The 48,011-nt window shown below is 67.7% G+C and carries 56 protein-coding genes, 1 tRNA gene and 1 pseudogene; 33 read left to right on the plus strand and 25 right to left on the minus strand.

Features of this window, described 5'->3' with window-relative positions:
- Positions 1-224 precede the first annotated feature (224 nt).
- Positions 225-1,043 (plus strand): sulfotransferase family protein, encoded by an 819-nt coding sequence (locus ACMUOO_RS03480; RefSeq protein WP_301917570.1) that lies wholly within the window; start codon positions 225-227, stop codon positions 1,041-1,043.
- A 34-nt stretch (positions 1,044-1,077) separates the two neighbouring features.
- Positions 1,078-1,815 (plus strand): phosphatase PAP2 family protein, encoded by a 738-nt coding sequence (locus ACMUOO_RS03485; RefSeq protein WP_301917571.1) that lies wholly within the window; start codon positions 1,078-1,080, stop codon positions 1,813-1,815.
- Between the two features lie 43 nt (positions 1,816-1,858).
- Here the strand turns inward: ACMUOO_RS03485 and ACMUOO_RS03490 are convergent, their stop codons facing one another.
- From ACMUOO_RS03490 to nth, 3 genes are all read right to left on the minus strand, one after another.
- Entirely contained in the window at positions 1,859-3,067 is a 1,209-nt protein-coding gene (locus ACMUOO_RS03490; protein ID WP_301917572.1) for a S8 family peptidase, read from the minus strand.
- 117 nt (positions 3,068-3,184) lie between these two features.
- Positions 3,185-4,177 (minus strand): adenosine kinase, encoded by a 993-nt coding sequence (locus tag ACMUOO_RS03495; RefSeq protein ID WP_301917573.1) that lies wholly within the window; start codon positions 4,175-4,177, stop codon positions 3,185-3,187.
- Entirely contained in the window at positions 4,174-4,818 is a 645-nt protein-coding gene (gene nth, locus ACMUOO_RS03500) for an endonuclease III (protein ID WP_301917574.1), read from the minus strand. The genes ACMUOO_RS03495 and nth overlap by 4 nt, the downstream gene beginning before the upstream one ends.
- 127 nt (positions 4,819-4,945) lie before the next feature.
- Here nth and ACMUOO_RS03505 point away from each other — a divergent pair, with 127 nt between their 5' ends.
- From ACMUOO_RS03505 to ACMUOO_RS03525, 5 genes are all read left to right on the plus strand, one after another.
- Complete coding sequence (locus ACMUOO_RS03505) at positions 4,946-5,962, plus strand: Hint domain-containing protein (protein ID WP_301917575.1); 1,017 nt, start codon at positions 4,946-4,948, stop codon at positions 5,960-5,962.
- A gap of 67 nt (positions 5,963-6,029) precedes the next feature.
- Complete coding sequence (locus ACMUOO_RS03510) at positions 6,030-6,881, plus strand: bifunctional helix-turn-helix domain-containing protein/methylated-DNA--[protein]-cysteine S-methyltransferase (RefSeq protein WP_301917576.1); 852 nt, start codon at positions 6,030-6,032, stop codon at positions 6,879-6,881.
- Between the two features lie 113 nt (positions 6,882-6,994).
- Positions 6,995-7,657: an OmpA family protein gene (locus ACMUOO_RS03515; protein ID WP_301917577.1), complete on the plus strand. Its 663-nt coding sequence runs from the start codon at positions 6,995-6,997 to the stop codon at positions 7,655-7,657.
- A 101-nt stretch (positions 7,658-7,758) separates the two neighbouring features.
- Positions 7,759-8,529 carry a FadR/GntR family transcriptional regulator gene (locus ACMUOO_RS03520; protein ID WP_301917578.1) on the plus strand — a complete coding sequence of 257 codons (771 nt, stop codon included), beginning with the start codon at positions 7,759-7,761 and terminating at the stop codon, positions 8,527-8,529.
- A gap of 130 nt (positions 8,530-8,659) precedes the next feature.
- On the plus strand, positions 8,660-8,923 hold the full coding sequence (locus ACMUOO_RS03525) for a hypothetical protein (protein ID WP_301917579.1): 264 nt from the start codon (positions 8,660-8,662) through the stop codon (positions 8,921-8,923).
- A 15-nt stretch (positions 8,924-8,938) separates the two neighbouring features.
- On the opposite strand, the gene ACMUOO_RS03530 is transcribed toward ACMUOO_RS03525, so the two are convergent.
- From ACMUOO_RS03530 to ACMUOO_RS03555, 6 genes are all read right to left on the minus strand, one after another.
- Complete coding sequence (locus tag ACMUOO_RS03530) at positions 8,939-9,385, minus strand: GNAT family N-acetyltransferase (RefSeq protein ID WP_301917580.1); 447 nt, start codon at positions 9,383-9,385, stop codon at positions 8,939-8,941.
- A gap of 69 nt (positions 9,386-9,454) precedes the next feature.
- Positions 9,455-10,015, minus strand: a complete 561-nt coding sequence (locus ACMUOO_RS03535) for a F0F1 ATP synthase subunit B (protein ID WP_301917581.1) — start codon at positions 10,013-10,015, stop codon at positions 9,455-9,457.
- Between the two features lie 4 nt (positions 10,016-10,019).
- Positions 10,020-10,607: a F0F1 ATP synthase subunit B' gene (locus ACMUOO_RS03540; protein ID WP_301917582.1), complete on the minus strand. Its 588-nt coding sequence runs from the start codon at positions 10,605-10,607 to the stop codon at positions 10,020-10,022.
- A gap of 82 nt (positions 10,608-10,689) precedes the next feature.
- Positions 10,690-10,929, minus strand: coding sequence for a F0F1 ATP synthase subunit C (locus ACMUOO_RS03545; protein WP_263720507.1), 240 nt, complete (start codon positions 10,927-10,929; stop codon positions 10,690-10,692).
- Positions 10,930-10,977: 48 nt separating this feature from the next.
- Positions 10,978-11,748: a F0F1 ATP synthase subunit A gene (locus ACMUOO_RS03550; protein WP_301917583.1), complete on the minus strand. Its 771-nt coding sequence runs from the start codon at positions 11,746-11,748 to the stop codon at positions 10,978-10,980.
- A 2-nt stretch (positions 11,749-11,750) separates the two neighbouring features.
- On the minus strand, positions 11,751-12,080 hold the full coding sequence (locus tag ACMUOO_RS03555) for an AtpZ/AtpI family protein (protein WP_413854870.1): 330 nt from the start codon (positions 12,078-12,080) through the stop codon (positions 11,751-11,753).
- 228 nt (positions 12,081-12,308) lie between these two features.
- Here ACMUOO_RS03555 and ACMUOO_RS03560 point away from each other — a divergent pair, with 228 nt between their 5' ends.
- The gene (locus ACMUOO_RS03560) at positions 12,309-12,656 is read left to right on the plus strand and encodes an ArsR/SmtB family transcription factor (protein ID WP_301920109.1); all 348 of its coding nucleotides are present in this window, start codon (positions 12,309-12,311) and stop codon (positions 12,654-12,656) included.
- A 50-nt stretch (positions 12,657-12,706) separates the two neighbouring features.
- On the opposite strand, the gene ACMUOO_RS03565 is transcribed toward ACMUOO_RS03560, so the two are convergent.
- Positions 12,707-13,582, minus strand: a complete 876-nt coding sequence (locus ACMUOO_RS03565; RefSeq protein WP_301920110.1) for a DMT family transporter — start codon at positions 13,580-13,582, stop codon at positions 12,707-12,709.
- A 35-nt stretch (positions 13,583-13,617) separates the two neighbouring features.
- The gene (locus ACMUOO_RS03570) at positions 13,618-14,499 is read right to left on the minus strand and encodes a LysR family transcriptional regulator (RefSeq protein ID WP_301920111.1); all 882 of its coding nucleotides are present in this window, start codon (positions 14,497-14,499) and stop codon (positions 13,618-13,620) included.
- A gap of 224 nt (positions 14,500-14,723) precedes the next feature.
- Here ACMUOO_RS03570 and ACMUOO_RS03575 point away from each other — a divergent pair, with 224 nt between their 5' ends.
- From ACMUOO_RS03575 to ACMUOO_RS03640, 14 genes are all read left to right on the plus strand, one after another.
- Entirely contained in the window at positions 14,724-14,999 is a 276-nt protein-coding gene (locus ACMUOO_RS03575) for a hypothetical protein (RefSeq protein WP_301920112.1), read from the plus strand.
- A gap of 295 nt (positions 15,000-15,294) precedes the next feature.
- The gene (gene ffh, locus ACMUOO_RS03580; protein WP_301920113.1) at positions 15,295-16,830 is read left to right on the plus strand and encodes a signal recognition particle protein; all 1,536 of its coding nucleotides are present in this window, start codon (positions 15,295-15,297) and stop codon (positions 16,828-16,830) included.
- Positions 16,827-17,336 carry a GNAT family N-acetyltransferase gene (locus tag ACMUOO_RS03585; RefSeq protein WP_301920114.1) on the plus strand — a complete coding sequence of 170 codons (510 nt, stop codon included), beginning with the start codon at positions 16,827-16,829 and terminating at the stop codon, positions 17,334-17,336. The genes ffh and ACMUOO_RS03585 overlap by 4 nt, the downstream gene beginning before the upstream one ends.
- Positions 17,333-17,860, plus strand: a complete 528-nt coding sequence (locus ACMUOO_RS03590; protein ID WP_301920115.1) for a GNAT family N-acetyltransferase — start codon at positions 17,333-17,335, stop codon at positions 17,858-17,860. Before ACMUOO_RS03585 ends, ACMUOO_RS03590 begins: the two co-directional genes overlap by 4 nt.
- The gene (locus tag ACMUOO_RS03595) at positions 17,857-18,432 is read left to right on the plus strand and encodes a GNAT family N-acetyltransferase (RefSeq protein WP_301920116.1); all 576 of its coding nucleotides are present in this window, start codon (positions 17,857-17,859) and stop codon (positions 18,430-18,432) included. Before ACMUOO_RS03590 ends, ACMUOO_RS03595 begins: the two co-directional genes overlap by 4 nt.
- A gap of 136 nt (positions 18,433-18,568) precedes the next feature.
- Positions 18,569-18,865 (plus strand): chorismate mutase, encoded by a 297-nt coding sequence (locus ACMUOO_RS03600; RefSeq protein WP_291335915.1) that lies wholly within the window; start codon positions 18,569-18,571, stop codon positions 18,863-18,865.
- Positions 18,866-18,918: 53 nt separating this feature from the next.
- Positions 18,919-19,281 carry a 30S ribosomal protein S16 gene (gene rpsP, locus ACMUOO_RS03605; RefSeq protein WP_301920117.1) on the plus strand — a complete coding sequence of 121 codons (363 nt, stop codon included), beginning with the start codon at positions 18,919-18,921 and terminating at the stop codon, positions 19,279-19,281.
- A 9-nt stretch (positions 19,282-19,290) separates the two neighbouring features.
- The gene (locus ACMUOO_RS03610) at positions 19,291-19,443 is read left to right on the plus strand and encodes a hypothetical protein (protein WP_301920118.1); all 153 of its coding nucleotides are present in this window, start codon (positions 19,291-19,293) and stop codon (positions 19,441-19,443) included.
- Entirely contained in the window at positions 19,433-19,942 is a 510-nt protein-coding gene (rimM, locus tag ACMUOO_RS03615; protein WP_301920119.1) for a ribosome maturation factor RimM, read from the plus strand. The genes ACMUOO_RS03610 and rimM overlap by 11 nt, the downstream gene beginning before the upstream one ends.
- Positions 19,939-20,748 carry a tRNA (guanosine(37)-N1)-methyltransferase TrmD gene (gene trmD, locus ACMUOO_RS03620; RefSeq protein WP_301920120.1) on the plus strand — a complete coding sequence of 270 codons (810 nt, stop codon included), beginning with the start codon at positions 19,939-19,941 and terminating at the stop codon, positions 20,746-20,748. The genes rimM and trmD overlap by 4 nt, the downstream gene beginning before the upstream one ends.
- An 11-nt stretch (positions 20,749-20,759) precedes the next feature.
- Positions 20,760-21,155, plus strand: a complete 396-nt coding sequence (locus ACMUOO_RS03625) for a hypothetical protein (RefSeq protein ID WP_301920121.1) — start codon at positions 20,760-20,762, stop codon at positions 21,153-21,155.
- Positions 21,156-21,434: 279 nt separating this feature from the next.
- A complete protein-coding gene (gene rplS / locus ACMUOO_RS03630; protein ID WP_413854871.1) occupies positions 21,435-21,809 on the plus strand; it encodes a 50S ribosomal protein L19 in 375 nt (124 codons plus the stop codon).
- An 11-nt stretch (positions 21,810-21,820) separates the two neighbouring features.
- Positions 21,821-22,042 carry a 50S ribosomal protein L31 gene (gene rpmE, locus ACMUOO_RS03635; RefSeq protein ID WP_301920160.1) on the plus strand — a complete coding sequence of 74 codons (222 nt, stop codon included), beginning with the start codon at positions 21,821-21,823 and terminating at the stop codon, positions 22,040-22,042.
- Positions 22,043-22,149: 107 nt separating this feature from the next.
- On the plus strand, positions 22,150-22,959 hold the full coding sequence (locus tag ACMUOO_RS03640; RefSeq protein WP_301920161.1) for a division plane positioning ATPase MipZ: 810 nt from the start codon (positions 22,150-22,152) through the stop codon (positions 22,957-22,959).
- Between the two features lie 6 nt (positions 22,960-22,965).
- Here the strand turns inward: ACMUOO_RS03640 and ACMUOO_RS03645 are convergent, their stop codons facing one another.
- The 8 genes from ACMUOO_RS03645 to ACMUOO_RS03680 form a co-directional block, all read right to left on the minus strand.
- The gene (locus ACMUOO_RS03645) at positions 22,966-23,124 is read right to left on the minus strand and encodes a hypothetical protein (protein WP_301920162.1); all 159 of its coding nucleotides are present in this window, start codon (positions 23,122-23,124) and stop codon (positions 22,966-22,968) included.
- 238 nt (positions 23,125-23,362) lie between these two features.
- Entirely contained in the window at positions 23,363-26,584 is a 3,222-nt protein-coding gene (locus tag ACMUOO_RS03650; protein WP_301920163.1) for an efflux RND transporter permease subunit, read from the minus strand.
- Positions 26,581-27,540 (minus strand): efflux RND transporter periplasmic adaptor subunit, encoded by a 960-nt coding sequence (locus ACMUOO_RS03655; RefSeq protein WP_301920164.1) that lies wholly within the window; start codon positions 27,538-27,540, stop codon positions 26,581-26,583. The genes ACMUOO_RS03650 and ACMUOO_RS03655 overlap by 4 nt, the downstream gene beginning before the upstream one ends.
- Before the next feature lie 13 nt (positions 27,541-27,553).
- A complete protein-coding gene (locus ACMUOO_RS03660) occupies positions 27,554-27,754 on the minus strand; it encodes a DUF2892 domain-containing protein (RefSeq protein ID WP_301920200.1) in 201 nt (66 codons plus the stop codon).
- Positions 27,755-27,964: 210 nt separating this feature from the next.
- Positions 27,965-29,566, minus strand: coding sequence for an FMN-binding glutamate synthase family protein (locus ACMUOO_RS03665; protein ID WP_301920165.1), 1,602 nt, complete (start codon positions 29,564-29,566; stop codon positions 27,965-27,967).
- A gap of 137 nt (positions 29,567-29,703) precedes the next feature.
- Positions 29,704-30,498 (minus strand): hypothetical protein, encoded by a 795-nt coding sequence (locus tag ACMUOO_RS03670; RefSeq protein ID WP_413854872.1) that lies wholly within the window; start codon positions 30,496-30,498, stop codon positions 29,704-29,706.
- A 73-nt stretch (positions 30,499-30,571) separates the two neighbouring features.
- Positions 30,572-30,648, minus strand: a tRNA-Arg gene (locus ACMUOO_RS03675).
- A gap of 68 nt (positions 30,649-30,716) precedes the next feature.
- The gene (locus ACMUOO_RS03680) at positions 30,717-32,084 is read right to left on the minus strand and encodes a sensor histidine kinase (RefSeq protein WP_301920201.1); all 1,368 of its coding nucleotides are present in this window, start codon (positions 32,082-32,084) and stop codon (positions 30,717-30,719) included.
- A gap of 323 nt (positions 32,085-32,407) precedes the next feature.
- On the opposite strand from ACMUOO_RS03680, the gene rpmH reads away from it, so the two are divergent.
- Genes rpmH through yidD form a run of 3 tightly spaced genes read left to right on the plus strand, consistent with a single transcriptional unit; the run spans position 32,408 to position 33,248 of the window.
- Positions 32,408-32,542, plus strand: a complete 135-nt coding sequence (gene rpmH / locus ACMUOO_RS03685; protein WP_291335928.1) for a 50S ribosomal protein L34 — start codon at positions 32,408-32,410, stop codon at positions 32,540-32,542.
- A 23-nt stretch (positions 32,543-32,565) separates the two neighbouring features.
- Positions 32,566-32,985, plus strand: coding sequence for a ribonuclease P protein component (gene rnpA, locus ACMUOO_RS03690; protein WP_413854873.1), 420 nt, complete (start codon positions 32,566-32,568; stop codon positions 32,983-32,985).
- A complete protein-coding gene (gene yidD / locus ACMUOO_RS03695) occupies positions 32,982-33,248 on the plus strand; it encodes a membrane protein insertion efficiency factor YidD (RefSeq protein ID WP_301920168.1) in 267 nt (88 codons plus the stop codon). The genes rnpA and yidD overlap by 4 nt, the downstream gene beginning before the upstream one ends.
- Here the strand turns inward: yidD and ACMUOO_RS03700 are convergent.
- Complete coding sequence (locus ACMUOO_RS03700; RefSeq protein ID WP_301920169.1) at positions 33,230-34,897, minus strand: pentapeptide repeat-containing protein; 1,668 nt, start codon at positions 34,895-34,897, stop codon at positions 33,230-33,232. The genes yidD and ACMUOO_RS03700 overlap by 19 nt on opposite strands.
- A 98-nt stretch (positions 34,898-34,995) precedes the next feature.
- Between ACMUOO_RS03700 and ttcA the strand changes: the two genes are divergently transcribed.
- The 5 genes from ttcA to yihA all read left to right on the plus strand — a co-directional run bounded on the left by ttcA (position 34,996) and on the right by yihA (position 41,043).
- Complete coding sequence (gene ttcA, locus ACMUOO_RS03705) at positions 34,996-35,865, plus strand: tRNA 2-thiocytidine(32) synthetase TtcA (protein WP_301920170.1); 870 nt, start codon at positions 34,996-34,998, stop codon at positions 35,863-35,865.
- 73 nt (positions 35,866-35,938) lie between these two features.
- Positions 35,939-37,471, plus strand: a complete 1,533-nt coding sequence (locus ACMUOO_RS03710; protein ID WP_301920171.1) for a putative bifunctional diguanylate cyclase/phosphodiesterase — start codon at positions 35,939-35,941, stop codon at positions 37,469-37,471.
- 244 nt (positions 37,472-37,715) lie between these two features.
- Positions 37,716-39,629: a membrane protein insertase YidC gene (yidC, locus tag ACMUOO_RS03715; protein ID WP_301920172.1), complete on the plus strand. Its 1,914-nt coding sequence runs from the start codon at positions 37,716-37,718 to the stop codon at positions 39,627-39,629.
- A complete protein-coding gene (locus ACMUOO_RS03720; RefSeq protein ID WP_301920173.1) occupies positions 39,626-40,393 on the plus strand; it encodes an MOSC domain-containing protein in 768 nt (255 codons plus the stop codon). Before yidC ends, ACMUOO_RS03720 begins: the two co-directional genes overlap by 4 nt.
- Positions 40,390-41,043, plus strand: a complete 654-nt coding sequence (gene yihA / locus ACMUOO_RS03725; protein WP_301920174.1) for a ribosome biogenesis GTP-binding protein YihA/YsxC — start codon at positions 40,390-40,392, stop codon at positions 41,041-41,043. The genes ACMUOO_RS03720 and yihA overlap by 4 nt, the downstream gene beginning before the upstream one ends.
- 194 nt (positions 41,044-41,237) lie before the next feature.
- Here yihA and ACMUOO_RS03730 read toward each other — a convergent pair whose 3' ends face one another.
- Complete coding sequence (locus ACMUOO_RS03730; protein ID WP_301920175.1) at positions 41,238-41,969, minus strand: SDR family oxidoreductase; 732 nt, start codon at positions 41,967-41,969, stop codon at positions 41,238-41,240.
- A gap of 120 nt (positions 41,970-42,089) precedes the next feature.
- Here ACMUOO_RS03730 and argB point away from each other — a divergent pair, with 120 nt between their 5' ends.
- Genes argB through ACMUOO_RS03745 form a run of 3 tightly spaced genes read left to right on the plus strand, consistent with a single transcriptional unit; the run spans position 42,090 to position 44,151 of the window.
- A complete protein-coding gene (gene argB, locus ACMUOO_RS03735; RefSeq protein WP_301920176.1) occupies positions 42,090-42,983 on the plus strand; it encodes an acetylglutamate kinase in 894 nt (297 codons plus the stop codon).
- On the plus strand, positions 42,983-43,636 hold the full coding sequence (locus ACMUOO_RS03740; RefSeq protein ID WP_413854874.1) for a ferredoxin: 654 nt from the start codon (positions 42,983-42,985) through the stop codon (positions 43,634-43,636). Before argB ends, ACMUOO_RS03740 begins: the two co-directional genes overlap by 1 nt.
- The gene (locus tag ACMUOO_RS03745) at positions 43,633-44,151 is read left to right on the plus strand and encodes a SixA phosphatase family protein (protein WP_301920178.1); all 519 of its coding nucleotides are present in this window, start codon (positions 43,633-43,635) and stop codon (positions 44,149-44,151) included. Before ACMUOO_RS03740 ends, ACMUOO_RS03745 begins: the two co-directional genes overlap by 4 nt.
- Positions 44,152-44,223: 72 nt before the next feature.
- On the opposite strand, the gene ACMUOO_RS03750 is transcribed toward ACMUOO_RS03745, so the two are convergent.
- The 4 genes and pseudogenes from ACMUOO_RS03750 to ACMUOO_RS03765 all read right to left on the minus strand — a co-directional run.
- On the minus strand, positions 44,224-45,018 hold the full coding sequence (locus ACMUOO_RS03750; RefSeq protein WP_301920179.1) for an amino acid ABC transporter ATP-binding protein: 795 nt from the start codon (positions 45,016-45,018) through the stop codon (positions 44,224-44,226).
- Positions 45,019-45,029: 11 nt separating this feature from the next.
- Positions 45,030-46,478: an amino acid ABC transporter permease gene (locus tag ACMUOO_RS03755; RefSeq protein ID WP_301920180.1), complete on the minus strand. Its 1,449-nt coding sequence runs from the start codon at positions 46,476-46,478 to the stop codon at positions 45,030-45,032.
- Position 46,479: 1 nt separating this feature from the next.
- Positions 46,480-47,757 (minus strand): amino acid ABC transporter permease, encoded by a 1,278-nt coding sequence (locus ACMUOO_RS03760; protein ID WP_301920181.1) that lies wholly within the window; start codon positions 47,755-47,757, stop codon positions 46,480-46,482.
- A 134-nt stretch (positions 47,758-47,891) separates the two neighbouring features.
- Positions 47,892-48,011, minus strand: a pseudogene (locus tag ACMUOO_RS03765) (amino acid ABC transporter substrate-binding protein); the annotation flags it as partial.

Genomic DNA, 48,011 nt, shown 5'->3' on the forward strand with positions numbered 1-48,011 from the left:
CGGCCGTCAGCCGTTCGGCCTGACGGATGATCCCCTCGGGGTCCTTGTGACAGAGAAGAATGAAGGCGATCCTTGCCATTTGGGAACCTGTTAACCGACCGGCAATGGATTGTTGAGGGATTTCGGTTTATGAGCCGTTGAAAAGACCGCTTTTCATTGCGTTTTGGGCCGCAATTCGCGGTCAGGATGCCCGATGCGCGACAGGATGAGGAGACACGGGCGAAATGGGTTTTCCCGGCACATGGATGACGGAAAGCGAAAGCATGGTCTATCGCGTGGTGCCGAAATGCGCCTGCTCGACCATCGGCCAGATCATGTTCTTCTCCGACCACGGCCGCTTCTACGACGGCGACATCCACGACGCGGCCGAGGGCTTGCACAAGTGGAGCCAGGAGGCCAGCCAGCCGCTGATCGAGGCCAACGTGAAGGCGCACCGGAGCTATGCCTTCACCTGCGTCCGCAATCCCTACACGCGCATCCTGTCGTCCTTCTTCGACAAGATCTGCGGCATCCAGAGGAACGGCAAGCGCTATCGCGGCAACCTCGTGCCGATGCTCGTCCAGAAATACGGGGTGGAGGTCGGCAGTCCCGAGGACGGGTTCGAGTTCGACCAGATCCGGTCCTTCCGCCGCTTCCTCCTCTTTGCCCGCGACACGATCCGCTGGCGCCGGCCGATGGAGCCCGACATCCACTGGTCCGCCATGTCCGGCCACATCGCCACCTACATCGTGAACGGCGGAAGCTATGACCACATCTTCTTCACCGAGCGTTTCGACGCCGGGATGCAGACGGTGCTCGACCATGTCGAGACGGCGCAAAAGGTGGACCTCGCTTCCATTCCGCGCTTCAACGAAAGCGAAGGCCACGGGCCGAAACGGGTCCATCCGGTCGAGGACTACTTCGACGACCTCGCGATGCACCTGATGTGGGAAATCTACCACAAGGACTTCCAGCTCTTCCGCTACGACTTCGACAATCCGGCCAACAAGGTGCCCACGGGCGAGGTCGACCTTGCCGAGGTCCACGCCAAGCTCGGGCGGTAGACCCGGCGGCGCCAGGCTGGCATGGTGCGGCACCATGACCCGCCTTGCGACCCTCAGCCAACGGATCGCGCGCCGCGCCGCCGCGGTCGAGCTTGGCCTTGCCGTTGCCCTCGCCCTCGCCGCCGCTGCGCTCTGGGCCTTCGCCGAACTGGCCGAAGAGGTCATGGAGGGCGAGACCCGGGCCTTCGACACCGCCATCCTGCTCGCGCTCCGGATCCCGGGCGATGCCGCCGACCCGCTCGGGCCACCCTGGCTGGAGGAAATGGCCCGCGACGTGACCGGGCTTGGCGGCCTTGGAGTCCTGACCTTCCTCACGCTCGCGGCGGCGGGGCTCCTCTGGCTGCAGCGCAAGCACGGGACGGCGCTCTACGTCCTCGCCGCCGTCGGCAGCGGGGTGACACTCAGCAACCTGGCCAAGGCGTTCTTCGACCGGCCGCGGCCCGATCTCGTGCCGCACGGCTCGCTCGTCTACACCGCCTCGTTCCCCTCGGGTCATTCGCTGATGGCGGCGGTCGTCTACCTCACCCTCGCGGCGCTCGTCGCGCGGAACTTCCGCGAACGGCGGCTCCGCGCCTATGTCGTGGCTCTCGCCGTCCTCGTCACGCTCGCCGTCGGCGCGAGCCGTGTCTACCTCGGCGTCCACTGGCCGACCGACGTCCTCGCCGGCTGGGCGGCGGGCGGGGCCTGGGCCCTGGCTTGTGCCGCCCTCGCCCGGACGCTCGCGCGCCGGGGCGCGATCGAGCCGGCGGATGACGGTCCGGCGCCCGGATGAGGCGGCGCGGCAGGCGCGGGCACACCGCCCCCGCCGCGTTCCGTCAGGAAACGGCGGCCGTCGGCGCCTGCACCAGGCCCTGCCCGCGGTCGGCGGTATCGACGCCGGGCGCGAAGGGCGTCCGCACCGCGCTGGCCAGAAGCCGCGCCTCCACCGCGCGGCTGGTCAGGGGCAGGCTCGCCGCACCGAGCGCCTGCCACCAGAGTGCCGTCACCCCGGCGACATGCGGGCAGGCCATCGACGTCCCGTTCAGCGACTTCAACCCGCCGCCCGGCCAGGCCGAGACGACGCCCACGCCCGGTGCAGAAACGACCGGATTGGTATTCGAGAAGGGCGCGACCGTCAGCCCGTTCGCGCCCTCGGCCAGCGCGCCGACCGACACGACGCCGAGTGCCGCCGCAGGGACCGAGGCGCTGACCTCGAAGTCGGGGGCGATCTGCCGCTCGCTTTCGTTGCCGCTGGCCGCGCAGACGACGGTGCCGCCATTGAAATCCACCTTGGCGCGCATGAGGTCCATGAGGCTGTCGAAGACCCTGAGGTTCATCCGGTAGGCTTCGAGCGCGATCGAGGTCGCGAGCGCGACTGGCAGGCCGTTCACCGTCACGAGCCGGTCGGCAAGACCGGGGAAGTCGAATCCGAGCGACATCGAGATCACCCGCGCGTTCTCCTCGGAGGCCCAGTTCATCGCGGCAAAGAGCATCTCGGAACCGCCAGAGCCGTCGGCGCCGAGCACCTTGCCGATCAGGGCCTCGGTCACGCCGGGCGCGACGCCGATCCGGGTGCCGCCGACGTCGCGGCCGAAGATCGTGCCGGCGCAGTGGGTGCCATGGCCGTGGCCGTCGCCATTGCCCGATCCGGTGAAGTCCTTCTGGATCAGGTTGACGCCCGCGAAGGCCGGGTGGGTCGCGTCGATCCCGGTGTCGAGCACGGCGACGCGCACGCCTGCGCCGTCGAAGGGGCTGGCGGTGGCGCCGACGCGCGCCACCCCCCAGGTCGGCGCCCCGGCGGAAGCGGCGGTGGGGGCACCCCGCGGCTCGATCAGCCGGATCGGCATCGCCCGCGCGACAGCGACGACCTCCGGGTCGCGCGCCGCCCCGCGCAGCTCGGCCGAGGACAGATCAGCGGTCTCGACGCGCGGTTCGGGTGGCAGGTCCAGACGGCCCGCCGCCGTGCCGAAGGGTCCGGGCCTGGGGTATATGGCTTCCGGGCGCATGCCCCGGCTGGCATCCCGGAGGATGACGAACTTTTCCATGGCTTTCTCCAATGACTTCGAAAAATACCGTCACGCAGCGTGCCGCGTCTCCGGCTCGCTACCTTGAAACTCTACCACAAGTTGCACGAGTCGGGCAAACGCACCCGGCGCGACGGATCAGATCAGTCCATTCGAGCGGAACAGAGCCTTGACGTCGGCCTCGGGGCGAGCGCCGAAATGGCTGATCACCTCGGCCGCGGCGATGCAGCCCATGCGCCCCGCCTTGGCCAGAGGCTGGCCGGTGGCCAGGCCATAGAGGAAACCGGCGGCGAACTGGTCCCCGGCCCCGGTGGCATCGACCGGCACGACGCGGTGCACCGGCACCTCCACCCTCTCCTGCCCGCGGATGAGGATCACGTCGGCGCCCGAGCGGGTGCAGACGACGGTGCCGCATTCGGCGTGGGCCTGGGCCAGCGCCGCTTCGAGGTCGGCCGTCTGGTAGAGCGAAGTCCATTCGTGCTGGTTGCCGATGACATAGTCCATCTCGTCGCGCACCAGCCGGCGGAAGTCGGCGCGGTGACGGTCCACGCAGAACGGATCGGACAACGCGATCCCGGCCTTGCCGCCGCCTTCGTGGCAGGCGGCGGCGGCCTTGCGGAAGGCGGCCTTGCCGTGGTCCTTGTCGAAGAGATATCCCTCGAGGAAGAGGTAGTCGCTCGTCCTCACGACACCGGCGTCGAGGTCGTCGGGCCCGAAATCCGCGCCGGCGCCGAGATAGGTGTTCATCGACCGCTCGCCATCGGGCGTCACGAAGATCATGGAACGCGAGGTCGGCAGCGGTTCGGCCGCGACCGGCGGATTGGGGAAGTCGGTGCCCTCCGCCTCCAGCGACTTCGCGTAGAAACGCCCCAGCGCGTCGTCCTTCACCCGACCGACGAAGGCGGTCTTCAGGCCGAGGTTGCCAAGCCCTGCCAGCGTGTTGCCGACCGAGCCCCCCGGAGCCTGCGTCCGCTCCTTCATCGCGGCATAGAGCGTCTCGCCCCGCTCGCGGTCCACAAGCTGCATGATCCCCTTCTCGATCCCCATCCAGTCGAGGAAATCGTCGTCGCACTGGGTCAGCACGTCCACGATGGCGTTGCCGATGCCGACAACCTGGTAGCGCTTGGTCACTGGGTCTTCTCCTCGTAAGGACAGAGATCGCGAATGAAACAGGCGCCGCACTTCGGCTTGCGGGCGACGCAGATGTAGCGGCCGTGCAGGATCAGCCAGTGGTGGGCGTGGCGCTGGAACTCCACGGGCACGTTGTCCTCGATGGCGCGTTCCACCGCCAGCACATCGCGGCCAGGCGCGATTCCGGTGCGGTTGGCGACCCGGAAGACATGGGTATCGACCGCCTGCGCGGGAAAGTGGAACCACATGTTCAGCACGACATTCGCCGTCTTGCGCCCGACCCCCGGCAGCGTCATGAGCGCCGCGCGGGACGAGGGCACCTCGCCGCCGTATCGCGCCACGAGGATCTGCGACAGCCGCATCACGTTCTTCGCCTTCTGGCGGAAAAGCCCGATGGTCTTGATGTGCGCGATCAGCCCCTCCTCGCCGAGGGCGAGCATCTTCTCGGGCGTGTCTGCGACGGCGAAAAGCGCGCGCGTGGCCTTGTTCACGCCGGCGTCCGTCGCCTGCGCCGACAGCGCCACGGCGACGAGAAGCGTGAAGGCGTTCAGATGCTCAAGTTCCCCCTTCGGTTCCGCCTCGGCGGCGTGGAAGCGGGTGAATATCTCGCGGAGCGTCTGGTAGTCGAGCGCATGGTCCATGGCGCGGGTATGCAATGCCCCGGGGCGCACGGCAAGTCGCGACAATTCGAACGATTTTGCGGGCGTCCGGTTAACCAGGTTTTCGGGCCACCCTCCCCATCCTGCCGGCAAGCAAAGGCAGGCTGCGATGATCCACGAATATTACGCCTACAAGCCATCGGCGCTCGCCTACGACGCGACGACGCATACCCTCACCCTGTCATCCGCCTACAACCACGAGACAGACCGGGTTCTGGTCACCATCAACGACAATGACGGCTATCTTGACGGCGACGTCAGCGCGGACGAGGTGGGCAGCGACGCCGACCAGACGGCCGTCGTCACCTCGATGAGCGGCAGCGTGATAGCCTCGGGCCGGGTCTATGACGAAAGCTTTTCCGCGTTGTCCGGGCCCGGCGGCATCGTGATCGAGGTCGACCAGATCGAGATCGGCGGCAAGGTCGTCGGCTTTTTCTCAACCAGCCCGTTGACGCCGGGCACGGCCTATCCGGTCACCGGCACCTACAATGTCAGCGCGCCGAACAACACCGCGCTGACCTATTCGCAGGTCGCCTCGGTTCCCTGCTTTGCCTCGGGCACGCTGATCGCGACGCAGCGGGGCGAGGTCGCGGTGGAGCGGCTCAGCCGGGGCGACCGGCTGCTGACGCTCGACAACGGATATCCGCCGGTGCTCTGGACGGGACGGTTCCTTGCGGGCGGCGCGGCGTTGCCGACGACGCGTGTCACGGTGCCGGCGGGGGCGCTCGGGGAAGGCCGGCCGCATCGCAGGCTGACCGTCACCGGCTGCCACCGGCTTCTGGTCGATGGCGCGGAGGTGGCGCTGCTCAGCGGGGAGCACGAGGCGTTCGCCGCGGCGGGGCAACTGGCCGGACCCTGGGGCCTTTCCGCATCCGAAGCGGCGGCGGGGGAGGCTTTCCACCATGTCCTTCTGCCCCGGCACGAGGTGATCCTTGCCAACGGGGCATGGTGCGAATCCCTCTTCGCCTCGGCAGAGGGGCTGGCTGGCCTCGGCGCCGATGCCGTCGCCGAGGTCCTCGCGCTTGCTGGTGAGGGCCACAAACAGACAGCACGGCTCTGCCTCAGGCGTCATGAGGTTGCACGTCTGGCCCTCTGCCGGCCGCGCAGGTCCGCGCTGGCCGCCTGAGCAAAGCGCAACATCCGGGTCGCACCCCGGGCCGTCGTGGCCTAGTCTCGTCTCTGAGGAGACTGCCATGCCCACCGACCAGAGTCCCGAAGACCGCTACCACTACGCCGTGATCGCCCGCGCGCTGAAGGCCATCGACGACGCCGGCGGCGCCCCCCTCGCGCTCGACGACCTGGCCGAGCGGCTGTCGATGAGCCCGGCGCATTTTCAGCGCGTCTTCACCCGGTGGGTCGGCGTCAGCCCCAAGCGCTACCAGCAGTACCTGACGCTCGACCACGCAAAACGCCTTCTCACGGAACGCCGCACGCTACTCGACGCCGCGGACGAGGCGGGGCTGTCCGGCACGGGGAGGCTCCACGACCTCTTCATTCGCTGGGAGGCGATGAGCCCCGGCGAGTTCGCCAAGGGAGCGGAGGGGCTGACGATCCGCTGGGGCTGGTTCGAAAGCCCCTTCGGCCCGGCTCTCGTGATGGGTACCGATCGCGGCATCTCGGGCCTCGCCTTCGCCGGTGAAACCGGGACCGAAGCCGCCATGGCCGACCTTCGCGGCCGCTGGCCGAAGGCGCGTTTCGTCGAGGACCCCATGGCGCTCCGTCCCTGGGTGCTCGCCGCATTCGGTTCGGCGAACGCGCCCGCACCCGTCTTTGCCATCGGCGCCCCGTTCCAGATCAAGGTCTGGGAGGCGCTCATCGCCATTCCCCCCGGTCATGTCGCGACCTACACCGACATCGCCCGGCGGGCGGGCTATCCGCAGGCGGTGCGCGCCGTCGGAACCGCCATCGGCCGCAATCCGGTGAGTTGGCTCATCCCCTGCCACCGCGCCATCCGCAAGACCGGCGGGCTCGGCGGCTATCACTGGGGACTGCCGGTGAAACGCGCGATGCTCGCCTGGGAATCGGCCCGCGTCGAGGCCGGTTGAGGCGGCTGCCAGGATGCGCGGATTGTCGCCGGAACCGCTTTTCTGATCGGGCGTTATTGCCTAACAGCGGCTAATCTCCGATCAGAAGCCAAACAACAAGCGGAGCAGCTTCCATGCGATTTTCCAGGACCCTTCTCGGCGGTGCCGTCGTGGCCGTGCTACTGGCCGCCTGCACCCCGGTCGACCAGTATTCGGCCGATCCGAACCAGCGCACCAAGGAAGGCGCGCTGACGGGTGCCGGGATCGGCGCGCTCGCCGGCATCCTCACCGGCGACGGTGGCAAGGACAAGCTCGACCGCGCCGTCGTCGGCGCCGCGATCGGCGGTCTCGCGGGTGGGGTCGTCGGCTCCAACCTCGACCGCCAGGCGCGCGAACTGCAGGCCGAGATCAGCGACAGCCGTATCCGCATCATCAACGAGGGCAACCAGCTTCGGGTGGTGATGCCCGAGGGCCTGCTCTTCGCCACCGACAGCGCGACAGTGCAGGGTTCGATCCAGAATGACCTCTACGCGGTCGCCGACAACCTCAACCGCTACCCGAACACACGGGTGGAGATCGTGGGCCACACCGACAACACCGGCTCGGCCGCTTACAACCAGGACCTGTCGCAGCGCCGGGCCATGGCCGTGGCGGCGATCCTGCGCGGTGCGGGCGTCGCGGGCGGGCGCATCGTCGCCTATGGCCGGGGCGAGGACCTGCCGGTGGCGTCGAACCTGACGCCCGAGGGCCGGGCGCAGAACCGCCGGGTGGAAATCCTGATCATCCCGCAAGGCTGACGGGGTTCGGCATGCGTGCGGAGGCCGGGCCGATGGCCCGGCTTTTTTATTGTCGCATATTCCCGGTGGTCATATGATCTGACCAATTTGCGGAGATTGCGATGCCCTTCCAGAAGGTCGAACCGGAGAAACTGTCGCAAAGCGTCGTGCGCCAGATCGAGGGGTTGATCCTGCGCGGCATCCTCCGTCCCGGCGAACGGCTGCCGTCCGAACGCGACCTCGCCGACCGGCTCGGAGTCTCGCGCCCGAGCCTGAGGGAGGCCGTCGCCGACCTGCAGGAGGCCGGGCTTCTGACCACCCGGGCGGGCGCGGGCATCTATGTGGCCGAGGTCCTCGGCTCGGCCTTCTCGCCCGCGCTGGTGCGCCTCTTCGAGCGTCATGACGAGGCGGTGAACGACTACCTCGCCTTCCGCCGCGATCTGGAAGCGCTGGCCGCCGAGCGGGCGGCGCGACGGGCCTCGGACACCGATCTGACGGTGATCGACGCCATCTTCGCCAAGATGGAAGCCGCGCACCAAAAGCGAGACCCGGCCGACGAGGCGCGGCTCGACGCAGAGTTCCACATGGCGATCATCGAGGCCAGCCACAACGTGATCATGCTGCACATGATGCGGTCGATCTTCGACCTCCTGCAGCAGGGCGTCTTCTACAACCGCCAGGTCGTGTTCCGTCAGAAGACCACCCGCGGCATGCTCCTCGCCCAGCATCGCGCGATCCGCGACGCGCTGCTTGCACGCGACCCCGCTGCCGCACGGGCCGCGGTCGAAAACCACCTCGACTACGTGGCCCGCGCGCTGGACGACGACCGCAGGGCGCAGCGCAACGAGGCTGTGGCCCGGCTCAGGATCGCGCAGGAGGACGCACGCGGCTAGAATCGGGGCGTCGATGCCGCGGCGTCAAGGACGTCAGGAGTGCCAATCGCAGCTTGACAGGCGCCGGTTCGCCGCCGAACGATTTCGGCGCGGGCGATCTTCGCGCGTGCAACAAAGGTGGGACAGTACGATGGAACAGATTCTTTCCCAATTGATCGGCGGGGCCGTCGGCGGCCTCGGCGGCGGCAAGGTCGTCAAGGACGCCGACATGGGCAACATCGGCAACCTGATTGCCGGTGCGCTCGGCGGCATCGGCGGCGGCCAGCTCATCGGCGGGCTTCTCGGCAGCGGAACCGACATTGCCGCGCTCGCGGGCAACCTCGTCGGCGGCGGCGTCGCCGGCCTCATCGTACAGGTCGTCGTCGGCCTGGTCGTGAAGAAGCTGCGGGGCTGAGCACCGCGCCCGGAGTCAGAGCCGGACGTCGTAGGTGACCCACTTCGTCCGGTCCGCCAACCGGTCGTAGACGGCGCGGGCGCGATAGTTGTCCTCGGCGGTGATCCAGCGGATCACCGTCCACCCGCGCGACCGGCCCTCGGCCGCCACCGCGCCGATGAGCGCATCGGCCACGCTCCGGCCGCGCGCCTCGGGGGGCACGAAGAGATCGTCGAGAAACCCGCCGACCGACGCCGAAAGCGGCCGGGCGAACGCGCGGAAATGGGCAAGCCCCGTAAGCCCGCCGTCCTCGTCCTCGGCCACGAAGGCCTCGGTCTCGTGCGCGGGATCGAGGATCCAGCCCCAGACGCGGGCGCGCATCTCGGGCGTCTGCGCGACACCGTAGAACACCGCATAGCCCTCATAGAGCCGTTCCCACGCTTCCCTGTCGTCCTTGACCGGCCGCCGGATCGTCACTGCCATCGTTGCGCCCCCCCGGGAATGCCAAACCCGGCGCTGCGGCCGGGTCTCGCGTCGCATCTTGCGGTCAGGTCAGTGCAGCCGCGTCTCGACCTCGCCGATCGACGCCTCGACCAGCTTGTTCTTCTCGGCCGCGGTCATCTTCGCCGCGATGAGGTCGCCCGCGGCCGCAACCGCCACGCTCACCGCGCGGTCGCGCACCTCCCGCACCGCCGACGCCTCGGCCGAGGCGATCTGATCCACCGCGGCGGCGAGCCGCCGCGCGATGGAGGCCTTTAGATCGGCCTTCGCCTGCTCCGCCGCGGCAAGCGCCTCGCGCTTCGCGGTCTCGACGATGCGGTCGGCCTGCTCCTGCACCTCCTTATGCTTGCGCTCGTAAGAGGCCAGGATGGACCGCGCCTCGTCATGCAGGGCGCGCGCCTGGTCGAGCTCCGCCTTGATTCCCGCGGCGCGCTTGTCCAGAAGCCCGCCGATCAGCGCCGGCACCTTGAAGTAAAGAAGGACGCCGATGAAGATCAGGAAGGCCACGAGCACGACGAAGTTCGTGTTGCGCAGCGAGAGGAACGGCCCGCCCGCCGCGAAGGCCGGGCTTGCCAGAAGGGCGGGAAGCGTCGAAAGCAGAATCCGGTTCATCGCATCACCCCTTCAGCCTGCTTGCCACGGCGTCGTCGACGGCGCCCGCGTCCGCCCTGCCGCCGAACGCGGCGACGATGGCCTCGGCGGTTTCCTTGGCGACGACAGCGACATTCTCCGCCGCTCCGGCGCGGATCTCCTCGATCCGCTTCGCACTTTCGGCCGCCTTCGCGGCGATTTCCGCATCGGCCTTCGCGGTGGCCTTGTCGAGATCCTTCTGGATCTCTGCCCGCGCCTCGGCGACGATCTTGCCCGCCTCGGTCCGCGCGTCGATCAGCGCCTGGTTATAGGCCTTCTCGGCCGCCTCGGCCTTCTGCTTCAGCTCCTCGGCCGCGGCGATGTCGCTGGTGATCTTGCCCTGCCGGTCGGCGAGGATGCCACCGATCCGCGGCAGCGCCACGCGCGACAGCACAAGATAGATCAGCACGAGTGCCACGGCGAGCCAGAAGATCTGGTTGCCGAAGGTCGAGAAATCGAGTTGCGGCATGCCAGCGGACTGCGCGGCGTGCCCTGCGGCCTCGGCGGCGTGGCCGGTTGCCTCGGTCACGGCTTCGGTGACGGCCCCGGCGGCCTCTGTTGTGGTGTTTGCCATCTCGGCCCCCTCGAAACCTTGATTACAACCCGGATGGGCGCGGCTCTGCCCCCATCCGGCCGTAAGGATGGTCAGGGAAGGCTCAGACGGCGAACATCAGCAGGAGCGCGACGAGGAACGAGAAGATCCCGAGCGCTTCCGCGAAGGCGATGCCGATGAAGAGCGTGGCGGTCTGGCCGGCCGCGGCCGAGGGGTTCCTGAGTGCGCCGGCGAGGAAGTTGCCCGCGACGTTGCCCACCCCCATGGCGGACCCGCCCATGCCGATGCAGGCAAGGCCCGCACCGATGAATTTGCCGAGGGCCGCTGCTGCTGCGAGTTCCATGTCGTTACTCCTTACGGTTGGATTTTCTGCGTGGGTGGAAGACCGGCGTCAGTGGTGCGGATGCAGCGCATCCTTGAGGTAGACGCAGGTCAGGATCGTGAAGACATAGGCCTGGATGAAGGCCACGAGGATTTCGAGCGCATACATCGCCACGATGGCGAGGATCGAAAGCGGCGTCACCGCGATGCCGATGCCCGAGATGAGGACGAGCGGCGCGAAGGCCGCGAAGACCTTGATCACCGCGTGGCCGGCCATCATGTTGCCGGCAAGTCGGATCGAGTGGCTGACGGGCCGCACGAAGTACGAGATCACCTCGATCAGCGCCAGCACCGGGCGCAGCGCCAGGGGCGCCGAGGAAACCCAGAAGAGGCCGAGGAAACCCGCGCCGTTCTTGACGAAGCCGACGATGGTCACGGTCAGGAACACCGCCACCGCCATGACCGCCGTCACGGCGATGTGGCTGGTCGTCGTGAAGGCACCCGGAACGAGGCCGAGGAAGTTCGCGAAGACGATGAAGAGGAAGAGCGTGAAGATGTAGGGGAAGAACTTCAGCCCGTCCTTGCCGGCGACATCCTCGACCATCTTGTGGACGAAGCCGTAGCCGAGCTCGGCCACCGACTGCAACCGCGTAGGGATGATCGCCCGGCCGCGGGTGCCAAGCACGAAGAGCGCGAAGATCGCCAGAAGCGTGAGCGCCATCCACAGCGTCGCGTTGGTGGGAGTGTACCAGTGGATCGGGCCCTCGCCGAAGAGCGGCTGGATCTTGAACTGGTCCATCGGATGGAACGTGAGGCCTTGGCTGTGCTCTTCCGTCGCCACGTCTATTCCCCTTCGTCACTGGCGGGCCTGCCCGCCTGCTTCTCGTCCTGGATTTCCCTGGCGGTGCGAAGCATCGTCTTCACCCCGGCCACGAAGCCCAGCAATGTGAACAGCACCAGGAAGAGGGGCAAGGTCCCCAGGAGGGTATCCAGCCCGTATCCGATGCCGAAGCCGATCCCGAGTCCCGCGACCAGCTCGATCACCATCCGCCAGCCTTGGCTCGCGGCCGAGAAATGCTCGTCCCCGCGCGGGGTGCGGGCCTGGTCCTTCCGTGCCGCCGCCAGCTTCTCCTCAAGCGCCTTCAGGCGATCGGGATCGGGCTCGCCGGACATGGAAAGGCCCCCTCGGTCAGTTGCGCGATGACTAAGGCCGGCCCGTGCCCGAGTCAATCGCCGAAATCGCCAAGGCTTGCGGGCACAAACAACTGGAAAGACTGCATATTTCTTGCAGCCACCGACGCCGCCATGACCCTACCCCGGCGCCGGAGCCGACCGTTAGCGCCCGCAGGCATATTCAACCTTCCGGTTGACGATCGCGGGCCGAGGCCGCAGGAAGGGACGATGATCCCGCGGCCCGCCTCCTCGCTCGACCTCGTCTTCGCCGCCCTCGCCGACCCGACGCGGCGGGCGATCCTGACCATGCTCCTCGAGGACGACATGGCCGTGACCGACGTCGCCGAACCTTTCGCCATGTCGCTCGCCGCCATCTCCAAGCACCTCGCAATCCTCGCCGAGGCCGGGCTCATCAGCCAGGAAAAGCGCGGCCGGGTGAAGTGGTGCAAGCTCGAACCCGACGCGATGCGCACGGCCACGGTCTGGATCCAGGGCTTCGGCCAGTTCGACCCGGTGGATTTCGACGCCTTCGAACGCTTCCTCGCCGCTGAACTCCCGGGGGAGGCGGAAGGCTGAGCCCCCCTCCTTCTTTGCGGCAAGTGCCACCGCCGCAGGCACCCGCCGGCTCAGCCCGTGCGCTCCTCCTTCATGAGGAGTGCCAGCGCTAGGACCGTCAGCGCCACTCCTGCCATGACCAGCGCCGGCGGCGATGGCTGGCCCAGCGCGACCTCCCACAGGATCACCCAGGCCGGCACCAGATAGGTATATGCCATGACCTTCGACGCCGGCAGGCGCAGCGTGGCGTATTGCAGGAGGACGAAGGTGACGGCCGAGGCGAAGACCGAGGTGTAGAGAAGCGTCACCCAGACGATCCCCGGCAGCGCGGTCCAGTCGGTCGCGCGGATCGCGCCCCAGCCCCAGAGGGTGGTGACGGCCGTCCCCGCGACGATCATGCCGAAGGTGAAGACCAGGGGATGTTCGCCGCGGTTCAGTTTCCGCACCATCGGGGTATAAAGCGCATGTGCCACGCAGCCGGCGAAATATACCGCCTCGCCCCGGCCCACGCGGAAGCCGAACATGGCCTGCCAGTCGGCCCGGAAGATGATCCAGAGCGCGCCGGCCGCGCCGATGGCCAGCGCAAGCGCGATCCGCGACGTCGTCACCTGCCGGAGGAGGAGGAAGCCGAACCCTGCCGAAAGGACCGGCGTCAGCGTGAAGACGGCCGCCGCCGAGACAGGGGCGGCGGTCTTCAGCCCCTCGAACATCAGGACGAAATATGCCGCGAAAAGACTGCCGAGCACGGCATAGCGCCAGGGCGCCCGCGCCGCCAGCCGCGGCAATCCCGTCGTCAGGAGCGCCGCCGCCCCGATGATCACGCCGGACAGCAGGAAGCGCAGCGCGGTGAAGGCCACGGGCGAGACCGCGTTCGCCATCATCGCGCCCAGCGGGAAGGAGCCGGCGACGAGCATCGAGAAAAGCGCCATCGCCAGATGGCCGCGCAAGGGCGCCCCGTGGAGTCCGCCGCCGCGCACCGGTCTCAGTCCATCCCGCAGCGCTTCGCGTCTTCCTTCACCGCCTTCAGAAAGAGCTGGATGCGCGGCGTGCGGTGCAGATCGACATGGGTGACGAGCCAGAGCGGGGTCTCCCATTCCGGGCGGTTCGGCATCGCCACGACCAGCCCCTCCTGCGCGCGCGCTTGCATGGCCGGCAGGAAGCCGATCGCCGCGCCGGCGCGGATCGCGTCGGCCGCCACGTTCGCCTCGTTGGTGCGGAAGGTGATCGCCTCCTCGGGCACACGCTCGGCCAGCCAGCGGTGGAAGGTTGCGCGGCTCTCCGGATCGGCCGGCCCGACGAAGCGGTGCCGGCCAAGGTCGTCCTCGCCCTCGGGCAAGCCATGGGCGGCGACATAGGCCGGACTCGCATAAAGCGCGACGCGGCGGGTGCAGAGCGGCTGGACGACATTGTCGGGGTCCTGCGGCCGGCCGCCGGCACGTATGGCGACATGCGCCTCGCCATATTCCAGCCGGAAGAGCCGCGGGTCGCTGAGGTAGCGGACCCGCAGCCCCGGATGCTCGGCCTGCAGCCGGACGAGCGCGGGCGTCACCAGTTCGGAAAGCCCCGGGATCGAGGTCACGACGAGTTCGCCGGAAATCTCGGTCGTGGTCCCGGTGATACGGGCGGCGAGATGGGCGAACTGGTCCTCGGTCGCCCGCGCCACCTTCAGAAGCTCCTGCCCCGCCTCGGTCGCCGTGTAGCCGCGCGGATGTCGCTGGAAAAGCTTTGCGCCGAGGCGGGCCTCGAGCGCGTCGATGTGGCGGATGACCGTGGCGTGGTGGACGCCCAGCACCTCCGCCGCGCCCGAGACGGTGCCGATGCGCGCCACCTGATAGGCCGTCCGCACCTCGTCCCAGCTCTCCATCTGGCAACTCCTTGAAATCACGAAATAGATCACGAAACGATCACGAAGAAGTACTGTGCGCTCGTGAACACACCAGGGTGTAGATTGGCCGTTTTCCCGGATTGTTCAACACCTATCTCTTCCTTGCCAGCGCCGATGACGCTCCCTCGTATCGCCGCGACACCGGCCACGCCGGTCTCCATCGAAACGCGGGCTGTGGCCCGCAGATACTGAAAGGACAGAACATGAAAACGAAACTCGCGCTTTCCGCCCTCGCCGTCGTGATCGCCGCCCCGGCCTTCGCCAGTTCCACCCAGCTCGAGCTTTCGGCCGGCGTTCCGGCGGGCGTCTACACCGTCGGCCAGGCTGGCGAGATCGCCTCGGCGGAAACCGCCGCCGACGCGCTGCGCCTGAAGAAGTTCTACGCCGCCCAGAACGCGGGCGAAGTTGCGCGCAGCGATTTCTCGGCCGATGCCGGCATGGGGACCATGCTGCGCCTCGGCGGGTCCGATCGCCGCTGAACGGCAGCAGTCACCTCATACGGCAAGGGCACGCGGTCATCCGCGTGCCCTTTCCTTTTCGCAACGGGGCGTATCCGCACCCCGGACCGTTCCGCAACCCGGGCCTTTTCCTTGACACCGCGCGGCAAGGCGCGTAAGGCGCGGCCAATCCGGCAGCCCGAAAGAGCTTCCGGTCCCCGGCCAGACCGGGGATCGCCATCCGTCAGCGCGTCGCGCCCACGGGTGCGTTTTGCGTTTGGCGCCCCCCGTGACTATCTCGGGGACGCAAGGATGAACCGGCCAAGGAGGGCCCGCGATGTTCGAGAACCTGTCAGAACGCCTCGGTAGCGTCTTCGACCGGCTGACGAAGCAGGGCGCGCTTTCGGCCGAGGACGTGAAGACGGCGCTCCGCGAGGTCCGCGTGGCGCTTCTGGAGGCCGACGTCTCCTTGCCCGTCGCGCGCGACTTCGTGAAGGCGGTCGAGGCGAAGGCCACCGGCGCGGCGGTGACAAAATCGGTCACCCCCGGCCAGCAGGTGGTCAAGATCGTCCACGACGCGCTCGTGGACGTGCTGCGGGGCGCCGAAGACCCGGGGGCTCTCAAGATCGACAACCCGCCGGCGCCGATCCTGATGGTGGGCCTTCAGGGCTCGGGCAAGACGACGACGACGGCGAAACTCGCCAGGAGGCTCAAGGACCGCGAGAAGAAGCGCGTGCTCATGGCCTCCCTCGACACCAACCGCCCGGCGGCGATGGAGCAACTCGCGATCCTCGGCCAGCAGATCGGCGTGGACACCCTGTCCATCGTGAAGGGCGAGACGGCCGTCCAGATCGCGAAGCGCGCCAAGCAGCAGGCGACATTGGGCGGCTACGACGTCTACATGCTCGACACCGCCGGGCGGCTGCACATCGACGAAGTGCTGATGGACGAGGTGCAGGCCGTGCGCGACGTCGCCAGGCCGCGCGAGACGCTTCTGGTGGTTGACGGCCTCACCGGTCAGGACGCCGTGAACGTCGCAACCGAGTTCGACGGCAAGGTCGGCATCACCGGCGTCGTCCTGACGCGGATGGACGGCGACGGTCGCGGCGGCGCGGCGCTTTCCATGCGCGCGGTCACCGGCAAGCCGATCCGCTTCGTCGGCCTCGGCGAGAAGATGGACGCGCTCGAGACCTTCGAGCCGGAGCGTGTCGCGGGCCGCATCCTCGGGATGGGCGACATCGTCGCCCTCGTCGAAAGGGCGCAACAGACGCTGGAGGCCGAGCAGGCCGAGCGGATGATGAAGCGCTTCCAGAAGGGCCTCTTCAACATGAACGACCTCAAGGGGCAGCTCGACCAGATGCTGAAGATGGGCGGCATGCAGGGAATCATGGGGATGATGCCCGGCATGGGGAAGCTCTCCAGACAGATGGACGAGGCCGGCTTCGACGACAGTGTTCTCCGCCGCCAGATCGCGCTCATCAACTCGATGACGAAGAAGGAACGCGCCAACCCCGACCTGCTGCAAGCCTCCCGCAAGAAGCGGATCGCGGCGGGCGCGGGGCTCGACGTGGCCGAACTGAACAAGCTTCTGAAGATGCACCGCCAGATGGCGGACATGATGAAGAAGATGGGCAAGGGCGGGATGCTGAAGCAGGCCATGAAGGGGATGTTCGGCAAGGGCGGAATGCCCGACCCCTCGAAGATGAGCCCCGAGGAACTCGATGCGATGGCCAAGGGCGTGCAGGAGGGCATGGCGGGCGGCAAGCTGCCGGGCGGCCTTGGCGGCATGGGCGGCGGTCTTCCCGGTGGCCTCGGCGGGATGAAGCTGCCGGCCGGGCTTTCCGGGCTTGGCGGCATGGGTCGGAAGAAGTGATCGCCCCCACGCTCCATACGGCGCGGCTGACGCTCCGCATGCCGAAGCTCGCGGACTTCGAGCATTGGGCGGCCTTCTTCGCCTCCGACCGATCGCGGTTCGAACGCGGGCCGATGGGCCGGGTGGAGGGGTATCGCGCCTGGGCAGCCGATGTGGCGCTCTGGCCGCTGCGCGGATACGGCGCCTTCGGCCTCGATGACCGGGCCACCGGTGCCTATGTCGGCGAGGTCGGCATCTACCAGCCCGAAGGTTTCCCCGAGGCGGAACTCGGCTGGTTCGTCATCCCCGAAGCCGAAGGCAAGGGCTACGCGGCCGAGGCCGCCCGCGCCGTCATCGACTGGGTGCGTGCGACCTTCGGCTGGGGCCGGCTCGTCTCCATCATCGACCCCGCGAACGCGCGTTCGCTCGCGCTCGGCCTGCGCATCGGCGGCGTGATCGACCCGACGCTTCCCGGCGTGGACCCGGGCGACGTGGTGATCCGCCATGACCTCGGGGGGCGCGGATGAGGTTCCGTTCCGGCGCGCCCACGCTCTACAGTGACCGCCTGACCCTCGGTCCGGTCCGCGATGACCATGCCGATGCCTTCATGGACTTCTGCACCACCGACGCCGCGCGCTTTATCGGCGGACCGACCGACCGCGAGGATGCCTGGGTCGGCGTCGCCATGCAGGCCGGGCAGTGGACGCTGCGAGGTTACGGCACGTTCTGGGTAAGCGAGACGGCGACCGGCACGCCGGTTGGACGGGTCGGCATCTTCCACCCCGGCTGGCGCAGCGAACCGGAGCTAAGCTGGGTGATCTACCCCGCTTTCCAGCACCGCGGCTACGCGACCGAAGCCGCGGAAGCCGTGCGCGACTGGGCCTACGACACGCTGGGTTTCGGCCCGCTGATGAGCCTGATCGACCCGGCCAACACGGCCTCCGAACGCGTGGCCGATCGGCTTGGCGCGCGCAACGAGGGGCCTCACCGGACGGATGTGCCAAAGGTCGTGAACCGCTGGCGCCACCCGGGACGGGAGGTCCGCGCATGATGCACGCGTGGGAACGGCCATCCACCGGTGCCGCGGCAGCTCAGGCCGGGGCGATGTCCGATCTCGTGCCCGTGCTTGGCACCGAACGGCTCGTCCTGCGCGCGCCCCTGATCGGGGATTTTCAGCCCTATGCCGGCATCTTCATGTCGGGCCGCGCGGCCGGCCTCGGCGGGCCCTTCGACCGCGAGGGGGCATGGAACGATTTCTGCGAGGCCGTCGCGGGCTGGATGCTGCGTGGCATGGGCCTCTGGACCATCATCGAGCGCGAGGGCGGGGTGGTGCTCGGCTTCGGCTACCTCTGGCAGGAATACGGCGACCCGGAGCCGGAGATCGGCTGGGTTCTGACCGAGGCGGCGGAAGGCAAGGGCTACGCGCGGGAAGCGGCGGAAGCGATCCGCGCCCATGCCTTCGACACGCTCGGCATGGCGACAGTGGTCAGTTACGTCGACCACGACAACGGCCGCTCCATCGCGCTCGCCGAACGGCTGGGCGCGGTGCGCGATCCCGGGGCGGAGGCCGCGATGGCGGACCCCGTCCGCGTCTACCGTCACCGCCCGGAGGGCCGCGCATGACCCTGCCGCTTCGCCGTTGCCAGAATACCCGGTGCAAGGTTGCTGCCCCGCGCGTGCTGTCGGGACGGAAGACCGACGCGAAACCGACGCAGGCAAGGCCGGAAGCCGACGCCCGGAACCGCAAGAGGAGAGCCGAATGACCGACGCCACCGCCCGCGCCGCGGCGCTTCTCAAGGAACACCGCGAGTCGATTGACCGGCTTGACGCGATCCTCGTCTACACGCTCGCCGAACGCTTCAAGCACACCCAGTCGGTGGGCCGGCTGAAGGCGACGCACGACCTGCCGCCCTCCGACCCGGTGCGCGAGGCAGAGCAGATCGCAAGGCTGGAAAGGCTGGCCGAGGAAGCCGACCTCGATCCGGAATTTGCCAGGAAATTCCTGAACTTCGTCATCAGCGAAGTGATCAGGCACCACGAGAGACTACAGAAGTAACCGAAGGATAGCAGGCACCCGCCTGTTCAAGAGCCAGCGATAGGAGAACTGACATGGCTATGAAGATCCGCCTCGCCCGCGGGGGCTCCAAGAAGCGCCCCTACTACTCGATCGTCGCCGCCGACTCGCGGATGCCCCGCGACGGCCGCTTCATCGAGAAGCTCGGCACCTACAACCCGCTTCTCCCGAAGGACAGCGAGGACCGCGTGAAGATGAACATGGAGCGCGTCCAGCACTGGCTGGCCCAGGGCGCCCAGCCGACCGACCGCATCGCGCGGATGCTGGAAGCCGCTGGCGTGCGGGAGAAGGCGACCCGCGCCAACATGAAGAAGGCCGAGCCGGGCGACAAGGCGAAGAAGCGCGCCGAGGAGAAGGCCGCGAAATCCGCCAAGGCCGAGGAAGCGGCGGCCGAGTAAGGCATCGCCATGCTGGTGGGCTTCCTCCTGCGCCGGACCGTGACCCTCGCGCTCTGCGCGGGGTCGTTCTGGCTCGGGCTGAAGGCGGAGCGGATGGTAGAGCCTGGTCCGGCGGTCGCACCCGCGGCCGCCCGATGCCCGGAGATTCCCGATGGCACCTGACCGGATCTGTGTCGGTGCCATCTCGGGTGCCTTCGGCGTCGGGGGCGAGGTGCGGCTCAAGAGCTTCTGCGCCCAGCCGGAGGCCATCGCCGCCTACGCGCCGCTTTACACCGAGGACGGCGCGCGCAGCTTCGGCGTGAGGATCACCCGCGCCATTCCGGGCGGGCTTGCCGCGCGGCTGTCCGGCATCACGACGAAGGAGGAGGCCGACGCGCTCCGCGGCACCTCGCTTTTTGCCGATCGCGAAAGGCTGCCGAGCCTTCCGGACGACGAATTCTACCACGCCGACCTGATCGGGCTTCCGGTCTTCGACACCGGCGGCGCCCAGCTTGGCACCGTACGGGCGATCTACAACCACGGCGCGGGCGACATCCTGGAGATCTTCGCGCCGGGACGCAGGACAGCACTCCTTCTCCCGTTCACGAAGGCGGTGGTCCCGACCGTGGACCTGACCGCCGGCCGCATCGTCGCCGACCCGCCGGAGGAGACGGGCGAATGACCGGCGCCAAACCCAAGTCCCACGGGCGGCTTTCCATTTCCGCCTCGCCCCGCCCGCGCGACCTGATGGCGCCGCAGCGGGTCAAGGGCGCCTGGGCGGCGCGGATCGTCACGCTTTTCCCCGAGGCCTTCCCCGGGACGCTCGGCCTTTCCCTGACCGGCAAGGCGCTGGCCGAGGGGCTCTGGGCGCTTCAGACCATCGACCTTCGCCCCTTCGGGATCGGCAGGCATCGCAACGTGGACGATACCCCGGCGGGCGGCGGTGCCGGCATGGTGCTGCGGGCCGACGTGGTCGCCAAGGCGCTCGACGAGGCCGCCATCGGCACGCCCCCCGACCGCGCCCTCTGGCCGGTCGTCTACCTTTCCCCGCGGGGAAAGCCCTTCGACCAGGCCACCGCCCGAGGCTGGGCCGGGGCGGAGGGGATCACCCTGCTCTGCGGCCGGTTCGAGGGCGTGGACCAGCGGGTGCTGGACCACTACGCGGTCGAGGAGGTCAGCCTCGGGGACTTCGTGATGACGGGGGGAGAGATCGCCGCGCAGGCGATGATCGACGCGGTGGTGCGGCTGCTGCCGGGGGTGCTGGGGAACGCCAGTTCCACCGAAGAGGAAAGCCATTCCCACGGATTGCTGGAACATCCGCAGTACACGCGGCCGGCCGTCTGGGAGGGGCGCGAGATTCCTGCCGTCCTCACCTCGGGCAACCACGCCGAGGTGGAGAGATGGCGACGGTCGGAAGCGGAACGTCTGACGCGGGAGAGGCGCCCGGATTTGTGGGCGGTGCACCTGCGCCAGCGGTACGAAAACTAGAGAGTGCGCTGATGATCGATACACAGGAGATGTTAAAGGTAACGTTCCGCCTGCTTGCCGATTTCACGCCGGAAGAAGGTAACAAAACCGAGATTTGCGGATTTAGCCGCGACGAAGTTCCTTTGTATTTGATGATGTCAGAACTCGCGCGATGTGTTGTCACCTTGCTCGAAGACGACAGAATCCCCGAGCTTCAAGAAGTGGCTGCGACGCTTGAACGCTGGATTGTTGACGGAGATGAGGACGTCCGTAAGGCTGCCATAGTCGGTTTGATTGAGGACGTTCAGAACGCGAACCTACATCGCACAACGTCACCAGAGCAATTTGCTCACTTTCTTTATCCCACCAGCCTTACATGGTGGGACAAGGTCAACAAGTTCTGGGCTGAGGGCCAGCTGCTCGACTAGGCGAACCGCTTTTCGGGAATTCCCTGCAAGTTCAGGGTGCTTGACGGCCCCGCACCTTCCCCCTATACCCCGCCCGTCCGGGGCTCTCGTGAGTCGTGCGGACGCATGTCTATTGGCCATGGCCCGGCTTTCTTCGGGCGGGCGCGGCGGATGGACCAGACGACAGGAAACGACGACCTGACCTCCTGCGGGCGCTATGGCGGACCCGGTGAAGACACGGAGCTCTCTGGCGCGAACACCATCGCGGGACCACCGCGAGCATTTGGAAAGGACCACGCGATGAACCTGATCGCAGAACTGGAGGCCGAGCAGATCGCCGCGCTCGGCAAGTCCATCCCGGACTTCAAGGCGGGCGACACCGTGCGTGTCGGCTACAAGGTGACGGAAGGCACGCGGAGCCGCGTGCAGAACTACGAAGGCGTCTGCATTTCCCGCAAGGGCGGCAACACGCTGGCGGCCTCGTTCACCGTCCGCAAGATTTCCTTCGGCGAGGGCGTCGAGCGCGTCTTCCCGCTCTACTCGACCAACATCGACTCGATCGAGGTCGTGCGCCGCGGCCGCGTGCGTCGGGCGAAGCTCTACTACCTGCGCGACCGTCGCGGCAAATCCGCACGGATCGCGGAAGTCACCAACTACAAAGAAAAAGCCGAGTGAGGAGCGGGGCCATGCGCAAGAACATCCATCCCGACTACCACATGATCGAGGTCAAGATGACCGACGGGACCACCTATCGCACCCGCTCCACCTGGGGCAAGGAAGGCGACTCGCTGGCGCTCGACATCGACCCGACGGTGCATCCCGCATGGACCGGCGGCTCGGCCAAGCTGATGGACACCGGCGGCCGCGTGTCGAAATTCAAGAACAAGTACGCCGGCCTCGGATTCTGAGCCTATCGCGCTTTGCAAGGCAAGGCGCACAACATATAGTAGGGGCGCGCTGGCAACAGCGCGCCTTTCGATTCCGGGCACACCGGGACAACGGACGGGGACGAGACGTGGCGCATATCATCGTCGTGGGCAACGAAAAGGGCGGGTCGGGCAAGTCCACGACCTGCATGCATGTCGCAACCGCGCTTGCCCGCATGGGCCACAAGGTCGGCGCGCTCGACCTCGACCTCCGTCAGAAGAGCTTTGCCCGCTACATCGAGAACCGCCGCGCCTTCGCGCGGAAGGAAGGGCTCGACCTGCCTACGCCGGACTACCGTGACCTGCCCGAGGTCGACCAGGCGAGCCTCACCGCAGGCGAGAACATCCATGACCGGCGGCTCTCCGCGGCCGTCGCGGGGCTGGAGAAGGACGCGGAGTTCATCATCATCGACTGTCCCGGATCGCACACCCGGCTTTCCCAGGTGGCGCATTCGCTTGCCGACACGCTGATCACGCCCCTGAACGACAGCTTCATCGACTTTGACCTTCTCGCCCGGGTCGACCCCGACACGAGCCGGGTGATCGGACCCTCGATCTATTCCGAAATGGTCTGGCACGCGCGCCAGCTTCGCGCCCGGGCGGGGCTGAAGCCGATCGACTGGATCGTCCTGAGAAACCGGCTCGGGGCGCAGCAGATGCACAACAAGCGCAAGGTGGGCGGGGCGCTCGAACAACTGGCGAAGCGGATCGGCTTCCGCGTGGCGCCGGGCTTTTCGGAGCGGGTGATCTTCCGCGAGCTTTTCCCGCGGGGCCTCACGCTCCTTGACTTGAAGGATGTCGGCGTCGAACGGCTCAACATCTCGAACGTGGCGGCCCGTCAGGAGGTGCGCGATCTGATGCGCGAACTGCGGCTGCCGGGTGTCGAGGTCGCGTTCTGAGCCGGCTCAGGCGATCCGCGGCGCGCGGATGAAGAGCGAGGGCTGCGGACGGCGGCTGCGGCGGGCGGGCATCGTGCCCAGCGAGAGCAGGCGCTTTTCGAAGGCATCCGGCTCCTGTGACTTGCCGCGGGAGAACCTGGCGATGATGGCGGCTGCGAATTTCATCAGACTGTCCTCTCTCTCGTACCGCCCCCGGTATTAAGAGTTAACCCAACATCCGTGACCGAAAGGCGGCGCGGTCGGGGATTTTTGACGGAGTTCTCGCGACGGTTGCGCGATTTGATCGGATACGCGGCAGGGGCAATCGTCCCCAAGCGTGGCGATTGTCAACGAATGCAACAACGATCCGCGGGCTGCAATGTCCCGGCCCCGCCCGATTGCGGCGGAACCGGGACAGGAACCGTCAGGTGCGCAACACGCGGTAGACAGCCGGAATCACCAGAACCGTCAGAAGCGTCGACGACGCGAGCCCGAACAGGAGCGAGATCGCAAGGCCCTGGAAAATCGGGTCGGTGAGGATCACCGCCGCACCGATCATCGCCGCGAGCGCGGTCAGCAGGATCGGCTTGAAGCGGATCGCGCCGGCTTCGATCAGGATCTCGGTCAGCGGCCGGTCGGGCGTCTTCGCGTGGCGGATGAAATCGACGAGCAGGATCGAGTTGCGCACGATGATGCCGGCAAGCGCTATGAAGCCGATCATCGACGTGGCCGAGAACGGCGCGCCGAAAAGCCAGTGGCCGAGGAGGATGCCGATGAAGGTCAGGGGGATCGGCGTCAGGATCACCAACGGAACCTTGAACGAGCCGAACTGCGCGACAACGAGGATGTAGATGCCGAGAAGCGCCACGCCGAAGGCCGCGCCCATGTCACGGAAGGTGACCCAGGTCACCTCCCACTCCCCGTCCCAGAGAAGCGAGGGCGCGGTTTCGTCGTCGGGCTGGCCGTGGAGCAGGATCTGCGGTTTCGCAAGGCCAGTCCAGTCCTGCGCGTCGAGCGCGTCGGCGACGGCGAGCATCCCGTAGAGAGGCGCCTCGAAATCGCCGGCAAGCTCGGCCGTCACCATCTCGGCCGACCGCCCGTTGTGTCGGAAGATCGGGAAGGACCCGGTTTCCTCGCGCACCTCCACCACGTCGCCAAGTTCCACCACGCCGCGCGCGCCGGGAATGACGTTCTGCGGCAGGGGCGTGGTCAGGAACCGCTCGTCGAAGGTGCGCATCCCCTTCGGCCGCTCGATACGGATCGGAATCGGCTGGCGACCCTCGCCGCGGTGCGAATAGCCGATCGTGGTGCCGCCATTGAGGATCGCGATCGTGTCGAGCACGTCGCCCTCCTGCACCTGGAAGAACTCCGCCGCGTCGGTCGAGACGGTGGTGCGGATGCGCCGGGCGGGATCGCCGTAGGAATTGTCGACGTCGACAATGAAGGGCACGGACCGGAACGCCGCCTCCACCTTGGCCGCCACCGCGCGGCGCGTGTCCGGATCCGGGCCGTAGATTTCAGCCAGAAGCGTGGCCATCACCGGCGGACCCGGCGGAGGTTCCACCGTCTTCAGCACGGTGCCCTCGGGCAGGGGCAGCGCGAGAATCTTCTGGCGGATCTCCAGCGCGATCTCGTGGCTCGAGCGGTCACGCTCGCCCTTGGGCAGGAGGTTGATCGCGACCTCGCCCATCTCTGGGGAGGCGCGCAGATAGGTGTGACGCACGAGGCCGTTGAAGTTGAAGGGCGCGGCCGTGCCGGCATGGGTCTGGACCGACCGCACCTCGGGCAGGTCGAGCACGACCTTCGCCACCGCCTGCGCCACCGCGTCGGTCGCCTCGACCGGTGCGCCTTCGGGCAGGTCTATCGTCACCGAAAGCTCCGACTTGTTGTCGAAGGGCAGGAGCTTCACCGTGACGTGCTTGGTGTAGAAGAGCGCGAGCGAGCCGAAGGTCAGCACGACGACCACGCCGATGAAGAGCCAGCTCCGCGTCTTGGAGGCGAGGATCGGCCGGGCGACGGCGGCGTAGGCGCGGCCGAGCGCGCCGCCCGGATGGCCGCCATAGGCGTCGTTGTGGCCATGTGCCGACATGTCGGCCTTTCCTGCCACCTTCAGCATCAGCCAGGGCGTCACCATGACCGCGACGAAGAAGGAGAAGATCATCGCCGCCGAGGCGTTCGCCGGGATCGGCGACATGTAAGGCCCCATCAGCCCCGAGACGAAGAGCATGGGTAGCAGGGCTGCGACCACCGTCAGCGTGGCCACGATGGTCGGGTTCCCGACTTCGGCCACCGCGTCGATGGCGGCCGACTTGCGGTCGCGCCCGTCGGCCATGGCCCAGTGCCGCGCGATGTTCTCGATCACCACGATGGCGTCGTCGACGAGGATACCGATGGAGAAGATGAGAGCGAAGAGCGAGACGCGGTTCAGCGTGTAGCCCATCACGTTCGAGGCGAAGAGTGTGAGGAGGATCGTTACAGGGATGACGATGGCCACGACGAAGGCCTCGCGCCGGCCGATGGCGACCCAGACCAGCGCGATGATCGAGACCGTGGCGAGCGCGAGGTGATAGAGCAGTTCGTTCGCCTTCTCGTTGGCGCTTTCGCCGTAGTCGCGCGTGATCTCGACCGCGATGTCCTCAGGGATCAGGCGGCCTTCGTGCATGTGGACGCGGTGCAGGATCTCCTCGGCCACGGTGACGGCATTCGAGCCTGCGCGCTTGGCGACGGCGAGCGTCACCGCCGGAACGCGGGTGACGGCGCCATCCTCTCCCTTCGTGACGGTGGCAACGAGATGTTCCTCGCCGTCATCGGCGAAACTCACGTCCGCGACGTCGCGAACATAGACCGGCCGGCCATCGCGGGTCGTCAACAGGAGGTTCGCGATTTCCTCCGGCGAACTCAGCGTCTCGCCGGCGACGAGCATGACCTGCTGCCCCTCGTCGCGAACGAATCCTGTGGGGAAGGCGGTGTTGGCGCCGGTGACCTTGCCGGCGAGCTGCTGCAACGTCATGCCGAAGAGTGCAAGCCGCTCCGGATCGGGCGCGATCCTGAGCCGTTCACTCGTCTCGCCCACGATGTAGCTGAGGCCGACGTCGGGAATCTTCGCGATCTCGGTCCTCAGTTCGCGGGCGATGCGGGTGAGATCGTTCGCCGTGATCCGGTCGGCGGCCTCCGGCTTCGGCGCGAGCGTCAAGGACAGGATCGCCACGTCGTCGATGCCGCGACCGACGATCTGCGGTTCGGGGACGCCCACCGGGATGCGGTCGATGTTGGCGCGGACCTTGTCGTGGACGCGCAGGATCGCGTTGTCGGAGGGCGTGCCGACTAGGAATCGCGCCGTCACCATCACCCGGTCGTCCGAGGTCTGGGAATAGACGTGCTCCACCCCGTCGATGCCCTTGACGATGGTCTCCAGGGGCTCGGTGACGAGTTTCGCGGCATCCTCCGCCTTCAGCCCGTTGGCCTGGACGTGGATGTCCACCATCGGCACGGATATCTGCGGCTCCTCCTCGCGCGGCAGCGCCAGAAGTGCCACGATGCCGAAGACGAAGGCGGCCATCAGGAAGAGGGGGGTCAGCGGCGAGGTGATGAAGCCGCGCGTGAGCCCCCCGGCGATACCGAGGCTGTGGGGCTTGACCTCGCTCACGGCAGGACCACCGCGTCGCCCGCGCCAAGCCCGCTCAGCACCTCGACCATGTCCCGATCGTCCTGCGGCACTTCTTCGCCGATGACCACGGCCCGCTCGACCTCGGCGCCGGCTTCGGTAACGCGGACGAAGTCGAGCCCCGAGCGGGTCGCCACCGCGCTCCGCGGGATCAAGAGCGCCTCGCGTTCGCCCACAGGCAGCGACACGAGCACGCGGGCATTGACGAATTCGGTTTCCAGCCCCTCGACCTCCACATCGGCGACGACGCGGCCGTTGCTGATCTGGGGGTAAAGTTTCGCGATCCGCCCGACCGAGGCAGAGCCCTGTGCGGTGATGCGGATTTCGGCGCCCTCCTTCAGGGCGAGGGCGTGGCGTTCCGGCACCGAAAGCCGCAGGAAGACGCCGCCGCCGCCGATGGTGGCCACAGGTTCGCCCGGCATGATGACGGCGCCGAGCGTGACCGGCACCGTCAGCACGAGCCCGTCACCGGGCGCAAGGACGCGGCCCTCGGCGCCCTGCTGTTCGGCGATGGAGCGCTGCGCCTCGATCGTGGTGATCTGGCCCGAAAGCACATCGACGCTTGTCCGCAGCTGGTCGAGCCGCTGCGCCGTAATGACGCCGCGCCCTACCAGCGCCTGGCCGCGCTCAAGGTCGGCCTGCGCGGTGGACAGCTGCGCCTTCAGCGCCTCGATCTGTGCATCGAGGGCAGCGATCTGGAAGGCGATCTTGTCGTCATGGATGATGGCGATCTCCTGACCGGCGGTCACCATGTCTCCCTCCGTCACCGACAGCGACTGCACGATCCCGCCGATACGGGCCCGTGCGGGCACCGTCTCGCGCGCCTCGACGGTGCCATAGACCGATTTCCACTCGGTCACCCTGGCGGGTGCGAGCAGGACCGTCTCAGACAGGGCGGGCGTGGCGGCGAGAAGACAGGTCAGCAGAAGCGCGCGCATGGCATGCGGCCTTTCAGAATGCGCAGCCGGGTTTCACGCCAAGCTTGCGGAAGAACGAAGCGGCCGGGCAGAAGCCCGTGAAGGCGGACTGCAGCAGGTTCAGGCCGACGAACACCGTCAGCCAGACGAAATGGGGCGAGACCCACTGGGTCAGCGCGACGGAAAGAAGAATCATGATGCCGGCAAAGGCAAGGATGGTGCGATCAAGGGACATGACAGCCTCCGTTATGTTGTCATATTCATAATCGTGAATGTAAATACCGAAATCAAGATGCGATTTGCGGTTTTCCCGCTTTTTGCCAAATCGTCGCAGGCCGGCCATGACCCAGATCAACCAGGCGCAGGGAACCGCGCGCACCGCCGGCCGGCGTTGACGCGCTGCCGGCCGCCCCGAGGGGCGCCGGCCGGCCAGACCTGCCGGTGCTCAGACCCAGGGGCCGACCGGCCCGAAGCTTTCGGGGCGTGCCCGGCGCCACCGCAGGAGGTAGCCGAAGCGGTCCTCCTCCTCGCGCAGGAGGAAACCTTCGGGCAGATAGGGATAGACTTCCTCGCCGGTCACCATGTCGCGGTCCCTTTCGCGCATGAGAAGGTGGTGGGGAAGCAAGTCGCCCGGGTGGGCAAGCCCGGCCGCGCCGGTCATCTCGGCCAGAGCCTTCAGCGTGTTGCGGTGGAAGCGGAAGACCCGCTCCGCCTTGTCGCCCGGGTCGAGAGCACGCGCCCTGAGCGGATCCTGCGTCGCCACGCCCACGGGGCAGCGGTTGGTGTGGCAGTTCTGCGCCTGGATGCAGCCGACGGCAAACATGAAGCCCCGCGCGGAATTCGCCCAGTCGGCGCCGAGCGCCAGGACCCGCGCGATATCGAAAGCGCTGACAACCTTGCCCGAGGCACCGAGCTTCACACGGTCGCGCAGGTCCGCCCCCCTAAGGGCGTTGTGGGCGAAGGTCAGCCCTTCGACCAGCGGCATCCCCATGTGGTTGGCGAATTCGAGCGGCGCGGCACCCGTGCCGCCCTCCTTGCCGTCGATGACGATGAAGTCGGGCGTGATCCCGGTTTCCCGCATCGCCTTGACGACACACATGAATTCGCGCCGGTGACCGATGCAGAGCTTGAAGCCGACGGGTTTGCCCGCCGCGAGCTCCCTCAGCCGGCCGATGAACTCCATAAGCCCGATCGGCGTCGAGAATTCGGGATGCGCGGCCGGGGAGACGCAGTCGACGCCCGGCGGAACGCCCCGCGCCTCGGCGATCTCGGCGGTGACCTTGGCGCCCGGGAGTACGCCGCCGTGGCCGGGCTTGGCGCCCTGGCTCAGCTTCAGTTCGATCATCTTGACCTGCGGATCGGCCGCCCGGTCGCGGAAGCGTTCCGCGTCGAACCGGCCCTCCGGTGTCCGGCAGCCAAAATAGCCTGAGCCGATTTCCCAGATGATGTCGCCGCCGCCCTCGCGGTGATAGCGGCTGATCCCGCCCTCGCCCGTGTCATGGGCGAAACCGCCCTTTCTCGCCCCCCGGTTCAAGGCGAGGATCGCATTGGCCGAAAGCGCGCCGAAGCTCATCGCCGAGATATTGTAGATCGAGGCGTCATAGGGTTGGCGGCAGTCCGGCCCGCCGATCCGGGTGCGGAAGTCGGCATTCTCGATATGCACCGGAACCATCGAGTGCGTGAGCCATTCATAGCCGGCGTCATAGACGCGCTCGCGTGTGCCGAAGGGCCGCTTGTCCTCCACCCCCTTCGCCCGCTGATAGACGAGCGAGCGGTCGTCGCGCGAAAACGGCTCTTCGTCCTGATCGCTTTCGATCAGGTACTGGCGGATCTCGGGGCGGATACCCTCGAAGAGAAAGCGCATGTGGCCGATGACGGGGTAGTTCCTGAGGATCGCATGGCGATGCTGGAGGAGATCGTAGGCCCCGAGCGTAGACAAGGCGGAGAATAATGCCGTCAGCAGCAGGAACCAACCTTGCCATGTGGCCGCGACCGCGGACGCGACCGCAAGCGCGATCGACAGCACAAGGGCCGAATACCGTTCCATCTATCACCTCCCCGCGAGCGATGCGGGCCGGACTCTGCCTGCGCATCGGCCCCAAGGCAAATGCCAACACACGCGGAACATGGGCACGATGGCTTGAGGCAGCGTTAACGCGCGCGTGCAACGGCCGAGCGACGTGGTCAGACGGGCCCGTGCGGCACCCCTCCCGCCACGTGGAGCGCGTCCGGCGACTCCGCGGAATTCGCGGCCAGCAGCGCCCACCGCCGCGGGCGGATGAAGGGCGCAGGCGGCAGGACGATCCAGCCGTCACCGTCGCCAACGGCCACGAACGCACCGGCCACGAGGCCAAGCGCGGTCAACGCACAGACGAAGGCGGCGCGGTCGTCGTGGTTCGTGATCGTGGCAAGGTCGACCGCCGGGCGCCGGCCGGGAAGGCAGTGTTCAAGCAGCCGCAAGAGCGTGCCGTCACGCGTCAGTTGAACGAAGTAGCGGTCCGAGCGGTTGCTCCGGCGCACGGGGACCTTCTCTGGCGCGTCGAGCATCAGACCGAGGAAGGAATTCGGAAAGGCCTCGGCCACGGCCTTCGCGTCAATTGCCACGTCGTGCCGCGCGGAGGCAAGATCGGCCACCGCAAGCACGGCACGGGCGCAGAGGTTCGCCTGCGCGTTCAGCAATCGTCCGACTGGCACGCCGGACTGCCCGGGCTTGCCGATGAGCGGTCCCAGCCGGCGGGTCAGCATCCGCTCCGCCATCCGGTACCGCCCGATCTCGTCGAAGCCCGCCCTTAACGGCCCGTCGAGGGCGGCCGCCAGAGCGGGCCGGCCGCCGGCCACCGCGGCGATGATCCCCGACCGCTCAGGCTCGACCGCCCGGAACCGGGCAAAGTGCCAGCTGACCGACTCCCCGTCCCAGTCGAGCCGGCAGATCGCACTGGACCGCCGCCGGGGCGAACAGCCGACATCGAGACCCAGCACGGACCCGCTACGCGGGGCGGGGGAGGCTCGTTCACGCATGACGGGCGGTTCCGCTCAGGTCGGGGGAGTCTGATGGCGCGCCCGAAGAGATTCGAACTCCTGACCCCCAGATTCGTAGTCTGGTGCTCTATCCAGCTGAGCTACGGGCGCGTAGGGCAGCCATTTAGCGAGGCAGGCTGGCCAACGCAAGGGCAAAACCGAGTCTGCGCAAGTGCGCTTCAGGCCGGGGCCGCAAGCGACGGCGCGGCGAGGTCACGCGGAAGGTGGATCATGAACTCGGTCCCGTCCGCACCTGTCTTCAGCAGTTCCAGCCGGCCGCCATGGCCGCGGACAAGTTCGGCCGCGATGGCAAGGCCGAGACCGGCACCGCCCTTGCGGACATTGCCCTGGAACGGCTGGAAAAGATGGTCGCGCGCACGCTCCGGCAGGCCGGGTCCGGTGTCGCCCACCCGGATCCACCATCCGTGCTCTTCCTCGCCCGCTCCGACCTCGATGGTGCCCGGGCGCTCCGTCGCCTCGATCGCCTGCCGGGCGTTGCGCACGAGGTTCGTCAGGACCCGGTGCAGCTGCTCCTGATCGGCGCGGATCGTGAGCGAGGCGGGCACGTCGGTCAAGAACTCCACCGCGGCCTCGCCCGACGCGAGCCGCTCGCTCTCCACGATGTCGCGGACGAGACCCGCGAGCATGAACCGCGCAAGCGTCGGCGGCGGCTCGTCGGCCTTGCCGAACGTAAGCGTGGATTCGCAGAGCGCCACAGCCCGGCTGATCGAGCCCACGAGCTTCGGCGCCGAGCGTTTCACCATGGGATCGTCGCTGCCCTCGATGCGGTCGGCCAGAAGCTGCGCCGTCGTCAGGATATTCCTCAGGTCATGGCTGACCTTGGCCACGCCGCCGCCCAACTGCGCCAGCCGTTCCTTCTGCTTCAAGGCACCGGTCAACTGGCGTTCCATCGACCTGAGCGCCTCTTCCGCCTCGCGCAGTTCGATCACGTCGGCATCGGGTTCAATCACCCGCCGGGCATCCTCGGGCGCTTCGGCGTAAAGCCGCATCTGCGACACGAGCCGGCGGATCGGTGCCACCAGAACCTGCCGGACCGCGAGGAAGAGCAGTGTCGCCGTCACCACCGAGATCAACGCGGAAAGCCCGAGGATGCGAAGGCCGTAGTCGATCATCGCAGCCCGCAGCGGCGCCGTACTCATAGTCGCCTCGATCAGGAGCCCGGCCTGCCGCACGGGGTCGCCGATCACCCGTATGGTGCGGTCGGTCGGATCGACAAGACACGCGACCGCGTCACGGATGAGTTCGAAGGCAGAGGGCGCGCGCAGGTCGTAGCTTCGCCAGATCGGTGCGGGAATGGGCGAGGAGAGCACAAGCTGGCGCACCTCGTCGCGCCTGAGAACGACGTTGAAGACCTCGGCATTCTCCAGCAATTCCCGTTCGAGGTTCTCGTCGATCATCTCGTCGGTGGCCAGAAGGGCGAGCGAGGCGATCTGCGCGCGTTCGAGGCGCGACAGGATGTAGTCCTGGCGAAAGCGCGCGACCGAAGGAACGAAGATCAGCACCTCGGCGAGCATGACGAAGAGCATCGTCAGGAGAAGGAACCGGCCCGAAAGCGTGTTGAAAAGCTTCAATCGTTCCATCCCTGCCGACCGCGGGCGGCGTCCGCGCGGGGCTCCTTGCCGAGCCTGCTGCCACGAAGGATAAGCATTTGCCGCCGGCTGTTAAACCTCCTCGCCTGCAGATCGGCCCGACCGACCGAAAAGCCGCCACGCGACCGCGCGCAAAAGCCCGATTTCCGGGCCAAGGCGAGTTGACTTGCCCGCTTGAGCCGTCTAATAGCCGGGCTTCGAATGACAGCGGCCTTCGAATCCGTGACCGGTTTGGGCTGCACGAAAACGGAGTTGACGCGATGAAGCGCACCTACCAACCGTCGAACCTCGTCCGCGCCCGTCGCCATGGCTTCCGGGCGCGCATGGCGACCAAGGGTGGCCGCAAGGTTCTGGCCGCGCGCCGCGCAAAGGGCCGCAAGGTCCTCTCGGCCTGAGGGCCGGACCGACGGCACACGGCATGACACCGCCGGAGGCGCCCGTGCAAGGCCAGATGGCCCGGGACACGGACACGCCCCCGGCGGTTTCCGTTTGCCTGACGCTGACAAAGCGCGCCGAATTCCTCCGTGCCGCGCAGGGGCGCCGGCAGGGGATGCCGGGCTTCCTCCTCCAGGCGCGGCAGCGCGGGCCCGAGGCGGCCGATCCGGCAGCGATCCGGGTCGGGTTCACCTGCTCGAAGAAGCTCGGCAACGCCGTGGCCCGCAACCGCGCAAAGCGGCGCCTGCGCGAAATCGCCCGCGTCATCCTGCCGCTTCACGGCCGGCCAGGCTGGGATTATGTACTCGTCGGCCGACCCGAGGCGACGGCGGCCCGCGATTTCGCCGACCTGAAGGCCGACCTCATGCGCGCGCTCGACCGGATCCACGGACCCAAGGGATGACACCCCTCGCCCATGTCGTGGCCTTGCCCGTGCGGGCGTACCGGCTGATCCTCAGTCCCTGGGTCGGACATTCCTGCCGCTACCAGCCGACCTGCTCGGCCTATGCGCTCGACGCGCTGGAGAAGCACGGCGCGCTGCGGGGAAGCTGGCTGGCGCTCCGGCGGATCGGGCGCTGCCATCCATGGGGCGGCTCGGGGTACGATCCGGTGCCGGGTCGAGGATGCGACAACGACGGCGGCGGGGATCAGTCCTCGAAGGGCTGAACGCGGGTCAGGCGAAAAGGTGCGCCGCCGCCTGCCGCTTCCTCGACTTCGCTTCGTTCGAGGTTCTGGTAGACGAGATTGATCGCCATCACGTCGTCGAGCGTCACCGGCTCTGCCCGGAACCGTTCGGGCACGAAGCTTCCGGGTGCGGCGGCGCGCGCAAGCTCGTCCAGCACGTCACGGCCGAAGACGATCGCGCCGTCGAGATCGGCGGATTTCAACTCCGCTCCCGCGAAGCTTGCCCCGATCAGAACCGCACCGCGAAACGTCGCCGCGCCCAAGCCCGCGCCGTCGAACCGGGCACCCAGCAGCACCGCACCGTCAAAGCTCGCCGCCGTCAGGAGCGCGCCGCCGAAATCGGTGCCGAAATGCACCGAACCGTCGAAGTCCGCGCCTGCGAGGAAGCTCGAATAGGGGGAGTTTTCCGGCAGGAAGGGCGCGCGCGTCCGCTCCGGACCGACAACGGCAAAACTCGACCGGCGGAACTGCGCGTCCCGGAACCGGGCATTCTCCAGATAGGCCCCGCCGAGGTCCGCCTCCGTCAGGTAGCTGCCGGACAGGTCGGCGTAGGACAGCCGCGCGCCGAGCCCGGTCAGAACGGCGATGTCCGCGTTGGGCAGGTAGGCGAAGGACAGGTCGAGCCCGGCGAGATTCAGCGGTTCGAGGTTGTGAATGCCCGCGCCGAGAAGAACGCTCAGGAGTTGCCCCCGCTCCGGGCTGGCAGGGCGATCGATGAGCCGGTTCTCCGCGCCCTCTTCCGGCCAGTTGAAAGCCGTTGCCATCCGCGCGTAGGTCTTCGGCAGATCGGCCCGCCGCCGCAGCATCGCGCGGCGCGTCTTGTCACCCGAATCCTGCGACCGCACGCCAAGATCGAGGAACCTGTAGGGCTGGGTCGCACGCGAGATCGAGGTGATGCGCAGCATCAGTTCCCGGTCGAGCGACGATGGATCGATCAGGTTGAAAATCTCTTGCCGCGGCGCCGGCGCCCCATTGCCTTCGGCCGCGTCGAGCGCCGCGCCCAGCCGGGCGGCGATGCCGGTGATCTCGACTGCGAGTGCGGCATTGCGGGCGGCCTCGGCGAGTTGGACATCCTGGGTGAGAAGCATCGTCTGTTCGGCGATCCGCGCGTTCTGATCGCGCAGGAGGTCGGACTGCACGGCAATGAGCTGGTTCTGCTTGAAGAGCAGCGCGGTCCCCGCAAGCGCCGCCATCGCGGCGATGAGCGCGGTGAGAGATGCGATGATCCAGCGTCGCGCGGTGATCCAGGCGTAGCGCGCGAGCGCGAGCGCCACAACCTCTCGCGCCGCAGCCGTCGCGCCGGTCGCATCGCGCTCGATCGTGCGCGCGGCCATGGCTGAAAGCGGCGTGGCCAGGCGCTCGATCTCCGTTTCCGCATGGCCGAAGAGCCGCCGCAGGATCGGCCTGCGGGCGAGAAAGAGGATCGCGCCCAGCAGTGCCACGACGAAGAGCGCGGAGAGGAATACGAGCACGATGAGCCCCGCGCCATCTTCGAGGTAGGCAAGCCCCGAGAAGGCCACAAGGAACCCCGCCGCCGTGCCGAAGCCGAAGACGAGCACACCCATCCACGGGCCGAGGCCCGAGCGCGCGGCAGGCGCCGCATCCGGCCGGGTAGTGTCGCGCTCTGCCATGTCCGACGACCCTCTGACGCGCGGTCTGGCGCCCAACGGCTTGACGATGGCAAAGACCTGTCCTTATGGCAATCCACGACCCAGGCCGGAGCGGCGCCATGCTTGACGATCCCGACGACATCCACCCGCTCTTCCAGGGCGCGCCGCAGACGACGGAGTTCAGGAAGCTGCGCAAGCGGCTCGTGCGCGAGGTGCGCGAGGCGATCGAGGTATTCGGCATGGTGGAGAGGGGCGCGCGCTGGCTCGTCTGCCTCTCGGGCGGAAAGGACAGCTACACGCTTCTTGCCGTGCTGCACGAGCTGAAATGGCGCGGGCTTCTTCCGGTCGATCTTCTCGCCTGCAACCTCGACCAGGGTCAGCCCGGCTTTCCGGCGACCGTGCTGCCGGAATTCCTGACGCGGATGGGGGTGGAGCACCGGATCGAATATGCCGACACCTATTCGATCGTCACCGACAAGATCGCGCCGGGCGGCACGATGTGCTCGCTCTGCTCGCGGCTCCGGCGCGGCAACCTCTACCGCATCGCGCGGGAAGAGGGGTGTTCCGCCGTTGTCCTCGGTCACCACCGCGACGACATCCTCGAGACCTTCTTCATGAACCTCTTTCATGGGGGGCGGCTGGCGACGATGCCGCCGAAGCTGCTGAACGAGGACGGCGACCTGCTTGTCTGCCGCCCGCTCGCCTTCGTGGCCGAGGCGGATTGCCAGAAATTCGCGAAAGCGATGAACTATCCGATCATCCCCTGCGACCTCTGCGGCAACCAGGAGGGGCTGCAGCGACAGCAGGTCAAGCAGATCCTCGACGGTTGGGAAGCCCGCAGCCCCGGCCGGCGGCAGGTGATGTTCCGCGCGTTGATGAACGCCCGGCCCTCGCACCTTCTGGACCCGAAGCTATTCGATTTCGCCGGACTCGTGCCGGGTGATGGGCATTTTAGCGATATTCCGCGCCTCACGGCCCACGAGGATTAACCTCCCGGTCACCCCGGCCGCCTAGCCTCCGTCGAAGGGCCGCAACCTGCGGCCGCTGTTGGAAGAGGCCCGCATGGTCCGGCAAACCCCGATCGCAGCCCTCCGCCGCACCGCGGCCCGGATCGCCGACCCGGAATTCCTGGCGCTCTTTCCCGCGCTTGGGCTGGCCCTCCTCTGGTTCGGGCCGAAGGGCGCGGCGATCACGGCGGTGGCGGGCGTGCCGATGGCGCTCCTTTCGCGGCACCGGACCGCCGCCAGAGCGCCCGCCGACACCGGCGACAACGCGGGCGCGACGCAGCCTCGGCACATCGTCACGGCCGCCCTCGATCACGCCTGCGAGACGCAGGAGGATACCGGCAGGACCTCGGCCTGCATCGTCGTCGGGCTTGACGACCATGACCAGCTTGCCGCGACCTATGGGCGGGAAGCCCGCGACCGCACCACGGTCCGCATCGGCGAGCGAATCGCCAGCGTGCTGCGCGAACGCGATGTCGTCCACCGGATCGACGCGACACGGTTCGCCGTCGCGCTCGCCCCCGCGCGGCGGATGGACCTCGAAGCGGTGATCCAGATCGCCGGCCGTATCCGCGCCGCGGTGGGGGAGCCCTTCTCGGTGGACGCGATGACCGTCTACGTCAGTGCATCGGTCGGCTTCTGCCTGACAAGTCGCGCGCCCGAACGGACCGGCGCCAGCGTGCTGACCGCGGCCGAACTCGCGCAGGAAGACGCAAGGCGGAACGGTCCCGGCGGCATCCGCGCCTATTCTGCCGATATGGGCCGTGCCGCGATGGAACGCGATGCGCTGCGCGATCAGGTCGAAGCGGCGCTCGAGACCGGAGAGGTCGTGGCCTATTTCCAGCCTCAACTCTCCACCGACACGGGCGATGTCGCCGGGTTCGAGGCGCTCGCGCGCTGGCAGCATCCGACGCGCGGCGTCCTCACGCCGGGCGACTTCCTGCCCGCGATCCTCGCGGCCGGGCTTGGCGAACGCCTGGGCGAGGTGATCCTCGGCCAGGCACTCTCGGCGCTCCGCACCTGGGACCGGGCGGGTCTCCGTGTGCCACGGGTCGCCGTCAACTTCTCCTCGGCCGAACTGCGCAACCCGAACCTTGCCGCCAAGCTCAAGTGGGAACTCGACCGGTTCGACCTCTCGGCCGACAGGCTGACCGTGGAAATCCTCGAATCCGTTGTCGCAGAGACCGACAACGACGTCATCGTCCACAACATCACCGCGCTGGCAAATATGGGGTGCGGCGTCGACCTCGACGATTTCGGCACCGGCAACGCCTCGCTCTCCTCGATCCGCCGCTTCTCGGTGGGAAGGATCAAGATCGACCGGACCTATGTCACGCGGGTCGATTCGGACACATCGCAGCAGCGCATGGTGGCGGCGATACTGTCCATGGCGGAAAGGCTCGGGATCGAAACGCTTGCCGAAGGCGTGGAGACGATCGGGGAGCACGCCCATCTCGCGCAGCTCGGCTGTACGCATGTGCAGGGTTTCGCCATCGCCCGGCCGATGCCGGCGCACCAGGTCAAGGACTGGCTCATGACCCACCGCGCCAAGCTGAACGCCGCGCCCGGCATCGCCCGCCGTACCGGCTAGGCGCGGGGCCGGGCGCCGGCGCGGGACCGTGACCCATCCGGGGCCAAGCGAACCCGTCAGCCGGCGTCGCGCTCCATCCAGCGGGCGGCCGGGACACCGATGGCAGCACGGCAGACCGATGAGCGCTGAACGCACACGGTCGCGGCGTCAGATCGCTTTCCCGCGCGGGCGAAACCGCTTGACCTTTCGCCCCCCGTTCTGTTGAACCAGCCGCAACCTCGGCAGGACGGGTGGTGGGTCCGAAATGGACGATCAGAACAAGAATCTCATTCTCGCGACGGTGCTGTCGTTCCTGGTGATCCTCCTGTGGTACACGCTGTTCCCGCCACCCGAGCCGCAGCCCGCCCCCGAGACGCCCGCCGCCACGCAACCGGCTGCCACGCAGCCGGCTGCCGGCGGCACTGCGACCGCGCCCGCGCCGGGATCCAGCGGGATGGCGCCGTCCTCCGATGGAGCCGCCACTGATGCCGCGGCCGCCCTCGCGGCCGCGCCGCGGGTGAAGATCGAAACGCCGCGGCTGCAAGGCTCGCTCTCGCTCCTCGGCGGCCGGATCGACGATCTGTCGCTCAAGGACTACCAGGTGTCGCTCGACCCCGGCGCACCGGACGTGCGGCTTCTCGCCCCCGTCGGCGGCACCGAACTCGGCGCCGACAAGCCCTATTACGCCGTCTACGGCTGGCTGCCCGCAGGCGGGCTCGCGGCGACGGCGGTGCCGGACGCCCGGACGCTCTGGACGCTCGAGAGCGGCAGCACGCTCGCGCCGGGTCAACCGGTGACACTCGCCTGGGACAACGGTGCGGGGCTCGTCTTCCGCCGGACCGTCGCGGTCGACGACAACTTCCTGTTCACGGTGACGCAGCAAGTCGAGAATGCCACCGGCGCCGCCGTCCGCCTCGCCCCCTACGGGATCGTGGCCCGCCACGGCATCCCCGAAGGCCGGCGCATCTATGTGCTCCACGAAGGCGTGGTGCGGATGAGCGACGGCACGCTCCAGGAGATCAAGTACGCCAACCTGCCCAAGCTCGACACCGACCCGAACGAGGGCGCGCCGGCTGAACTCCAGAGCGTGTCCGAGAATGGCTGGATCGGCTTCACCGACAAGTACTGGATGACGACGCTCATTCCCGTCGCCGGGCAGCCCTTCACGTCCGTCGCCAAATACGTCCCCGGCGCCGACCTCTACCAGACCGAGGCGCGCCTTTCGGTGATGGAGGTCGCTCCCGGCGCGACGGCCGAGGCCACGACCATGCTCTTCGCCGGAGCAAAGGAATGGGAGGCGATCGACCACTACCAGAACGACCCCGGCTGGTTCGATCGCCTGCTCGGGGCCAAGACCGACCCGGCGCGGCCCAAGGTCGACCGCTTCGTCGATTCGATCGACTGGGGTTGGTACTTCTACCTGACGAAGCCGATGTTCCGGCTCCTGCACTGGCTCCATGGCGCGATCGGCAACATGGGCTTCGCCATCATCGCGCTCACCGTCATCATCAAGCTTCTGGTCTTCCCGCTCGCCCGCACCTCCTACGTCTCGATGGCGCGGATGAAGGAGCTCCAGCCCGAGATGGAGAAGCTGAAGGAGCAGGCCGGCGAAGACCGCCAGAAGCTCCAGCAGGGGATGATGGAGCTTTACAAGAAGAACAAGGTGAACCCCGCCTCGGGCTGCCTGCCGATCCTCCTGCAGATTCCGATCTTCTTCTCGCTCTACAAGGTGATCTACGTCACGATCGAGCTCTACCATGCGCCCTTCGTCGGCTGGATCCGCGACCTTTCGGCCCCCGATCCCTCGTCGATCCTGAACCTCTTCGGGCTCCTTCCCTGGGCGACACCCGAACACGGCTCGGTCCTGTTCATCCTCTCGCTCGGCGTTCTGCCGATCCTCCTTGGCATCTCGATGTGGTTTCAGCAGAAGCTGAACCCCGCGCCGACCGATCCCACGCAGCAGGCGATCTTCGCCTGGATGCCGTGGATCTTCATGTTCATGCTCGGCAGTTTCGCGTCCGGCCTCGTGCTCTACTGGATCGCCAACAACACGATCACCTTCATCCAGCAGTACACGATCATGTCGATGCACGGGAAACGCCCGGATCTCTTCGGCAACATCAAGCAGGGCTTCAAGCGCAAGCCCGCCGCATCGACGGACAAGGCAAAGTCGAAATGACCGCGGTGGTGGCGCGGATCTACCGCCACCCGATCAAGTCGATCGGGGCGGAGGATCTCGGCGCGACGACGCTGAGCCCGGGACAGTCGTTGCCCCTCGACCGCGAATGGGCCGTCCTGAACGATCGCGCCAAGGTCGCACGCCTTGCGGACGGACGCGCGAGCGCCTGGGGCGCCAAGGCGAACTTCCTCACCGGGCGCGCCGGGCCTGCGCTGATGGCGGTGACCGCCTCGACGCAGGCCAACGGCCGGCTCGTGCTCGACCACCCGGACCTGCGGCCGCTTGACATCGACCCTGACGCGCCGGCGGATCAGGCGAAGCTCATCGCCTGGCTGAGGCCGATCTGGCCCGTGGACGCCCCCGCCCCGACCGCGTTGGTCCGCGCGCCCGGCCAGCCGCTCACGGACCAGCCCGTGGCATTCGTCTCGCTCATCGGAAGCGCCTCGCTCGATGACCTTGCGGCACGGGCAGGCGCACCGCTTTCGCCGCGCCGCTTCCGCGCCAATCTCTGGGTCGAGGGCTGGGCACCCTTCGTCGAGTTCGACCTCATCGGCCGGCGTCTCCGCCTCGGCGGCACGACCTTGGAGGTCGTGGAACGCGTGGGCCGCTGCCGCGCCACCGACGCCAACCCCGAGACGGGCGCGCGCGACATCGACGTGCTCCGGCTTCTCGAGGCGGAATACGGCCATACCGACCTCGGCGTCTTCTGCACCGTCGTCGAAGGCGGTCCGGTGGCGCAGGGCGACCGGGTGGAGGTCCTGTGACCACGCTCCCCTTCCCCCTCGCCGAAGCGCCCGACGCCGCCGCCGCCGAACGCGGCAGGCTCCTCTTCGCCGGGCCGGTGGATTTCGTGAAGGGTGTCGTCCGGATGGACGGGCTTCCCCCCGCCGACCGGATCGAGGTCTGCTTCGCGGGCCGCTCGAACGTCGGCAAGTCCTCGCTCATCAACGCGCTCACCGGTCGAAAGAACCTTGCGCGCGCGTCGAACACGCCCGGGCGCACGCAGGAGATCAACTTCTTCGCGGCCGGGGATGGGCGCTTTCTCGTCGACCTGCCGGGCTACGGCTTCGCCGAGGCGCCTGTCTCCGTGGTCGCGAAATGGCAGGCGCTACTCAAGTCCTACCTCTCCGGCCGTTCCACGCTCCGCCGCGCTTTTGTCCTCATCGACATGCGCCACGGCATCAAGCCTGTGGACGAGGAAATCCTGACGCTTCTCGACCGCTCCGCCGTGCCGTTCCAGGCCGTGCTGACCAAGGCCGACAAGGTGCAGGCGGCGGAGCGCGACAGGGTGCTCGCCCAGGTGCGTGCCGCACTCCAGAAACACACTGCCGCCTACCCGGAGCTTGTCGTCACCTCGTCGGAAAGGGGCGAAGGGATCGAGACGCTCCGCGCGATCATCGCCGCGCTCGAATAGCCCGCCCCTTTCACTGTGGCAGAAATACTCCAGAGGGGTCCGGGGAGACGGCGTCTCCCCGGCGGGGGGGCCCCCGCCCCGGCCCCACACCCCGCACCCCCCCCCCGTGCTGCCTCCCTCCCCGCCCGCGCGGGGGGGGGCCCCCCCCCCCCCCCCCCCCCCCCCGGGGTCGGCCGCGTCAGCGGCCGAAACCCTCAGACGTGTTGTCCGGCATTCACCTCGATCTCGGTCCCGGTGACATAGGAGGAGGCGTCCGAGCAGAGAAACCAGATCACATCGGCGACTTCGCGCGGCTGGCCGAGCCGACGCAGGGGCAGTGTCTCGACGATCTTCTCCGTCCCCGGCGAAAGGATCGAGGTCTCGATCTCTCCCGGCGCGATGGCGTTCACCCGCACGCCCATGGGGCCGAAGTCGTGCGCCATCTCGCGCGTCAGTGCCTTCAGCGCCGCCTTCGACGTCGCATAGGCCGCGCCGGCGAAGGGATGCACGCGGCTCCCCGCGATGGAGGTGACGTTGACGACCGCACCCTTGGCCGCCGACAGCTCCTCCATGAGGCCGCGGGCCAGCACGATGGAGGCGAAGAAGTTGACGTGGAACACGTGACCCCAGGTCCTGAGGTCCGTGTCGAGCGTGGAAAGCCGGCTTCCCCCCGGACCCTTGGGCGAGATGCCGGCGTTGTTGACGAGCGCATGCAGCCTGCCGCCGAGCTTCTTGCGGATGCCCTCGATGGCCTCGATGGTCCTGTTCGGATCGGCGAGGTCGATGACGATGTGATCCTCGCGTCCCCCGCCCCAGGGACATTTCTCGGGGAAGGGATGGCGCGAGCAGGTGATCACCCGCCAGCCCTCGCGGGCAAAGCGCATCACCGTCGCGTGCCCGATCCCGCGGGACGCGCCGGTCAGAAGTAGGGTTTTCGTCTCGCCCATGCCGGCCTCCGCACTGCTACGGCGCCAAGCTATGCATTCGCCCGGGAAAGGCAACGCCTCTCGGCCCTTGGCAGGTCCCGCGCGACGGTCTAACACGGGCCCGTCAGAAGGACCCGCGCGATGAGAAAGCAGACCATGGATCGTGACTGGATCGCCACCGCCCGGACCCTGTCCGAGGCGCTCCCCTATCTCCAGCGCTACGCCGGCGCCGTCGTCGTCGTGAAGTTCGGCGGCAACGCGATGGGCGACGAGGCCGCGATGGCGGAGTTCGCGCGCGATATCGTGCTGATGCGGCAGGTGGGCGTGAACCCGGTCGTCGTCCATGGCGGCGGGCCGATGATCAACGATCTCCTCGCCCGGCTCGGCATCAGGTCGGAATTCGTCCGCGGCAAGCGGGTGACCGACAAGGCCACCGTCGAGGTGGTGGAGATGGTGCTGACGGGCCTTGTCAACAAGCGGATCGTGCAGGCCATCATGGACGAGGGCGGCCGCGCCGTCGGGCTTTCCGGCAAGGACGACGACCTCATGGTCTGCGAGGCCGACAACCCGGAGCTTGGCTTCGTCGGCCGCCCGGTGGAGATGAACGTGCAGGTTCTGCGCGACCTTTTCGCGGCGGGCATCATCCCCGTGGTGGCCCCCGTCGCCACCGGCATGAACGCGAACGAGACCTTCAACGTGAACGGCGACACCGCCGCCGGCGCGCTCGCCGCGGCGCTCAAGGCCGACCGGCTGCTCCTGCTCACCGATGTCTCCGGCGTCAAGAACAAGGACGGCGAGGTCGTCACCCAGCTTTCCCCCGAGGAGGTGCGCGCGATGATCGCCGACGGGACGATCTCGGGCGGGATGATCCCGAAGGTGGAGACCGCGCTTGCCGCCGTGGAAGACGGGGTGCGGGCCGCCGTGATCCTCGACGGGCGGCAGCCCAATGCCTGCCTGCTGGAGCTTTTCACCGACCACGGCGCGGGCTCCATCATCCGATCGACGGAACCCCGCGTGAAGCCGCGCCGGAAGTGATCGCCTACGACGAGATCGCGGTACGGGCCGCCGCCGAGGCGCTTGACCTTTTCGGCGCGTTCCACCCCGGGCCGGGCGACGGCGTTCCCGGGGACACCGGCACGCTCCTCCTCCTCGGTCCCCGCGAGCCGGGGTTCTGGGCCACGTTCAAGAACACCCCTGAATGGCTGGACGGGGCGCCCGACCCCCTGGACCGCTGGTCGGCGCGCGTCGTGGGCGGGCTGGCGCGGGAATTCGGGGGCCATGCGCTCCTTCCCTTCGGCGGGCCGCCCCATCATCCGTTCTACGCCTGGGCGCTGCGGTCCGGCCGCGCCTTCGCCTCGCCGGTCACGCTGCTTGTCCACGACGGCGCGGGGCTGATGGTCTCCTACCGTGGCGCCATCGCGCTGCCGGGGCGCGTCGATCTGCCAGCACCCCCCGCGGCGTCACCCTGCGACGGTTGCGCGGCGAAGCCCTGCCTGTCCGCCTGCCCCGCCCGCGCGCTCGATGTCCGGGGCTACGACGTCCCCGCCTGCCATGCCTTCCTCGACATGGCAGACGGCGCCGATTGCCTTTCCGGCGGCTGCATCGTTCGCCGCGCTTGCCCGATCTCACACGCCTATGGCAGGCTGCCCGAACAATCCGCCTATCACATGAGGCTCTTTCACCCATGACCCCACCCGGCCACCGCCGCCTGATCCTCACGCGTCATGCCAAATCCTCGTGGGACGATCCGGCGACGGCCGACCACGACCGCCCGCTGAACGCCCGGGGGCGGCGTGCGGCGCTGGAGCTTGGGGAGTGGCTGCACTCACGCGGCTACGAGCCCGACGAGGTCCTCTCTTCCACTGCCGCGCGGACGCGCGAAACCTGGGCTCGCGTCGCCGCCGCGCCGCTGGAGGTGACGCCGAGGGTGGCCCATCTCGAGACGCTCTATCACGCCACGCCCGAGGCGATGCTCGACATCCTGCGCGGCGCCACCGGCGATTGCGTGATGATGATCGGCCACAACCCGGGCATCGCGGCATTTGCCGCCTTGCTCCCCGCGCGCGCGCCGGCCGATCCGGACTTCCGCCGCTATCCGACGGCCGCAACGCTCGTCGTCGATTTCCAGGTGGCGGACTGGAAGGATGTCACCCCGGCTTCGGGGAGCGTGCTCGACTACTTCGTTCCTTCGGGGCGCGACTGATTCCGCGCGCCCCGCCGCCCTGGGCGGGCCGCCTCGCTGTCCGGGGCGGTGCCCCGGCCGCCGGATCGAGACTCAGTGCCCGAGGATCTGGCTCAGGAAGAGCTTCGTGCGGTCCGACTGCGGGTTGTGGAAGAACTCCTTCGGCTCGTTCTGCTCGACGATCTGGCCCTGATCCATGAAGATCACCCGGTTCGCCACCGCCTGGGCAAAGCCCATCTCGTGGGTGACGCAGAGCATCGTCATCCCTTCCTCGGCGAGTTCGATCATGGTGTCGAGCACTTCCTTGATCATCTCGGGATCAAGCGCCGAGGTCGGCTCGTCGAAGAGCATGATCCGCGGCTTCATGCAGAGCGATCGCGCGATGGCCACGCGCTGCTGCTGGCCACCCGAAAGCTGGCCGGGGTACTTGTGCGCCTGCTCGGGGATCTTGACCTTCTCAAGGAAGTGCATCGCGGTTTCCTCGGCTTCCTTCTTCGGGATCTTGCGGACCCAGATCGGCGCGAGCGTGCAGTTCTCGATGATCGTCAGATGGGGGAAGAGGTTGAAGTGCTGGAACACCATGCCGACTTCCGACCGGACCTTGTCGATGTTCTTGATATCCGAGGAAAGCTCTGTCCCGTCGACGACGATCTGGCCAGACTGGTGTTCCTCCAGCCGGTTGATGCAGCGGATGAGCGTGGACTTGCCCGACCCCGAGGGGCCGCAGATGACGATCCGCTCTCCGCGGTTCACCGTCATGTCGATGTCGCGCAGCACATGAAAGGTGCCGTACCACTTGTTCATGCTGGTGATCTGGATCGCGACCTCGTCGGACACCTGCATGTGGCGACGGTCGATCTTGCGGGTGATGGCATGCGGGTCAGACATGGGATTGATCCTTACCGATGTTCGCGCTTCAGCAGGCGTTCGAGATACATGGAGTAGCGCGACATGCTGAAGCATATGATCCAGAAGATCGCGCCGACGAAGAGGTAGGGCTCCCAGTACGCGCCCTTCCACTCGATCGAGGCGCGCACGGCGTCGGTGATCCCCTTCAGGGGATCGAGCAGGCCGACGAAGATGACGAGCGTCGTGTCCTTGAAAAGCCCGATGAAGGAAGAGACGATGCCGGGGATCGAGATTTTCAGCGCCTGCGGCATGATGATCAGCCGTTGCGCCTTCCAGTAGTCGAGCCCGAGCGCATCGGCCGCCTCGTACTGCCCGCGGGGCAGGGCCGCAAGCCCGCCCCGGATGACCTCGGCGATATAGGCCGCCGAGAAGAGCGTCACCATGATGATGACCCGCAGGATGATGTCGAAGTTCGTCCCCGGCGGCAGGAAGTAGTTCAGCAGGAGCGAGGCGGTGAAGAGGAGCGTGATAAGCGGCACGCCGCGGATGAACTCGATGAAGCCGACGCAGAGCGTCTTCACGAGGAGCATGTCCGACCGCCGGCCAAGCGCCAGCACGATTCCCATCGGCAGCGAGAAGCCGATGCCGGTGACGCCGATCGTCAGTGCAAGCACGAAGCCGCCGAAGCGGTCGGAGCGGACCGCCTCGATGCCGAGCGGCACCACGCCCTGCAGGGCCCCCGCTGCTAGCCGGGCAGCAAAGAGCCACCAGAAGACCGGCACGAGCACGGCCGCGATGGCCCCGAGGATCGAGCCCCCGGCCGGCTGGATCAACCGGAACGCCAGCCACCCGAGCACGAAGCCCAGGACCGCGACGACCGGTATCCAGACCGACCCGCCCCAGAGGAGCCAGAAGCCGACCGCCGGATAGAGCAGCGTGAAGATCATCAGCCGCCGCGGCGCGAAGACCTGCACCGCGACGAGCGCCGCCACGAAGACGAGCGCCAGGACGTTGTGCTGGCCAAGCGCGAGGATCGACACGAACGTCAGCGCCGCGACGAGGGTGATGAAGCTCGTCGCCGCCCGCTGGCTTTGCGTGAAGAGGATCGGCCCGATCGCGATGAGCAGGAGCCCGAAGGCAAGGACGGGACGCCAGTAGAGCTCTGCCGGATAGAAGCCGTAGAGGAACTGCGGCCAGCGTTCGCGGATCACCGCCCAGCAGGCTCCCTCGGCGCCAGGCCCCCAGCGTTCCTCGATGATCGCACGGCATTCGGAGATCGAACCCGCGTCCCAGACCGAATGCAGGAACCAGGGCAGGAACTTCTGGACGAGGAGGGCGATGATAACGAAGCCCAGCACCGTCAGGATCGTATTGAGCCAGCCGGAGAAGAGGTTCTCCCTGAGCCACTTCACCACGCCGGACTGCATCGCCGGCGGCGGCTCGGGCGGCAGCATCGTGTCGCGGACGAAGGGAGCGGTCTGTGCGTGAAGGCCCGACATATCAGCGCTCCTTCAGCTTCACGGCGTTGTTGTAGACGTTCATCGCCGAAGAGATGAGCAGGCTCAGAGCCAGATAGATCAGCATCATCAGCAGGATGCACTCCAGTTCCCGCCCCGTCTGGTTGAGCGTGATGCCGCCGAGCGTGCCGCGCAGGTCCATGTAGCTGACGGCAATGGCGAGCGAGGAGTTCTTCATAAGGTTCAGGTACTGCGAGATCAGGGGCGGGATGATGACGCGCAGCGCCTGGGGCAGGATGATCAGGTTCATCGTGCGCCCCGGTCTGAGTCCGAGCGCGAAGGCGGCTTCCGTCTGCCCCTTCGAGATCGCCATGATCCCGGCGCGGACGATCTCGGCGATGAAGGCGGCGGTATAGAGTGTCAGCGCCAGCCAGAGCGACATCAGCGCGTTCGATACGTTGATGCCTCCCTTGAAGTTGAACCCCGCGAGTTCGGGATAGCTGAGATGGAAGCCCATCGCGACGAGAAGCCCGACCGGCGGCACAAGGAGCATGAGAAGGCTCTTCCACCATGTCACCGGGCGCACACCCGTCGCCTCCTGCACCCGCGACGCATGGGCCTTGATGGCGCGGTATCCGAAAACGGCGATAGCCACCGCGACGAGGAACGCGAGCACGTTCAGGCTGATAGGCACGTCCAGGATCGTGAACGAACCGAGGCTACGCGACACCTCCGGCGCGGGAACGTAGGTGCCGCGGTTGGTGATGGCGATGCTGTCGAAGAACGACATCGTCGCCTCGGGCTCCGTCCCCTCGGCGATCATCTGTTCGGTCACGCGGAACTGGTTCGGCGCCGGCGTGATTTCGGTGAAGACGGCGAGCGCCACAAGGATCCAGAGAAGGAGCGGCACGTTGCGGAACGTCTCGACGTAGACCGTCATGATCCGGCCCACGAGCCAGTTCCTGGACAGCCGCAGGATGCCGACGAATACCCCGATGATCGTGGCCGAGACGCAGCCCATGACGGAGACCAGAATCGTGTTGACGAGCCCCACGAACATGGCGCGCCCATGCGTGCTGTCGTTCGTGTAGGGGATCAACGTCTGATTGATGTCGTACCCGGCCCGGTACCAAAGGAAAGCGAAGCTGAAGTCCTTGCCGAGGGTCTGCAGGTTCTTGACGATGTTGTCGACAAGCCATGCGGCGCCCGCCATGAACAGGAGCAGCACGACGATCTGGATGGTCATCGAACGATAGCGCGTATCGTAGATGAGCATGCTCGGACGGAATGCGTCCTTCGGAGCGTCCGTAACAACAGTCATGTCGTATCCCCGACCGGATCGCGCGGCTGGCATTCGCCAGTCCTGACGGGGTCTCGATGCCCCTCGCCCCGGTTTGTCCCTGTTGAGAACCGAAGGGGCGCATCCTGACGGACGCGCCCCCGGCGAAGATCAGATCAACGGAACGGCGGAGTGTAGAGCAATCCGCCTTGCGTCCACTGCGCGTTCAGGCCGCGCGCAAGGCCGATCGGGGTCGATTCGCCGATGCTTGCCGCGAAGACTTCACCGTAGTTGCC

Origin of the sequence: Albidovulum sp. (assembly GCF_041919395.1) — a bacterium.
GTDB lineage: Bacteria > Pseudomonadota > Alphaproteobacteria > Rhodobacterales > Rhodobacteraceae > Albidovulum.

Bases quoted from the DNA above. Each gene is read 5' to 3' on its own strand.
- ACMUOO_RS03545 (WP_263720507.1), bottom strand. From the start codon at position 10,929: ATGGAACTCGCAGCAGCAGCGGCCCTCGGCAAATTCATCGGTGCGGGC.
- rpmH (WP_291335928.1), top strand. From the start codon at position 32,408: ATGAAGCGCACCTACCAACCGTCGAACCTCGTCCGCGCCCGTCGCCAT.
- ACMUOO_RS03750 (WP_301920179.1), bottom strand. From the start codon at position 45,018: ATGTCTGACCCGCATGCCATCACCCGCAAGATCGACCGTCGCCACATG.
- ACMUOO_RS03660 (WP_301920200.1), bottom strand. From the start codon at position 27,754: ATGTCCCTTGATCGCACCATCCTTGCCTTTGCCGGCATCATGATTCTT.
- trmD (WP_301920120.1), top strand. From the start codon at position 19,939: ATGACCGGCGCCAAACCCAAGTCCCACGGGCGGCTTTCCATTTCCGCC.
- ACMUOO_RS03710 (WP_301920171.1), top strand. From the start codon at position 35,939: ATGGTCCGGCAAACCCCGATCGCAGCCCTCCGCCGCACCGCGGCCCGG.
- ttcA (WP_301920170.1), top strand. From the start codon at position 34,996: ATGCTTGACGATCCCGACGACATCCACCCGCTCTTCCAGGGCGCGCCG.
- yidD (WP_301920168.1), top strand. From the start codon at position 32,982: ATGACACCCCTCGCCCATGTCGTGGCCTTGCCCGTGCGGGCGTACCGG.
- ACMUOO_RS03755 (WP_301920180.1), bottom strand. From the start codon at position 46,478: ATGTCGGGCCTTCACGCACAGACCGCTCCCTTCGTCCGCGACACGATG.
- ACMUOO_RS03485 (WP_301917571.1), top strand. From the start codon at position 1,078: ATGACCCGCCTTGCGACCCTCAGCCAACGGATCGCGCGCCGCGCCGCC.
- ACMUOO_RS03590 (WP_301920115.1), top strand. From the start codon at position 17,333: ATGAGGTTCCGTTCCGGCGCGCCCACGCTCTACAGTGACCGCCTGACC.
- ACMUOO_RS03745 (WP_301920178.1), top strand. From the start codon at position 43,633: ATGACCCCACCCGGCCACCGCCGCCTGATCCTCACGCGTCATGCCAAA.
- rplS (WP_413854871.1), top strand. From the start codon at position 21,435: ATGAACCTGATCGCAGAACTGGAGGCCGAGCAGATCGCCGCGCTCGGC.
- ACMUOO_RS03610 (WP_301920118.1), top strand. From the start codon at position 19,291: ATGCTGGTGGGCTTCCTCCTGCGCCGGACCGTGACCCTCGCGCTCTGC.
- ACMUOO_RS03535 (WP_301917581.1), bottom strand. From the start codon at position 10,015: ATGAACCGGATTCTGCTTTCGACGCTTCCCGCCCTTCTGGCAAGCCCG.
- ACMUOO_RS03700 (WP_301920169.1), bottom strand. From the start codon at position 34,897: ATGGCAGAGCGCGACACTACCCGGCCGGATGCGGCGCCTGCCGCGCGC.
- ACMUOO_RS03665 (WP_301920165.1), bottom strand. From the start codon at position 29,566: ATGGAACGGTATTCGGCCCTTGTGCTGTCGATCGCGCTTGCGGTCGCG.
- yidC (WP_301920172.1), top strand. From the start codon at position 37,716: ATGGACGATCAGAACAAGAATCTCATTCTCGCGACGGTGCTGTCGTTC.
- ACMUOO_RS03540 (WP_301917582.1), bottom strand. From the start codon at position 10,607: ATGGCAAACACCACAACAGAGGCCGCCGGGGCCGTCACCGAAGCCGTG.
- ACMUOO_RS03510 (WP_301917576.1), top strand. From the start codon at position 6,030: ATGCCCACCGACCAGAGTCCCGAAGACCGCTACCACTACGCCGTGATC.
- ACMUOO_RS03560 (WP_301920109.1), top strand. From the start codon at position 12,309: ATGATCCCGCGGCCCGCCTCCTCGCTCGACCTCGTCTTCGCCGCCCTC.
- ACMUOO_RS03530 (WP_301917580.1), bottom strand. From the start codon at position 9,385: ATGGCAGTGACGATCCGGCGGCCGGTCAAGGACGACAGGGAAGCGTGG.
- rnpA (WP_413854873.1), top strand. From the start codon at position 32,566: ATGACACCGCCGGAGGCGCCCGTGCAAGGCCAGATGGCCCGGGACACG.
- ACMUOO_RS03515 (WP_301917577.1), top strand. From the start codon at position 6,995: ATGCGATTTTCCAGGACCCTTCTCGGCGGTGCCGTCGTGGCCGTGCTA.
- argB (WP_301920176.1), top strand. From the start codon at position 42,090: ATGAGAAAGCAGACCATGGATCGTGACTGGATCGCCACCGCCCGGACC.
- ACMUOO_RS03720 (WP_301920173.1), top strand. From the start codon at position 39,626: ATGACCGCGGTGGTGGCGCGGATCTACCGCCACCCGATCAAGTCGATC.
- rpsP (WP_301920117.1), top strand. From the start codon at position 18,919: ATGGCTATGAAGATCCGCCTCGCCCGCGGGGGCTCCAAGAAGCGCCCC.
- ACMUOO_RS03490 (WP_301917572.1), bottom strand. From the start codon at position 3,067: ATGGAAAAGTTCGTCATCCTCCGGGATGCCAGCCGGGGCATGCGCCCG.
- ACMUOO_RS03555 (WP_413854870.1), bottom strand. From the start codon at position 12,080: ATGTCCGGCGAGCCCGATCCCGATCGCCTGAAGGCGCTTGAGGAGAAG.
- ACMUOO_RS03730 (WP_301920175.1), bottom strand. From the start codon at position 41,969: ATGGGCGAGACGAAAACCCTACTTCTGACCGGCGCGTCCCGCGGGATC.
- ACMUOO_RS03570 (WP_301920111.1), bottom strand. From the start codon at position 14,499: ATGGAGAGCTGGGACGAGGTGCGGACGGCCTATCAGGTGGCGCGCATC.
- ACMUOO_RS03595 (WP_301920116.1), top strand. From the start codon at position 17,857: ATGATGCACGCGTGGGAACGGCCATCCACCGGTGCCGCGGCAGCTCAG.
- ACMUOO_RS03655 (WP_301920164.1), bottom strand. From the start codon at position 27,540: ATGCGCGCGCTTCTGCTGACCTGTCTTCTCGCCGCCACGCCCGCCCTG.
- ACMUOO_RS03520 (WP_301917578.1), top strand. From the start codon at position 7,759: ATGCCCTTCCAGAAGGTCGAACCGGAGAAACTGTCGCAAAGCGTCGTG.
- ACMUOO_RS03575 (WP_301920112.1), top strand. From the start codon at position 14,724: ATGAAAACGAAACTCGCGCTTTCCGCCCTCGCCGTCGTGATCGCCGCC.
- rpmE (WP_301920160.1), top strand. From the start codon at position 21,821: ATGCGCAAGAACATCCATCCCGACTACCACATGATCGAGGTCAAGATG.
- rimM (WP_301920119.1), top strand. From the start codon at position 19,433: ATGGCACCTGACCGGATCTGTGTCGGTGCCATCTCGGGTGCCTTCGGC.
- ACMUOO_RS03505 (WP_301917575.1), top strand. From the start codon at position 4,946: ATGATCCACGAATATTACGCCTACAAGCCATCGGCGCTCGCCTACGAC.
- nth (WP_301917574.1), bottom strand. From the start codon at position 4,818: ATGGACCATGCGCTCGACTACCAGACGCTCCGCGAGATATTCACCCGC.
- ACMUOO_RS03525 (WP_301917579.1), top strand. From the start codon at position 8,660: ATGGAACAGATTCTTTCCCAATTGATCGGCGGGGCCGTCGGCGGCCTC.
- ACMUOO_RS03760 (WP_301920181.1), bottom strand. From the start codon at position 47,757: ATGACTGTTGTTACGGACGCTCCGAAGGACGCATTCCGTCCGAGCATG.
- ACMUOO_RS03645 (WP_301920162.1), bottom strand. From the start codon at position 23,124: ATGAAATTCGCAGCCGCCATCATCGCCAGGTTCTCCCGCGGCAAGTCA.
- ACMUOO_RS03480 (WP_301917570.1), top strand. From the start codon at position 225: ATGGGTTTTCCCGGCACATGGATGACGGAAAGCGAAAGCATGGTCTAT.
- ffh (WP_301920113.1), top strand. From the start codon at position 15,295: ATGTTCGAGAACCTGTCAGAACGCCTCGGTAGCGTCTTCGACCGGCTG.
- ACMUOO_RS03680 (WP_301920201.1), bottom strand. From the start codon at position 32,084: ATGCTCTTCGTCATGCTCGCCGAGGTGCTGATCTTCGTTCCTTCGGTC.
- ACMUOO_RS03600 (WP_291335915.1), top strand. From the start codon at position 18,569: ATGACCGACGCCACCGCCCGCGCCGCGGCGCTTCTCAAGGAACACCGC.
- ACMUOO_RS03625 (WP_301920121.1), top strand. From the start codon at position 20,760: ATGATCGATACACAGGAGATGTTAAAGGTAACGTTCCGCCTGCTTGCC.